The organism is Ruminococcus sp. AF31-8BH (assembly GCF_003460605.1).
In the GTDB taxonomy this organism is placed as follows: domain Bacteria; phylum Bacillota; class Clostridia; order Lachnospirales; family Lachnospiraceae; genus Blautia_A; species Blautia_A acetigignens.
In genome coordinates this window covers 57,672-115,342 of record NZ_QTVN01000005.1, presented here as the reverse complement: position 1 = coordinate 115,342, position 57,671 = coordinate 57,672, and the positions used below count along the sequence as shown (strand labels likewise).

Below are 57,671 nucleotides of genomic sequence, written 5' to 3'. Positions count from 1 at the left end.
ATCTATAACAGCCGCATCATTGGTAAACAATCCCAGAAACTGTCTTCCGAAAATAACAAGACAGATTCCTCCTACCAGTCCGATACCAAAAGAATAGGCAAGACTGATCAGATAACTGTTTTTCACCCGCTTTCTTTTACCTGCACCGTAATTTTGTCCCATAAAGCTTCCGCAGGCTGTATAAAAAGCAGCCATAGAATCATAAAGCAAGGCATCTGCATTTGCAGCTGCAGAATTACCAGCTACCATAGTAGCGTCAAAGGTATTTACACCAGCCTGGATAAACAGATTGGCAACCTGGAATATTCCATTTTGTAATCCTGCCGGAAGTCCGATCTGAATAATGTATTTTGCCATTTTTTTGTCAAATTTCAGTTCAGACATACGAAGTGCATAATCTCCTCCCATTTTTGCCAGTGCGCGTAAAATCAATATTGCAGACAGATACTGGGCAATAATACTGGCCAGTGCAACTCCTGCCACATCCATTTTACAGCCAATAACAAAAAACAGATTCAGCACAACATTCACAACGCCTGCTGCAGACAGATAATATAAAGGCTTCTTAGTATCTCCAAAGGCACTGCACACCGCATTACCAAAATTGTACAATGCCAGCGCAGGCATTCCAAGAAAATAAATCCGAATATAAAGTACTGCTCCTTCTAACAGCTCCTCCTTTGTATTCAGCAGTTCCAGAACGCCTCTTGAAAAAAGCAGTCCGAATATCAGTACGATCACTCCGGCAGCAAAGCTTACAAGAAGAGCAGTATGTACAGTCTGTATGGTGCTTCTTTTATCCCGGGCACCGAAATATCTTGCAACCAGAACATTGATACCTCCTGCCATGCCAATGAGAACCCCTGTAAAAAGAGTTACCAGCGTGGTGGTGGAACCTACTGCCCCAAGGGATAAGGAGCCCGCAAACTGCCCGATTACCGCAATGTCCGCCATATTAAACAACACCTGAAGCAGGTTCGTCAGCATAAGGGGAATACTGAAAAACAGCATTTTCCCCCAGATGGAGCCTGTAGTCAGATCCTGTCTGTCCTCTTTCATTTCCTTTTTTCTCCTTCATCATCCATATTTTTCTGCGCAAAAAAAAGGCCCCGTGGACCTTTTTTCGCCATCGTTATATGGATTATAACACTGACCTTAAGTTTTGTCATTGTGTTTTATAAATTCTTTTCAGCCTCTTTTTCCAGCAGCTCTTCCATGGTATGCCAGCCAAGAACCGCGCATTTTACACGGGCAGGCATTTTGGAAATATCGGCAAGGGACATAGCTTCCTCAAGGGGTTCCAGTTCATCCCCCTTTGCCTCTCCCTTTATCATTCTGGAAAAAAGATCAGCAAGCTGTAAGGCTTCTTCCTTTGTTTTTCCGATGATCAGCTCCAGCATCATATCCACAGAAGCCTGGGAAATAGCGCAGCCGCTGCCCACAAAGGCACCGTCTGTGATCACGCCGTTCTCTTCCTTCAGTTCCAGGATAATGTCATCACCGCAGCTTGGATTCACTCCCTCAAGAACCAGATTGGCATCCTCCAGCTTCTTTTTGTGCGCCGGATGCAGATTGTGGTCCGTCAGAATCTCATTGTAAAAAGTATTATTCATCATAGCCCATCAGCCTCCTGATATTTTTTACCTGCTCGATTAAGCGAAGCACATCCTCCTCACTGTTGTAAAAAGAAATGCTCGCTCTTGTGGTCACCATCACTCCAAGATGTGCCAGAAGAGGCTGTGCGCAGTGATGACCTGCACGCACATCCACATGTGCTCCGTCCAGAATGGAAGCAATGTCGTGAGGATGTACCCCGTCTACTGTAAAATTCAGGATTCCGTTGTGTTCCTTTGGATCCTGGCTTCCGATCACATGCACATGGGGAATTTTTTTCAATTCTTCCATTGCCAGGGCAGTAAGCGCATTTTCTTTCTCTTCAATAGCTTCAAAGCCAATGGAATTCAGATAATCAATGGCAGCTTTTAAGCCCCACGCACCGCCGCCGTTCACCGTTCCGGCCTCAAACTTATGGGGCAGTTCTGCAAAAACAGCACCCTCGCGGGTAACGCTTTCAATCATTTCCCCGCCAGTCAGAAATGGGGACATGGCATTTAACAGATTCTCTTTTCCATAGAGAACGCCGATTCCCATTGGCGCCATCAGCTTATGTCCGGAAAATGCTAAGAAATCCGCATCCATTTTCTGCACATCAATGGGAATATGGGGTGCGCTCTGAGCGGCATCCACAAGCACTACTCCGCCCACGCCATGAACCTTCTCAATAATCTTTTCCACCGGGTTCACGCGTCCGATCACATTGGAAATATGGGTGACGGCTGCAAATTTCGTCTTAGGCGTGACGGCATTTTCGATTGCCTCATCTGTAAAGCTTCCGTCCATCTCACATTCTAAGAACTTAATGGCAGCTCCTGTCTGTCTTGCCACCATCTGCCAGGGAAGAAGATTGCTGTGGTGGGAATCGATTCCTACCAGGATCTCATCCCCTGCCTTCAGGTTATTTAATCCGTAGCTGTATGCCACCAGATTGATGCTCTCCGTTGTGTTTCGTGTAAAAATAATCTCACAGGATTTTGCGGCATGAAGGAAATCCCGCACGGTATCCCTTGCTTCCTCGTAGCGGTCTGTAGCCTCCATTCCAAGCTCATACAGCCCTCTTAAGGGGTTTGCGTTATATTTTTCGTAGAAGGCCTTTTCCGCCTCCAGAACAGCCAGAGGACGCTGTGCAGTGGCTGCATTGTCAAGATATGCCACCTGGCTGTCTTTTAAAAGGGGAAAGTCCTTTTTGTAATCTGTCATTGGCGTTCCTCCAGGTATTTCAATGTTTTTTCACGGATGGAAGGCTCTTTGATCTGGCCTGCCACTGCATCCAGGCGGGCTCTTGCAATCATTTTCTCTGCTGCTTCCTTGGTAAAGCCGCGAGACATCAGATAGAACAACGTCTTTTCATCCAGCTCTCCGATGGATGCACCGTGATTTCCTTCCACATCCTCCTCTGCGCAGAGGATCAGCGGAATGGTCTGGTTCACCACATCATCGCCAAGGAGAAGCACATCCTCTTTTTCATTTCCCACAGAACCCGGGCAGCCTTTCACAAAATCAATGGTTCCGCGGAAAAGCTTAAATGCCTCGCCGCTTAAAACACCGCTGCTTTCCATCAGGCTCTCGGTCTTTCTGCCATGATGGCGTGCCACATAATTCATATCCAGGCGCTGCTTTTCCTCTCCCAGATAGCCGATGTGGGTTTTAAAGGAACTGGAATCTTCCTTCAGATCCATGTAGGCACCAGAGTAGACTTCTTTTCCGCCCAGCTCCATCTTCACCAGATCTACGGAAGCGTTTTTGCCCAGAATACCGCCGATATCGGAAAATACTTTTGTTTTTTTGTCCATGGTCTGCACAACGGTCAGATCCAGTTTTGCATTTTCTTCTGCGTAAATTTTCAGCTGCAGGAAAAAGGGCTCTGCTTCCTTTTCTTTGGAGGTGCAGTAAACAGCCACATTCATTCTGGTATTTGCTTTTACATAAAGAAAATACCTTCCGTAGCGTCCGTCTGCGGTAAGATTTAAGATTGCCTGGTTTCCTGCCTCTGGATTTTTCTCATCTGTGCACTGGATCACTTCCACCGGGAAATTTTCGCCCAGCTTATCCATGTCTTTTCCAAGGGCTGTTTCTATACTGTCAAAGAGCTGCTTCTCATTCTCATCTGCCTGATGAAGCTCAAGGCCGCTGCCTAAATTTATACCTGCGTGTTTGCCAAGCTGTTCTTCATAGGTTCCTGCAACAGGAATTTTTACATCCGGTACAAATGCTTCATTCATTTTAAGCCGGTTCCAAGTGATTGCCGGAAGCCTGTTAATTGTCATATTCATACTTTTTTCCATATCATTCAACCTCCCTTCCGCGATCAGCCAATACTGCCTTTCATCTCAAGGCGGATCAGATTGTTCATTTCCACTGCATATTCAAGAGGCAGTTCCTTGGATACATTGTCTGCAAATCCGCTTACGATCATGGCTCTTGCATCTTCCTCTGAAATTCCTCTGGACATCAGATAGAACACTGCATCGTCGCTGATCTTGCCGATCTTTGCCTCATGTCCCACATCTGCATCCTTTGTACGGATATCCATAGCCGGAATAGTATCTGAACGGGAAATATCATCCAGCATCAGGGACTGACAGGAGACAGCTGCTTTGCTGTGCTTTGCATTTTTTCCGATGGTTACAGAGCTTCTGAAGGTGCTGATTCCGCCGTCCTTGGAAATGGAACGGGTGTTGATGTAGGAGGAAGTGTTTTCTCCTGTGTGCACCACCTTGGCTCCGGTATCCAGATTCTGTCCTTTTCCTGCAAAGGTGATTCCGGTGAATTCCATGCGGGAATCTTTTCCCTTCAGAATGGTCATGGGATAAAGGTAGGAGGTATGGGAACCGAAGGATCCGGAAACCCACTCCATTACGCCGCCTTCTTCCACAATGGCTCGCTTGGTATTCAGGTTATACATATTCTTGGACCAGTTCTCAATGGTGGAATAGCGAAGTCTTGCATTTTTGCCTACAAAAAGCTCTACGCAGCCTGCATGAAGGTTTGCCACATTGTATTTCGGTGCGGAACAGCCCTCGATGAAATGAAGATCTGCTCCCTCATCTACAATGATCAGGGTATGCTCAAACTGTCCGGCTCCCGGTGCATTCAGACGGAAATAGGACTGCAGGGGAATTTCCACAGAAACGCCCGGCGGTACATAAACAAAGGATCCGCCTGACCAGACTGCGCCGTGAAGGGCGGCAAATTTGTGGTCATTTGGCTTTACCAGCTTCATAAAATGAGTACGGATCATATCTGCGTATTCCCCGTGCATAGCACTTTCCAGGTCTGTGTAAACAACTCCCTGGGCTGCTACCTCTGCTTTTACATTGTGGTATACCAGCTCGGAATCGTACTGGGCGCCAACGCCAGCTAAGGATTTACGCTCTGCCTGCGGAATTCCAAGACGCTCAAAGGTATCCTTGATGTCATCCGGAACCTCGGACCATTTGGCGCTCATCTTGGTGTTTGGACGCACATAGGTGACGATCTGATCCATGTTCAGCTCATCAATTGGCGGTCCCCAGTTGGGAATTTCCATGGAATTATAAATCTGCAATGACTGAAGCCGGAACAGCTGCATCCAGGCCGGGTCATTTTTTTCTTTTGAAATCTGTTCTACAATTGCCGGAGTCAGACCTTCTTTTACCTTATAGGCATCTTTTTCCTCGTTTCGGAAGTCGTACATGCTCCGGTCAATATCCTCTACATAGGTCTTTTCTTTCACGGTTCTTTCACCTCTTCTGCTTCTGATACGAAGCTTTCATAGCCTTCTTCATTGATTCGGTCTACCAAAGAGCCGTCGCCTGTGGCAACGATGTGACCGTTTACCATAACATGGGTGTAATCTACATGAAGAGATTCCAGAATTCTGGTACTGTGGGTGATGATCAGAAGGGCTCCGTCACGGTCCTTCTGGTATTCTTCCACACCTTTGGATACAAGACGGACAGCATCTACATCCAGACCGGAGTCTGTCTCATCCAAAATGGCGAGGTTTGGCTTTAACATCATCAGCTGAAGAATTTCTGCTTTCTTCTTTTCTCCGCCAGAGAAGCCTACATTCAGGCTGCGCTCTGCATAGGAAGGATCCATATCCAGAAATTTCAGATTTTTGTCCAGCTCTTTCTTGAAGTCCCACAGCTTGATATAGCCTCCTTTTTTCTGCTGGATCGCATTTCTGATAAAAGCAGATACGGTAAGTCCCGGCACCTCAAGAGGCTCCTGGAAGGACAAAAACATGCCGTCTTTGGCACGCTTATCTGCGCTTTCCTCTGTAACATCCTTTCCTTTAAAGAGAATGCTTCCTCCTGTAACCTGGTACTTGGGATTTCCCATAAGTACATAGCCCAGGGTAGACTTTCCAGCACCATTTGGTCCCATCAGTACATGGGTCTCTCCTTTATGGATCTGAAGATTTATATCATGAAGAATTTCTTTTTCTTCTACTCTTGCATTTAACTGTTTTATGTTAAGGATTGGTTCTGACATTGTTCTCCTCCTTTAATTCATAGTAAACCAATGGGTTTTATTTGTTTGCTATTATAAATCGGGTTTTTCAATTATGCAAGAGGGTTTGTGAAAAAATTGTTGAGAGATGCAGTTGTTGAGATTTTTTATCATTTATGGAAGGTGGAATAAGAAAATAACTGGAAATGACATGAAAAAAGCTCTTGATTCTTCATCAAGAGCTTTTAGAGGTGCCACCCAGATTTGAACTGGGGATAGAGGTGTTGCAGACCCCGAAAAAAATCCTTGGAACCCGCTAAAACTCTAAGGTTTTCCAAACTGTCCACCCTATATCCACCCTAATTTTCATGTTGCTTTCATGCCATATCAGGTATTTTACTGTGCCAAATCTATGCCACTTAGCACCCCTATGGGCATATTATATACATTTTAGTATCTTTCGTCTACAATTATTTTACTACAACTACAATATTATATGGAGGTTTATCGTGAATTATCAATTAGAATTAAAACAAATTGTGGATTTTCCACGCTGCCGGATTTACCGGGAATTTATACAAACCCTTATGAAAGACAGAAGCATCCGTACCAACGGAGGTTCCTGTCTTTTTTATTTTCTCATTTTATGTTCTTATGCAAATTACAGTTCCTCTTATCGGAACATCGAACACCTTACTTACAAAGTTGTTCCTGGAGAATGGATCTGTTCTCTTAAAGAACTACAGATTCACTTCCGCCAAAAATTCCAGCACCAGGTCATATCCATACTGGATACCCTGGTAGAGCAAAACCTTCTAACCTACTCACTACACGAAAAAAATAAGATTATCCAATACAAGATCAAAGACTGGCCAAAAGATAATACTGCCCTTTCCTATAATTACCCATGCAAAAAAGACATCGGGTTTTTCTTTTTTCCAATCGCAGATGTTCATAAACTAATCGGACTGGGAAAATGTTCGGAAATGGATGCTCTTTTGGATCTTTGGATTCATGCAGTCTATAATGATCCATCTGTGCAAGGCTCTGATGCCGGTCCGGTAGTATATTTTCGCAATCAGACTGGAAATCCCTTGTTCAGTTATCAGGAACTTGCCAGACGTTGGAAACAGTCGAAATCTTCTGTGTCCCGTCTGCTTAAAAAACTTGAAGATACCGACATGATCACACTGATTTCCTATTCCGGGAAACATGGCAGCATGGTATATCTACGTAATTATCTGTCCGTTATGTTTAATATCAGTGATGTCATGATTGATAAGGAGGAAATTGCCATGAAAATGCAACTGCCAATACATATACCCGAAGACACCTTGCCTGTTAAAAACAATTCTGAATGCGTTTCAGAATCTATTACTGACGAACAAATCATCGTTTCACAGGAAGGCTCCTGCGTTCCAGAATCACACATCAAAGCCATTGTTCGCAAAGTCGCTGAAATACTGGAAATACAAGGCATTTCTTGTTGTAGATGCCCCAAAACAAAGTATATATTATCTCCTTTATCAGCCTGCAAGGATAGTATATATCTATATTCACTACGTATTATCTGCCCCTGGGGGAAAGCCGCCTATCAGTTTGAGTTAAAACTAAAACCGGAAAATCCCGCCGTCACCAACGTCCCAGGGCATACTCCGCCTCTGCAGCATACCTTACCTGCCTTCGCTGAAATCCCAGAAGTTCTGTTGAAAGGAGGGGTTGTATAATGGCAAAGAAAAATCACCACCCTGTTTCTGCTGAAGTAGAAAATAATCCGCTGTACCATGATACCTATAAACTGCTCCGTTGTTACCGGGATTCTACTTATAGCCTGATGGTTGCTGTCCGGCAGGTGGAAATTCAATTCCAACTGGAATACAACACCAGTGTAGACGAATTTCTAGATTCCATCTATGCTGCAGGAGCAGATCTGGGAGACAGCCAGATTGAAGAATGGGCAAAAAGCATTGCCCGCAGTAACAAAATGATAAAGCTGCTTCTCTCTTCTGTGGATCTGCTCCGGAAAAATCATAAACATGGGGAAGAATATTACTGGATATTATATTACGCCTTTCTGTCTCCCCATGAACTGAAAAACACAGAGGAAATCCTGGAAGAGTTGGAAAAGCACGTTCCCAGTATCTCCTACCGGACGTACTACCGAAGGAGGCAGGCTGCTATTAACGCTCTTAGCAGCATACTATGGGGATTTTCTGCAAAGGGGACACTGGAAACTTTAAATAAGTTTTTCCCAAAATAAAATCGACATTTTCCATATAGGCACTCATTCTCTATATTAAAATGAGTGCCTATAAAAATTGATTTTCCCAATTGTACCTTTTACAGTAGTTATAAGTTTCCAAATACCACATCTTGTTCTATTTATATTTATTTGCTATAATATGATAGTTGAAAACCAATAATTTCTTTACGAAATAGGGGAGATTTCTCTAATTTTACCTATTATTTCAAATGACTAACGGAGTGAAAGAATTAGATATGCCTAAGGAATTTAAAAGTGTGGCAGAACAATTAAAAGCAATGTACAATGCATTGAAAAAATGGCCATTCATGATGGGGATAACCATTCTTATGTTTGTACTTCTGATTTCGTCAGAATACTTGACAGATAATGAGTTTATACTTTTTTTACAAATAATAGGGTTTGCTATAAGTTTTGCATTCATAGTAATGATTTTAATACTTGATAAACACGGAAAACAATATTTGAAGAAAATGAGTTTTTTTGCCAGCTTATGGTTTGCATCCTGTCTGGCTCTTGCAGATTTCAATCAACCCACTCTTAAATTAATCATCCAATTATATACTGCCTTTCTTTTCATTTTTGATGCTTGTATTATTCCCGATTTTCTCTCAAGCATTGATCCTCAGAAAAACAAGAATGAGTGTGTTTCTAATGAGCTAAAAGAAAAAATTGAGAAATTAGAAAAAGAAATTGAAGAACTCAAAAAGTTCGAGAAAAAGACAGACTAATAACTTCTTGAGTGAGTTCTACTAAATAATTACAAAACTATAACATCGAGAATACTTGGAAACTTATTTCTCTCTAAATGTGCTTTAAGATGATTAACTCTTCATCTTATCATTTTTAGTAATTAAACATGTTAAAACGTTTCCCCCTCCATTGCAAGAACATAGAGTTCCTTGAATATTTCTATTCTTAAGAATTCTATGTTCTTGAATAAATAAAAGCTTAATATAAAAAATTTCACCTTATTCGCTGCATGCTGATGGTTCTATATAATCTTCCTCATTTCCTATCCTTCTTCTATATGCTACAGTTCCTCCTTGTCTTTGCATTGCCCCTATTCGCTTCTCAACCTGTATAATATCCTCCATGCTAATTAGCGGATGTGTTGTAAAGAAATAATCACTGTTGGCATACCATAATAAATTATCAAACATATCTTCTTCAATATGTATATTAAAATCTTCCTTTTCCCACCATAAATCTGAAGGCAACAATAATAACCAATTCAAATTACACACTATTTTATATTTTGTACATATTAATTCAATCGTATCTAGTGTTTTATTGATCATTTCCATTGTTTCCCATGGAAATCCTATAATAAAGGAAAGAAAACAATGCTTATCAAATTGATACTGTTTTAAAATTTCTAAAGCACTAAAAAGTTGCTCTACCGTTAACCCCTTTCTTATTTTTTTCAATCCTTCATTATACCCACATTCTACACCTATTTGCATAGATGAAACCATTTGCAGTGGTATATTCTGTAATATTTGATTCTTTAATATATCAGTAACTCTTGCTTCGATAAATACCTTTTCGGTATAACCATACAAACGATGCAACTTTTTAAAAACATTAATAGCTCTTTCTCCATTTGCCGTAAAACAATCATCTACGAATAGTAATCTAGTCCCTCTATTTATGTTATCTTTAAACTGCAGTGCATGCTTAACACGTTTAATTACATGCTCAACAGATAAACCTCTCCAGTTTCTCCTATGGGGTATGGAACAAAAAGCGCAACTAAAACGACACCCTCTAGAAGTTTCTACCGGCAACTGTGTATATGGATTGGATGAAGGTAATAATTCATATGCTGGATACGGTGTATTTTCCATTTCTTCGACTGTTAGTTCTATTTCATCTTCATTTCGTAACACATTACCATTCAGTTTATAAGTAATACCTTTAACACCCTCTAATGTCATATTATACTCAAGAGCATTGCATAAATTCACAATAATCTTTTCACCCTCACCACGCATAACTATATGGGCATCTGATGATTCTAAAACATGTTTATCAAATATTGATGGGTGCAACCCACCCAATGCTATTTTAACGTCTGGAAAATTATCCGCTATTCGTTGGATAATAACCTTTGTATTAGACCAATTAAAAGAATTGACTGAAAACGCAATCAACTGTATATCTTTACTAGAAATTTTTTTCATTATATACTGAGCGCATAATTCCTCTATATCCCCCTTGTGTTCATACTGGATAAATTCGCAAGGATCAATTATGCTTACTTCATGTTTATTTTTCATTAATATAGAAGCCAAAAGATAAATTGCCATCGGTGCTAATTCCAAAGGTTCAAATTGATTTTTACTTATCTTTTGTGGTAACGCAACTATTAAAACTTTCATAAATTATCTCCTTTTTAATATCTTTATTCCTACAGCAGCCCCAATAACTATTTCTGCAAGTATTATCGAACTAATAGTTAAACGGACTCCATAAACATACGCAATAACATACAATTCACATGTCAAAAAAACTATATTAAAATACATGTTCAAATACGAAATAAATTTCTCATTTTCTCTTTGGAAATATTTATATACAACAAACCTAAATATTTTTTTTCCTATGCTGAGGGTAAGCACAGAGATGATTGGCATAATAAAAATATATGTCTTACTAACTATATTACTGGGTTCTGCTGCACTCCACTGAATTGATATTTTATTAGGAACCAAAAAGAAAAATATTATACTAACAAGTATACAAACTATCGTTACAATAATAGATACTACTGTAAACTTATCCTTCCTTTTCATATAATTACCCCTTTCACTTCAAATCACGTCTTTTAAATATTATATACGATAAACTCAATGTAGAAATACTCCACACTACTACAATTATCAATATTTTAGCAATAAAGTTAATATCAATATCTTGTTTTACCCAAACATCTAAATAACCTATAGGTGTAACTTCTAAAATTCTCTTAATAAGATTTATTTTTTCTCCTAATGATTGTAATATAGGAAAACCAATCCCTATTACCAATACATTAAATAACAGTCCAGCTTTGGATCCCTCCATTATAAATTCCACTCCAAAACACATAAGAAATATAGTAATTTCCAATAGAATAGTAACCAATAGTTTTAAAAATATCATTCCAAATGAAAAAGTATCATTCGTCCATCCATAAAGCATGGTTGTTACACATGTTAATACCATTGGATATAAAAAAGATAAAATAACACTATAAAAAATATTAACTATCCCTTTACTGACAAAAATTATTTTTCTATTATTGCCAAAAGATGCACTTAATTGTAATGTTCTGTTTTGAAACTCGCTACCTAAATTAACATCCAAAAATATAGAACACAAGATTATTGCAACACTAATATTACTCATACCACTTTTTAGTGCATTTTCCCCTGACAACTCCTTTATCTTTCCCGCCATATACATAGAATGATTCATATAAACTGTAATTACTCCTAATACTAATGCTCCCACACAGAGTATAGTAAAAATTTTTGTGTGGCGTGTTTTATATTGCTCGCTTCTGATAGCATCTAACATATACTCATTCCTCCAATATATCTAAATATATTTCTTCTGGCATCTTATCCGGATATTTATGAACAATTTCCTCATACGTAAAATTCTTCTTAATAGTCCCTTGGGATATAAAAATATAATCTGTGGCTACCCTAAATAATTCATCTAATATGTGGCTTGAAATTAAAATTGTAATACCTTTTTCTCTTAAATCACTTAAAAGTTTTCGTATCTGAATAGTACTTTTAGGATCTAACCCATTTAATGGCTCATCTAATACCAATAATTGTGGTTTCCCAATTAAAGCAAGGATAATACCTAATTTTTGCTTCATGCCTAGTGAATAATTTTTTACTTTTTTATGATTTTCCCAAATTCCAAATTTCATTGCAAGCTCCACAATTTCTTTTTCTATCAAAGTGCTTCTCATCAAACTTATAATTTTTATATTTTCTTTTGCCGTAAGCCCCGGATAAAACGCTGGTTTTTCTATCAAAGCACCTATATTTTTGCTTTTTAACTCCATTTTTCCATTATCAGATCCAATAAGTCCCGATATAATTCTCATGAGAGTTGTTTTTCCAGCACCATTCTCTCCAATCAGTGCATAAATATGGCCTGTATATATTGATAAATTTATATTATCTAAAGCTTTTGTTTTACTATACTTTTTTTCGATTCTTTCACATTTTAAAATAATATCTTCCACTATTAGAATGCTCCTTTAAATAATTTAAGAGAGGATTTTAGTATTTAAAAATACTAAAATCCTCAATGCTACCATAGTTTAGGCTTAAATATTAATTGTAATGATAACCGTATCTCCAGCTACAGCTCCGTTAACATAGGTAACATAATATGTTTCCCATACCCATTCTGTACCATAAGTTGAAACTCCACTACTGTCATCACCATCCAAACCTTCCACTACCGGTGGCTGATATCCATTCATATCCTCGCCCATACGGTTTCCTCCTTTCATAAATATTTGTTTTATCAAAATACTCACGTATGATAAAACACTCTATCATATATCTCAATTATTGGGTAAAAGACTCAAATCATCCAAATCCTTTTCTAACATATCAATGTAAATATCATCCATGAACGTAGCAGGAAATTTTTCTGTGATTCTCCCCATGTCTCCAACTGATTTAATAAATGCTGCCATATAACAAGGAATCTTTTTCTTCCATAATTCATATAAACCACCATTCCAGTACTCTTCAATACTATGATTTCTGATGTTTCCAACAACTAATGGCAGGTAAGGGCTTGTAACAATATCTCCATTTGCACGAATACTTATATAATACATCGGTAGTTCTGTATGTTCCGGAAAACGTATTAAATGATCAACAGGATCTCCCCATACAATTTTAATACTTGGGTTACGTGCATTAATCGTATTAATTGTGTTTACCAATTTTCTATATTGAATATCTGTAGGACAAATATTCTCTAAATTTTTATTCCCACGTCCTAATGGCATAAGTGGCTGTACACGTAACTCAATTTTATTATTAAAAGACATTGACTCTAATTTTGTATGTAATTCTTCCAACTCCTCTATGTTAAATGATGTTGGTGTAAATGCAATCGACATTTCCATATCATACTTTCTAACAATATCTATGGCTCTAAACACGCTGTCATAAACGCCTGTCTTATTTCTTAATTTATCATGGCTCTCCGCTTTAGCACCATCTACGCTAAACTGTATGCTATTCAATCCCGAATGATATAAATCTCGTATAACACTTTCTGATGCCAAAATGCCATTGGTTACTATTGCTGTCCTGACTCCGCAATTACTTAACATTTTTATACATTTGCAGATAAGTTCTTTTCTCAATAATGTTTCTCCGCCACAAAAACAAAAATTCAACAATTTCATAGGCAAAATATCTTTAACAAATTTAATCACCTCATCATCAGATAATTCATGTTCCATTACTCTGTTTTCACCACTTGCATTGTAACAATGCAAACATCTTAAATTACATTTGTTTGTTATATCTAAAGCTAACTGATATGGTCCTACTGTAAAGTCTATATTTCTATTCATATATATACCTCTCTAATGCTCATACTGTCCAATCATAAATAATTAAGTCATTTCCTTTTCCATACTCATCCATTAACTGTGAAACCTTTTTAAACCCACAATTAAACAACTGCTTTTCCAACATTTCTAAATCTGAACCTATCGTTTTAATTCTCAACTTAGAAATATTAAATGGATACAAACTCTTCAATAGTTGTTCACACCCTATAAGTACTTGTTCCAATATTTCTTCTGGAACTAATAATGTTGTAATTTCTAATATATCCGTTTCTGGGTGATTATTGGATATAGATGTTATTCCCATTACATTTCCTTCTCTATCTTTTAACACAAAAAAATCCTCTTTATAATAAAACATCTTGCTCCTTAGTACAGTTTCTTTTTGGTAATCACTCAATCCTTTATTCCTATTTGCTGGGCAATTATGATATGTATATTCTGTATTATCTGCATACATTTTATATGCAGCAAATATTTCCCTAATGTCATCTTCAGTTGCCCAAATCAAATCATATTTTTCATTTAATTTTATAGTTCCGTTTACCATAAATGGTGATCCTCCCTTTCCCCATGACAAAGCCCATAATTTATCAAATGCAAACAATGTAACCACAACATCTTTAAGAAAATCAGCCGTAGGATTCATATATGAATATCTTGTTGCAAAATCTTCTTTGATTTGTTCTACTATCCTTTCTCCATTGCATAGCTTAAGTATTTCCCATGCTTCTCCATTCATAACCATTTCTTGAGTCTTTCCGTTTACAATAGCAAAACTTTTTTTATTACCTTTTTCATGTCGGAAATAAAATATTCTTTCTTCCTCAAATTTAGGAATACTCTTTAATAGTTTTTCCTTATTAGTTAAACTTATATTATCGTAAAACATATACTTACCTCCTTTGATATTAACTACTGAGTTCTCCTTTCTTTTATTTTAGATAAATAGTTTTTATATCAGAAAATCTTTCAAAAAGATTTCTTTCATGAGTTACTATAAAAATTATCCTTTCCCTTCCTAACTCCCAAAGAATCTCTGATAATATTTCCTTTGTTTTCATATCTAAATCAGATGTTGGTTCATCCAAAATCATAATATCTGTATTTTTTAATAATACTGGTAACAGTTGAATTCTTTGCATTTCCCCACCCGATAATTCATGAAATGCTCTATCTAAATAATGCAAAATATTAAATTGATTCGTCAAATATATATTTTCTAAATGATACTGTTTTATCAATATTTCAAGAGCACCTATATCAAAACGTTCTGCTAACATCTCTTTTACCGTTATATCCATTTCATTTTGATTTTGTATATATATAGATATTTTATTTTTTCTCAAGGATTCAATTTCTACTTCTGAAATAGGAATATTATTAAACTCAATGTTTCCCTTCTTTTTAGTGTGTAATAAACCACACAAAAGATATAAAAGGGTTGATTTTCCGCTACCATTCGCTCCCATGATCAGATTAATTCCTTCCATAAATTCTTCATTATAATTTGTTAAAATTTTTTTATTATCATAACTGAATTCTAATCTACTAATTTTAACTCTATTAATCTTTTGATTAACTATTTTTGTTCCGTACTGCTCCTTCTCCAAATTTTTTATTTTTGTAATCCAATCAAAAGAATTTTTTGCATCTTGGTATACTTGCCCAAAGGAAAAGAAAAATTTAATACTCTGTATCAGCATTCCAAAATATGATGAAATTATCAAAAACTCTCCTAATGTTAAGTTTCCAGAAATCATCTCAATACCACCAACTATTAATGCTGTTGATTTAAAAACAAGCGTAATGATACTCTCTAAAGAATTGTAAAAATATGAAAGCTTAGTATACTTCATGAATTCTTCTAAATATTTCCCAAACTCTCTTCTTCTTTTGTTTTCCTTATTTTTATAATCAGCCCATAACTTTATTTTTTTTATAAATTCAAATTGTTCATTAATATGCTTGTAATATGCAGACTGTTCTTCTTTATATCTAGTACTTTGCTCATACAACGGTTTTTTTAAATAATAATAACTAAGTATGTAAGCTGGAACTATGAACATTATAAGTAAAAATATTTTTTTATTTATTTTTCCAATTGCTATTATTACCCCAATTATAGTTAAACTCTGAAATACACTACTTATAATATTATCAAAAACAAAAGACCATATTTTATTTGCATCAATATTGATCTTTTGATGTAAATAAGATGGATTAAATTTACTACTTTCGCTATAGTCGGAATATTGTACACACCTTATAATTTCATTCATTGTTTTAAATACAAGTTGGGACTGAACTTTAGTTTTATAAATATTAAAACAATATGTCAACATTGTAGTTATCACCCCTAGCCCCACTATTAAACAACCAAATTTAATTATTTTTTCTTTACTTGGTGTATATATCACTATATTAAAGTAAAAACCGTTCAAATACGGAACAACTAATGCTAATACAAAAGTCAGGAAATTCCCCATAATTATAAAAATTAAAAGCCTTTTATTTTCACAAAAATTTTTATACACAAACCGTAATAGTTCCATAAATACCTCTTTATCAAAATTTCATATATCATTTCATTATAAATTTTTGTTTTTCCCACATTACCATAGTTCCTATATACTTCCCATATTTTTTGTTTAAAATGCACTTTTTTTTTTCTATTTGGCACATTTACTTCTTATATTTTACTTCAACTTGGCACACTTCTGCGATTGAAGGGTTATCTTACCCATGTTACAATTGATATTGCTTATAGTATTCCTATTTTTTACCGGCACCTTAATTGGTGCTTTTTTTGTACCCGTAAACCTTTCGCTGACAGTAGCCAATACTTACACAGTACGTACAGCGTACTTCCCCTAAAATAAAACGTATTCTGTGCGTACAGTGTAAGTAAAACTTCCTATTTATATAATGAAGGGAGATTACCATGAAAACAAGAAATGAAATCTATCAAGGGGAAGGTGCCCAACTGCTCCGGTTCATTACAACTTACCATTCGCTGCAATATGAACAGGTCTTACGGCTCTTTTCCAAAAACAGAGAGTCTATCAAATCTCTGATCACAAGTCTGGTAAAACAAAAACGCATTATCTATGATAAGGAGAACGGGCTTCTCTGCGACAGCCAGGAATCTGCAAACAATCCTGATTATGGCATGATTGCATCCTTTTGGGTGCTTTTGGACTTCAAAACAGCCATTATGTACCATACTGACGGTGAATTTCCTGTAAAACTGAACTTTTTCTCTAAAGATGAGTGGTATGAAGTCCTCTATGTCCCCCAGGAACAAGAATATCTTATCAATCATGTCATGGAAAGCCAGACAAAAAGCGATGCTAAACGGCTGGTAGTATTAGAAACGGAAGAACAGGCTGCAAAAATTCATATCACAGGCGTGATTGCCTTTTGCCTTGTAGACTCCTCTACCGGATCTGTCAGCTATTATGCAAAGAAATGAGGTATGTATGAACACCAAAACTGTTTTTGACCGTTTACAGAGCATTGATGATGAAGTCCAAAAACTTCACAACACTATTTTTGCATTGAAAACAACAGATATTCAAGCGTATGCCGACAAATACGAAGAGCTGAGTATCAGTGCTGCCCTACGTTCTGAAAGGATTGCCTGCCAGCTCAGAAATCTGGTATATACCACAACTGATACTGGAAAGAAAGACTATCTGAAACAGGCTGCGGATGTGCAGGGAATCAAAATCTCTTTTTCAAATCGTGTTCTTTCCATTACCATGCCAGGGCTACTGCCCAAACGTAAATTGCGAACCAACACCGCTTTTCTACATGAGCCATTAAACCTTGCCTTGCAGACTTATGTGACAGAACATTCTATTCCGTTATATAAAAGATGTGTGGTCTGTTTCAGTCAAATTTATGACCAGAGCCTTTCTTTACAACGAATACGTGATTACGATAATTTGGAGTTCAAACAGATTTTAGATACTATCGCTTCCTATGTTCTGGTTGATGATACGGGACTCTTTTGCGACTCCTATCACACTACAGAACTGGGGAATTACGATCACACCGTTATCTTTGTAATGGAACCGGAAATCTTTCCTGGCTGGCTGAAAAATAGAAAATCGTCTATCAAAACCATATCGGAAATTTCCTGATATTTTTCTTTCTTTTTCCGATATAGGTAATTTTTCTGCAAAGAAGCCATATTCTTTGCATTTTTTATGCTTAATACCGCCCTTACTTTACCCAAGTATAGGCTGTCATAGGTAAAAATCGAACTGAGGTGATGCTTATTTGATAAAAACCGATTCTATAAAATATCAGCTTTTGGAAATGGTTGGACTATGTGGGGAATTCCCTTCCGGACAGCTTAACAGATTGATTGAGAGTGATTCCTATGCAGAGAAGGTGGTTACAGATTTAAAGCAGAGTAAGCTTATAAGAACACACTATAAAGATGGCCTACGAGGTTATCGCCTTACCAAACGGGCAAAAGAACTGCTGCTTTCGCAAAATTCCTGTCGTTTTCAAAACTATTTAACCGGAAATGCAGAAACCAACCTCATACGTAGCGAATTACCAAGACGGCTGCGACTTCATCAAAAAGCAGAAACCTATTTGACGCTTTCCCATGCTGGAATCCCATTCTTTCCAGATGAAAAGCCCCTGCTTTTTTCTGAATCCGGCGAAGCGGCTACGTTTCCTATGCGAAGCCTTCCTCTGTTTTACTCTTCCAGGGAAATAAAAAATCTTAGAGCATCCACTACTAAAATCAAAAATTCCCGTAGTATGGGAATCCTGATGGCTCCTCACTGTGTCTATGCTGTTTATAATACCGGAAATACACTTCTAAAATGGGAATACAAAACGGAAGTCCGACTCAATGCTTTTTTGCAGCACTATCTTCAAGGACTTCCTTACCATGGCCCGCCTACCGTTTATGCCATCATGACCGGCAGTGATATGGATATGGCTTTCCGTCTCCTTACCAGTACCGGGGGATACAAAAAAACACTGTTCATGCTGGATACTGCGTATGAACACTTCTATTTCCTGCCCAATAACAGCTACGGAGAATACCTGCTCCGTTTATTGGTACAACCCCAGCGTATGATGCAGCTTAATCAGTTACTACTGTCCGACTGTTTTCCCCAGCGTGAGGATCTGCCAATTGAACATGATGGAATAGACAGCCAGGAAAACCCTATTTTGCTTGCGTATGATTTTGACATGCAGCGTATCAACCGCTTCAATACTGGATTAAATGTATATGGGCTATCCGGGAACCTGATTTGCTTTGACTTTCAGCTTCCCTGCCTGAAAAAATACCTGACTGCAGATATACACTTCTCCAGCATTGATTTTCAAAAGTTTAAAAGGAGGTTTTTCAATGAACCGTAAATGGTGGAAGTTCCTGTTTTTGCTTCCCATAAGCGTCTGCACTCTGTATGCCGGAGGATACGCAGCACAATTTATTAAAAACTATCAGGAATGGACTTCTGCCGGAAACTTTGCCGGCAACGGAACCTATCCGCAAGCAGCTTCTTTACACCCATTGGTATGCTTTCATACTGCCCTTACCGATTTCCCATACAATTTGTATGGGATTTTTCTTTGCCTGGTTCTCTTTGGGCTTCTTACTTTTTTACTTATGCGTATGGGATATGACAGAAACGGGGAGATTAGTGACCATGACCGGAACTTAAATTACTCTACAAAAGGAACCTACGGTACATCCGGATTCATGACTCCAGATGAAATGATGAAAGTTTTGGAACTGACCGGAGATGTAAAGAAAAATAAAGGAACCATTTTAGGAAAATTGAATGGCAAAGCCGTATGTCTTCCATATCAAACACGAATGAATAAAAATATCGCCGTGTATGGTGCCAGTGGTTCCATGAAATCCAGGGCATTTGCCAGGAATATGATTTTCCAGTGTGTCGCCAGAGGGCAGGAAGGCAATTCCGGGGAAAGTTTAATCATTACCGATCCCAAAAGCGAACTCTATGAAAGCATGTCTGCTTATTTGGAAAACGAAGGCTATGTAGTAAAAGCATTTAATCTGGTCAATCCGGAAAACTCGGATAGTTGGAATTGTCTGGGTGAAATCAATGGACAGGAAACGATGGCTCAGGTATTTGCAGATGTCATTATCCAGAATACAGGTTCCGGAAAAGGAGATCATTTCTGGGATAATGCGGAGATGAACCTGCTAAAAGCCCTGGTTCTCTATGTGGATCAGGGATTTCCGCCGGAAGCCAGAAATATCGGACAGGTTTATAAGCTCCTGACCATGAGTTCCGAAAAGGAGCTGAACAGTCTTTTTGATCTGCTCCCAGTGTCCCATCCAGCAAAAGTTCCTTACTGCATCTACAAACAAGCCAGTGATACCGTGCGAAGCGGAGTTATTATCGGATTGGGTGCCAGACTTCAGGTATTTCAGAATAAACTCATTCGGCAGATTACCTCTTATGATGAGATTGATCTGACACTTCCAGGGAAACAGAAATGTGCTTACTTTTGCATTACCTCAGACCAGGACAGCACCTTCGATTTTTTATCTTCCCTGTTTATGACCTTCATCTTCATCAAACTGGTCCGATATGCAGATAAATATGGAGAAGAAGGAAAACTTCCTGTTGCTGTACATATACTGGCTGATGAGCTTGCTAACACCGGAGCTATCCTGGAATTGAATAAGAAAATCAGTGTAATCCGAAGCCGGAATCTCAGCATTTCCTGCATCTTTCAGAATTTGCCCCAGATGCAGAACCGCTATCCTTATAACCAATGGCAGGAAATTATCGGCAACTGTGACACCCAGCTCTTTTTGGGCTGCACAGATGAAGTTACTGCTACCTTTATCAGTAACCGCAGCGGCGATGTAACCGTAGGGGTAAGCAGCGAAGCCAAGCAGCTCAATAGCTGGCGGGTATCCGACTATACACCAGAATACCGGCAGACAAAATCTATCGGCAAGCGGAAACTCTTAACACCAGATGAAATCTTGCGGCTCCCGCTTGATACTGCTTTGGTTATCCTACGTGGGCAAAAAGTCCTAAAAGTAGAAAAGTACGATTATACCCTGCATCCAGACGCCAAAAAGCTGATACCAAGAAAAGCATCGGAACACATACCTGAATGGCGCAAAAATGGTTCCTCGGAAGAAACAGATTATCGACCACAGCCCTCATCCGGATCATCCAAAAGGAAACGCCGTTCATCTTCTGCGTCAATAGCAAAACAGAAACCACATTTTACATCCGACCCCGTTTATCAGGAACCTACTCCCGATGATTTTATGGAGGATTTCCTTCAGGAAAATTTTATAGAAGATTCCCCCGACTCTGGCATGGTTCCTTTAGATAAAGATTCCATCATGTCATAACACATTTTGAAAGGAGATCATATTTATGGCAAACGAAACAATGAACCTGAACACCCCTATTTTAACCCTTGACTCCGATACTGTATTAGAAACTGCTCAATCAAAAGCGGATTTAATCTGGCATGACATCCAAAATGCCTATCGTACCAGGAAAATTCTCACCGGCATTCTGGGAGGTATTGAAAAGACCGAAGCCGGCAGCTTAATAGCAATTATTTACTATAAAGATTATCGGGCAGTCATCCCCATCTCGGAAATGATGATCAATCTGATCCAGGATGAAAATCATGATTACGGAGATCTCTCTCTTAGACAGAACAAAGTCCTTAACAATATGCTTGGTTGTGAAATCGACTTTGTAATCAAAGGACTGGATACCAAATCCAGAAGCATCGTTGCCAGCCGGAAAGATGCTATGCTGAAGAAACGTCAGATTTTCTATTTTGATCAGGACTCTTCCGGACAGACTAAAATCCACGAAGACCGTATTGTGCAGGCCAGAGTCATTGCCGTTGCTGAAAAAGTAGTCCGGGCAGAAATCTTTGGTGTAGAAACTTCCATCCTTGCAAGAGATCTGTCTTTTGACTGGCTGGGTGATGCCAGGGAACGATTCCAAGTAGGGGAACATATTCTGGTCCGGATCTTAACTATCCAGGGAGATTCCCCGGAAATGCTCTCCATCCATGCAGATGTGAAAAGCGTGGAAGGCAACACCAGCAAAGAAAATCTGAAAAATTGTCGGGTACAGGGAAAATATGCCGGAACGGTGGAAGACATCCACAAAGGAACTGTTTTTGTCCGGTTAGAATTGGGCGTCAACGCCATTGCTCACAGTTGCTACGACAGCCGCGCCGTTGGAAAGAAAGATAAGGTGTCCTTTGTTGTGACACATATTGACGAGGATCGGAATGTTGCAGTGGGGATCATCACTCGGATTATTAAGCAATACATATAGCATTCATAATGCACTGGGGGATAAGAGAAATCCCCCAGTCTTTAATGCCTTCATCAGAGTTACATTTGAACCAACATACAATTATGCATTCAAAGTTATTATTTCATCACACATAGATAAAAGATATTTTCTATGTGTGATGATTATTATAATTTTATCCCACTTTATTTTTGCAAGCAAATCACCAACTATTTCTTCACTTTTCATATCCATAGATGCTGTAGGTTCATCTAAAATTAAAACATCTTTATTCTCTAAAAATACTTTTAAGAAACATATTTTCTGCAGTTCGCCACCAGATTTTAAAGTATAATTATATACTTGCTTTTTCGGCACTTCATCTAGGTTTAAAAAATTTAAAAGTTCATTATTATTCACATAACAAGCTATTTCTTCTATATCATCAACAGACACTGTTGCCTTTTGAGGCATTACCGATATTCCCTTTAACAATGATTCCTGTGATAATTCATTAATATCTACATCATTTATTGTAATCGTACCATTGTATACCACATCAAATCTTCTCAATAATTTTATTAGGGTAGTTTTTCCAGATCCGTTTTCGCCTGTTATACCTAGAATTTTGCCCTTATGTATAGACATATTGAATTTGTCAAATATTACTTTGGTATCAATTTTTTTAGTTAAGTCCGTTATTTCTATTTTTTGAATACTTGTTACTTCCTTACTACCATAATTACGTAAAGGTATCTTAACTAACAAATTCAATCTGTTTGACACTACACAAAATGATTTGTATTGTAAAAAAACTTCTCCTATCTTGAATAATGGAACATACAGTTTTTGGGTGTACAAAATCACATTAATTAATTGACCAGGGCTTAAATTGATACTGGAATCTAATATCCATACTGATAGGATTACAATAATAGAAATCAAGTTAAAACTCTGTGATATGATCAATGAAATTTGATAATGGTTTTTTATTTTAAAAAACTGTTCAAACAATAATTTATTTGATTTTGCATACAAACTAAATGCACTTTTTACATTATCAATTAAATAGTAACTTTCAATATTGTTCAAAATATCATTAGAATATGTATTGGTTTGTGTCTCCACTTCCTTCATTCGTTGTAGCTTATAATTTAAAGGTAAAGTATATATTTTTTGAACAACGACAAAAAATATGACTAACCCAATAATAACTACTCCTAGTTTTATGTTGACTCTCAAAATATACCAAGCTATTCCTAAAAAGGAAAGCAAATTTCCTACAGCATTAGAAACATCCGATACCAAAAAGCTATTAAATTGTGGAATATCTTTATCTAATAGTGTCTCTAAATTTCCTATTGAATATTTTTCCCAAAAATCAGCATTGGTATTTGTAATTCTTTGCATTATTGCCTGTCTTGAAGCAATATTCATTTTTGCTTCAAAATAATTATATCTATTTGCTTTCCAATATTCTATTATTAATGCGATAATAGTCAGTAAAATCAATGCTTTACTATAAAAAATCACATTATTATATTGCATATTTTGAACGCTATCTATTAGTTTTCCAATATAACTTGGTGAATAAACAGATGTTGCTGTGCTTATCAGCAAAAACAAGAAACAAATTCCATGTTGCATCAAAAAAAAAGTAATCGTAATATGACAGTTGCTTAAAATATTTTTAATACTTTTCACCAAACAACTCCTTTTTTTCTTCTTCACTAAGTTCCATATACAAGTATATTAATTTTTCATAAAATACCTGTTGGTGGAAACACTCCCTTGGTGGCTGCGACAATAAACCACCATTTTCTTCATAATTTCCAGCCACACAACCACCTGCACAATATTTTCTAACCCAGCATTTAGAGCAGCCTTCACGAGTATTTAGATTATTAATTTGTGCTTTTTCTAAATACTTTTCTCTCTTCTCTTCATTTTCCTGATATGTATCATACACATTACCTAAACAAGTTTCCTTATAACTTACAAATCTATGACAAGGATATATATCACCATGTATATCTATTGCAACGTCTCTTATCCCTGCCCCACAACCGAATTGTCTATATACACCCCTGTGTAAACTTAACAATGCAGAGTATATAAAAGTCATCTTTCGCACTTTAGAACAATTATTGCTATGAATAAATTCTTTGGCATATTCTATCAATTCTATTTCGCTATTAATGTATTCCACAAATTCCGCATCTGATGTCAAATTATTGGCAGGTGTCATCGGTATATTTTTAAAGCCTAACCCATTCAAATGATTAAATGTATTAACCATATCAAGATTACCTGGTGTAAGAGTTGCTCTAGACGTTAAACCGTACTCTTTTCGTAATTCTTTTGTATTTTTTACAGTTTGGTCATAACTGCCTGTTCCATCTTTATGATATCTGTTTTTATCATTTTTTTCTTTATCACCATCAATGCTGATAATAGTCGAAATTTTATTTTCTACTATTAGTTTATTTACCTCATCATTTAATAAAGTTCCGTTTGTTGTCATCGAATAACCAACATTTTTATCTTTGGTTTTACAATACGAAATAATTTCTTTCATTAAATCTACTGCCAACAAAGGTTCCCCTCCAAAAAATGTTATTAAAACTTTATCGGCATCTGAGTGCTCAAATAAATAGTCTATTGCCTTAAAAGCAGTTTCTTTACTCATTTTACCTGAATCACAATAACTACCTTCGTCACCAAAACAATAGGAACATGCCAAATTACATCCTTGAACCAACATTAAGGTTATTCCAACAATATTTTCTTTGGTATAAGTTTCTATCGACGATTCATTTTTAGAATCCACATATTTAAGAAAGCCTGCATTTTCCATTGCATTTACAAGCGAATTAAATTCTTCTTCGTTAAAATATTTTTTACTTTTCTGAAATAATTCTTCTTTCGATAAGTTATTGTTTTGAATTACTTTTAGGGTTCTTTCATCCACTTTTACAAGTTTTCCGTTTTCTATGTCTAAAATAACCACCTCTTTTTCATTACGAAATATCTTGAAATCATTAAACTGAATAATTCTATTGTACATATGTATCCTTCTCTCCTTTTTTTATTATTCTCATTGTAATAAAGGCATATAATACAGTCATTCCTATAACCAATAACAGATAACGACTGGCATTTAAAATAACACCTTTTATTGATACATAAGCATGTATTTCTGCATAATTCAATGAAATATATACTCCTAAAATAATACTCAGAAAAACTCCCGCACAGACCAATGGAGTAGTATAGATATACCTACTCTCCTTTTTTCTAATATCACTACTTTCCTTTTCATTAACCCCCAGCCTACGGTATACCTTAATATTATCAACATGACTTCTCATAATAAATAAATAATTCAAACTCAAAATGCTTAAATTAAGTACCATACCTATTATGAATAAATAGATGGATAATAAATTCACCAATATCGTAAACGTCACAAACTGGTTATTTGAAATTGTTTGCATCGTAACCTCAAATATTCTGAAAAAGTCATCTTCTTTATTATAAATTCTATTTAACTCATATATTTCACTATTATTTAACTCTGTCAAAATATCTTTTTCTATTTTTTCTGCTTGGCTATATGTTATCCTATTTTGTGTATCAATTAATACTGTTTCTGATACTTTTAATAACCCTTCTACAGCGTATGCATTCACTACTATAACATACGGATTATCTGTATTAAATAAACTTTCTCCCGCAACAGAATCTGTAAATTCTTTCTGGGAATTTTTCAGAGTAACACCATTGGACAACACAATTTTTTTATCAGAAAAAACATTCTGTTCGGTCTTATACTTATGAACTAAAAACTCATCTTTATTTAAACTAACCTTTTCCAATCCTGATGCAGATCTAACACAATTATAATCATCTAGGGATATAATATAAGGTGGAAACATTCCCCTTCGACGATTTTTAAATAAATCTGGATTTGCAAGATAATTTTTAACCTTAATGAATTTATTAACATGTACATCTTGACTCTCTAAATACTCATTCAAAAAATCAATTTCAATTTCTCCAATCTTATCGGGTTCTTTGATATAATTATAAATACTATTTACTTCTATATCATACGAGCCTTTATATTGATTGAATGAATGAGACCACGTGAATAGTATGTTAGCCATTACTGGTACTACTATACAAAAAAGCAATATAATACTAGATGAAAACATCATAAACTTTAATCTTTTGGAATATGTAGTTAACTCTGTGAGCAATATAATGTCTTCAATATTATGATACTGCTTTTTCAACCTCTTTCTTGTCTGCAAATTTATTCCAGCATAAATAAAACTTCTTATCGCCAGTATCGCTAAAATAATAACCAAAAAAATCAAAAGATTTTTTACATTATCAGGAATCTCTTGTAAGTGTTGAACATAATCATAATATCTTAAAACTCCTATTCCCATTATGCCAATAACTATTATGGAAATTATATTTGCTTTAACTGAAGGAATCTTTCCAATTTTTATTTTCTTTTCTACTGTTAATAATTCTTTTAACTCAATACTTTTGAATCTTTTCACATTTTTTATAAATGTAACTAATAATAATATGGCATTTCCCAAAATAGTAAGTGCTAATGCATCTTTATATAACTTGAAAGATATTGTTATAGTAGTCTCCATAACTTCCAAAATATGTTTTGTCAAAAAATAGTTAAATACAGTGCCTATAATAATACCAATCAAAAGTCCTATAATACTTCCTATAAGTCGTTCAACCAAAATTTTATAAGATATTATTCTTCTTGATAACCCCATTGTTCGTAACAAATAATATTTGTTCTTCTGGTAATTGAATAAGTAATTATCAAGATACAAAATTATTCCTAATGCTAATAAAAAAAAGCATCCTGCCATAATACGTGTCATCAAAAGAATATTATCCACATTAAAATACTCTATATGTTGAATTACATAATCCTTAGAATATATGATATTTATTCCATACATTATTGCAGAATACATAACAATCATAACAACATAATATAGATTTAACTGAATGTTCTTTTTAAAGTCTTTTGAGGATAATTTGGTTAGTAATTTACACATTTTAATAGTATTATCCATCATATTTCTCCAAACAACTGATTATTTCTTTATAATATTTCTTTTGTGAATCATTCTTTATCAACTGTTTCTCTATCCTTCCATCTTTTAAATAGACGAATTTATTTGAATATGAAGCCACATATGGATCATGGGTTACCATAACTATTGTCTTTTCTAAATCCGTATTCAGTTTTCTAAAAATCTCTAATAAAATATCGGCATTTTTTTTATTGAGAGCCCCTGTTGGTTCATCCGCAAAAATACATTTTGAATTATTCAATATACTTCTAGCAATTGCAACTCTCTGTCGTTCACCTCCAGATAATTCATCTGGATATTTATTTAACAGAGTTTTTATATTTAATTGTTGTACTACTTCTTCAAAAGATAGTTCCTTCGCATTTGATTCTGCTAGTAATACGCCTAAATAAGCATTTTCCTCAACTGTCATTTCTTGAATCAAATTATAATCTTGAAAAATTATACTTATATCTTTTTTTCTGTATTGATCTCTTTCCTTATCCTTATACTTCCTAAATGATTTGGCGAAAAAGGATATTTCTCCCTCATCATAATCTTCAATCATTGTCAATATATTTATTAAAGTAGTTTTACCAGCTCCACTACTACCCATAATCGCTAAAAAATCACCTTCAGCAATATCTAAATCTATGCCTTTAAGTACCTCTGTTATCTGTTTTCCATTCACATAATTTTTAGTTATTTGCTTAAGACTATACATATTATCGCCTCCCTTGTATTATCTAACAAGAACCGGGGAAATCCCCGGTTCTCTAGTCTTGAATGACCACTCTGCTTCTTAATTGGCAATTAACTAATGAAATCTAATGATCCACCATTGCAAATAGTACAGTTGTTGTCACCTTTATTGCACAGAAGACAAATATTGCTATCAATATTTTTTGCCTCTTCTTCAGTAACTGTTCTGTTCACTACTTCAAACATATTTACATCCTCCTTTCATTCAAAATTGTTAGGCAACTGTCAACTTATACTCTTCCATTTTTGTTATACGAACTAATTCCCCGTACAAAGCAAAAATATTTCGTACTAAGTTTTATGTAACCAAAATCACTTATCGCCAACAATTTCACCTAACATTTTAGGTTACCATTAATAAATACACTTTCCTAATCTACAAATCTATATTTTATGCTTAAATTGCGTTTTTTTTGTCCTCGTTGGCACATACTATTCATTTTTATGCCCCAGCTTGGCACACTTCTGCGATTTACAGGGAAATCTACCCATGTTAGAATGATACTGTCAAAATTATATGTAGCGAAAACGCAGCTTTCCAGGGAATGCCTCTTCTCTGGTGCAAGCTGCGTTTTTTAGTGCATGGAAAGGAGTATCACAACTAAATATGGAATAAGCGTTCCTCCGTATTGACCGGACTGAAGCTTTTATGAGGCAGGAAAACTATAAGCCAGGGCAAAGTGAAAAATCTCACTTTGCCCTCTTTTTATGAAGGAGGTTCATTTACTTGAAAAACCATGTACACAAAGAAGCTCCACCGGGCATGAAACATCATTGGAACTATGGCAAATATCTCTATACTGCCTTCCTTGTCTTTATTCTGATTGCCTGTAATGTACAACCCGTTATGGCTGCTACCATCTGGGACAAAGCTTCAGAAATCATGAAAGACGTATATAACCAGATTATCCTGATTTCCACCATTGCGGCTGTTGTAACTGCATCGGTTGCTTTGCTTTTGATGAATTTTTCCAAATCCGGAAAAACCGTGGATGAATCCAGGGCATGGCTCAAACGAATCATCATTACATGGGCTATTCTTAATGGTCTGGGATTTATCATGGCTTACATCACTCCGTTCTTTGCCGGCGGGCAGTGGAATGGATAATGCAGATAAGGAGGTGGCTCTGTCATGGGAATACTTGACGGAATTGTAGAATGGATTGCCGAACAGGTCATGAACATTCTGGATTTGATTACTACTTCTGTTCTGGGTGCACTGGGATGTTCCATGGATACTTTTCTCCGGTATTTTCCAGCAGCGGAAACAATGTACCAGATTTTTCTGGCACTGGCTATCGGACTCATCCTTTTAAACTGGGTTTGGCAGCTTTTTAAGAATTATTTTATGGGGACAGGGATTGACGCTGAAGATCCAATCAAATTATCACTGCGGACATTTATGTTCCTTTTCCTGACATTCTATGCCAAAGACATTGTGGATCTTCTATTGAATATTGCAGGAACCCCGTATAGCTGGATTCTGACTGAAGATCTTCCACCACTGGAATTTGCCAAGTTTAATTCTGTAATCACAGTCATCCTGGGAGTATGTGCCAACGGTGCTGTTGCCATTGTTGCCCTCATACTGGTACTGATCCTTGCCTGGAATTACATCAAGCTGCTTTTTGAAGCTGCGGAACGTTATATACTGCTTGGAGTTCTGGTCTACACCGCACCTGTTGCATTTTCCACAGGTGCTTCCCAGGCTACTGGAAATATTTTTAAGAGCTGGTGCCGTATGCTCGGCGGACAGTTCTTTTTGCTTTTAATGAACGCCTGGTGTTTGCGGCTGTTTACTTCCATGGTGGGAACATTCCTTGCAAACCCTTTATCACTCTAGGAAGGAGGAGATTATGAAACATAAGAAAACACTGCTCTGCAGCCTGCTATTGATTTCTTGTCTGATTCTTGTAACATCCATGCCGGTCTTTGCCGCTGAACTTACAGAAGCAGAGGTACAGCAAGCTGTGGATGCACAGGGAAAAGAAACGGTCACCGGTAATGTTTTTATCTGGTTTCTGTGTGCCATTGCTTTTTTGAAGGTTTCTCAAAAGATTGACAGCTTTATGGCAAGTCTGGGAGTCAATGTTGGAAATACTGGTGGAAATATGATGGCTGAACTTTTAATCGCCGGAAGAGGTCTTGCAAGTTCCTTTCGAGGGCATGGAGGTGGAAGCCATAGTAGTTCCCATTCTTCCTCTCCCGGAAGTGCTGCAGTACAAAGTTCTTTCCTTTCCGGAGGATTAGCCGGAGCCGTTGGAAGGCAGACAGAGCGTTCTGCGGTAAATGCAGCCACCGGATATACCGAAGGACCAAGCATCGGAAATGCACTCTATCAGTCTTCCCTTGAAAAAGGCGGAGATTTTGCCAATAACGTTATCAGCAATATTGCTCAAGGAAACTATGGTCAAGTTGGCTCGATCAAAGGTGATGGAGCTGTTTCTGCATTTCAATCCTACATGGGAATTCAAAATGAAGATAAAACAGATCATTCCTATACCAATGTTGAAATTGGAGGTGGCAGGATAACAGGAGTTGAGTCCGGTTCCAATGGGGACAGCCGGGAATTTGCTATGTACCATGCCGATCAATATACGGCTCCTACCCAGGGAACCTATGAAACTGTGCAATCTGTAGACGGAGCTACCTGGTACAAGCAATATGCCGAAAATACGGTATCCAAAATCCCTTATGATGCTGGCGATGGAAAAATAGCCTACAACGAATCCATTGTCCAAAAGCTTCCTCCTACTCCTCCAAGAAAGGATCGGATTTAGTAATAGATACAGAACGTTCTGGACTTGACGAAGCAATGGATGTAGGCTCCAGTACCGTTTCTCACCTAAAGTCCTTAAAAACAGCAGCCACTTTCTCCAAAGCAGGATATGGTGCCGCCCTTGGCGGACCTTTCACAGCAGCAATTGGAGCCGTCATAGCCAACCGGAATCAGCTCGCTAAAATTCTTCTTGTTATTCTCGCCATACTGCTGCTCCCGGTTTTATTTATTGTGATGCTCCCTGGTCTGATCTTTGGAAGCCTGACCGAGCAAAGTGATGTACTAAACAGCAACTCTATGATCAGTGAAAACATCCGTGCTTCCCGTGAAGCCATCGTTGAAGTGTTAGAAGAAAGCCATGAAGACATTCTGGCAGAGATCCATGCAGCAATTTCCCGTCTTCCACAAGGTGATACTGCATCCATCAATGATCCCTATACATACAGCATCTCCGTCAATGCCAATCTGCTGATTTCACAATTTTGTGCCAGCCAGGATGATTATAAAAATATCAACCGAAACCAATTAAAGAAACTCATTCGTGAAAATAAAGAAGGACTTTTTTCTTATGATGTAGCAACCGAAACAGTTACCATGGAAGTTACCGTTGATGGCGGTGCAGAAGGAGAATCCGGCACAGAACAGGGACAGGAACAAACACAGACGGTTACTTTTACGAAACACACCTATACTGTTGTTTATGCCGGAGATTCCTATTTTGCAGACCATGTATTCCATCTTACAGACAAGCAGAAAGAACTTGCCAAAAACTATGCTGAAAACCTGACTGCTTTCTTTGGAACTGCTTCTTCCGGTATTGTCGCTGCTATCAATCTTAGCGATGAGGTATTGTCCTACCGCCCTGCTGTAGAAAGAGCCGCTGCGAAATATGGTATGAGTGATTATGTGGATTTAATCCTAGCAGTCATGATGCAGGAATCTGGCGGACGGGGGCTGGATGTGATGCAAGCAGCGGAAGGTGGATTTAATACCCGCTATCCCCATGTGCCAAATGGGATTACAGATCCGGAATACTCCATTGAATGTGGCGTACAGGAATTAAAATATGCCCTTGATAAAGCCGGCTGTACCGGACCTACGGACTTAGACCGGATTAAACTGGCTCTTCAGGGTTACAACTACGGTTCTGCATACATTGACTGGGCAATGGAGCGTGACGGTGGCTATACCAAAGAAAATGCGATTGCCTACTCTGATATGATGTGTGCAAGACCAAGCTGGCCTTATGACCGGTATGGGGATAAAGAATATGTGGATCATGTCCTTCGCTATTACCAAATTACTGCCAGTGGCGGCAGCTATCCCGCAAACGGCATGCAGATTCCACACTATCTCCAGACAGACTATGGAAACATTCCATACGGCGGGGGTTCTATCGCCAGCAGCGGATGCGGTCCGACAAGCTTTGCTATGATTGCCAGTTATCTTACAGGCACTACCATTACACCTATTGATGCAATATCCTGGTGCGGAAATTCCTATTACAAACCAGGAGTCGGCACTTACTGGTCTTATTTTCAGGCAGCGTCCGATCATTTTGGGTGTGGGGCTGTCACACAGACCAGTGATCCCAACCAGGTACTTCAGGCTTTATCTGAAGGTCATCCGGTCATCAGTTCCCAAAGAGCCGGGCTTTTTACCAGTGGCGGACATTTTATTGTCCTTCGTGGTGTAACGGCTGGAGGTAAAGTATTAGTCAATGATCCCAATGATAGTTCCTCCAAAAACTACATCAACCGTGAATTCGATATGATGACGGAAGTGCATGCAACCGCAAATGCCTATTGGATCTTCGCTAAAAAATAAAGGAGACACTTATGAACAGAAAAAAAGCAATTCTGGCTATCTTTATGATGGCCTTTTTAATTATCATCGGATTTGTTTTTCCCTCCATCTGGAAATCCCAAAAAGGAAACAAAAAATCCGAGACAGAAAATACTCAACACGATAATAATGAAAATGCCGAGACAGAACAAGCAGAAAATAACGAATCCATAAGCTTTCAGGATTTTGAAGCTTTGGAAGACTTTTTCTCCAAGGAACAGGTGAAACTTTTTCAGGAAGAACTGACCTCCTATCTTAAAAACGTAAAACAGATATCTCTAACTTCCATCCGTTTCCTTGCTGATGATACTACCTATCCCAATGCTTCTGATATTAATTTTTTGTTCCAGCTTCCGGATAAGTCCGTTCTTCCTGTGTACTACACTTCCTCTACTGGAAGATTCTTTTTCGGTGAGGAACGTACCCCTGATTCTGGAAAAGAAATCATCTATGAACGTCCGACAGATGACAAACTTCCTTCTATCACAACAGAGGAAATTGAACAGTTGCAAGAAGGCGGTTATGACGATACCTCCGTGAATTCGGAAAAAGCTGCCCCTGTCACAGAAGTTCCGGAAACTCCTTCCATGGAAGAACCAAAGGAGGTGCAGCCATGAACAATACTGAAGAACAACATCCTGTCTTCATCCCACGCAATTTTATAGAAAAAGGGACCTTTATGGGCGGAATGTTTAAAATCCGTAATGCCATCGAAGGCGGTGTCCTGGCAATCCTGATCACCATTCCTGTTATCAATCTGCCTCTGACACTCACTGTCAGGATTATTATTCTCTGTATGACTGCTCTGCCTGCAGCTATGATTTCTCTAATTGGAATCGGTGGGGAAAGCATTACTGCGTTTTTAATGAACGCTCTGCGTTTTCTGAAAAACCGCCGGGTTATTTACCGTATGGATGTACATCCGGAGCCGAAAAAAAAGTACCGGATTAAAAAACCCCGTAACAAAGAACCCAAAACCAGAAAACGAAAACGTCATCCAAAGCAACCTGCAGAATCTTCTTCTGAAGAGAACTGCTCACAGATGTCTTCCGAAGAGGAAACAAAAGAAACCTCTGCTATTAAAAAAAAAGAACGCCGGCAGTTTGACACTTCTACAAAACGTGGAATACGCAAACAGGCTCGTGAAGACATCCGGATTCTTAAATATGAGTCCCGACAATTAAAAAAAGAACAAACCGCTGCACGTAAAAGTGCGAAAAGGCAGGCAAAACTTGAAAAACAACAGATAAAGCAGCAACTTTCGGAGGAACGAAAAAAAGAAAGAACTGCGAATAAAGCTTCCAACCAGCCTCCTGCTTCCGGGAAAAGCAAAAAGAAAAAGCGAAAAGAAATCACCTTGGAAGATTATCTTCCTATTGATAAGATTGCCAATGGTGTTATCTACACGACAGACCATCGTTATGTAAAAATCCTGGAGATTGAACCGATCAATTTCCTCTTACGCAGTGCCAGGGAACAACAGGGGATCATCTTCAGTTTCATCTCCTACCTAAAAATCAGTCCTGTGAAACTGCAGATTAAGATGATCTCCAAAAAAGCGGATATCAACAAACATCTGGAACAGTCCCGTTTGGAAATGGAACGGGAATCAGATCCTAACTGCCGGCAGTTACAAAAAGACTATATCCAATTTGTCCGGCAGTTAAGTTCCAGAGAAGCGGTTTCCAGACGTTTTTTCCTAATCTTTGAATACGAACCTTTCAATGTGAATCGGAAGGTGGAGGAAAAGGAAATCCTGGCAGCTTTGGAAACTGCTGCACAGACCGCAAAAACCTTTCTATATCAATGCGGCAACGATGTGCTGGTTCATGACAATGAAGATGAGTTTACAACCGATGTACTCTACACTTTACTGAACCGTACCAAATGTACCGAAACACCTTTGCCAAAACGGATTAACCAGGTACTTACCCGCTATATGGAATCTGGCCGTGAGCAGGAAGTGGATAACATCCATATCAATGAATTCATTGCACCAGAGTCTTTGGACTTTAAGCACAGCAACTATGTGCTGGTAAATGGCATCTACCATTCTTACCTGCTGGTGCCGTGCGATGGTTACAAAGCAAAAGTAATGCCAGGTTGGCTGTCCCTGCTTATCAATGCTGGCGAAGGAATTGACATTGACTTTTTTCTGCATAAACAGCCCAAAGATAAGATCCAGCAACGTCTTGGACAGCAAATCCGGATCAACCGTTCAAAGATCAAAGATGCCTCTGATACCAATGCGGATTTTGATGATCTGGATTCTGCCATCCGTTCCGGCTATTTCCTCAAACAGGGACTTGCTAATAATGAAGATTTCTATTACATGAATCTTTTGATTACAATTACGGCAGGTGATCTGGAAGAACTGCAATGGCGGATTCAGGAGATGAAAAAACTTCTCATCTCACAGGATATGGATCTGCGGTCTTGTTACTTCCTGCAAGAACAGGGATTTTTATCTTCCCTTCCTCTTGTAAACCTGGATAAGAAGCTCTATGAACTCTCAAAACGAAATGTCTTAACCACCGGAGCTGCCAGTTGCTATCCTTTCGTCAGCTACAGCATTTGCGATGACAACGGCATCCTATTTGGAGTAAATAAGCATAACAACTCTTTAGTGATTGCTGATATTTTTGACTCCAAACAATATAAAAACTCCAATATTGCGATTCTTGGCACTTCTGGATCCGGAAAAACCTTTACCATGCAGACTATGGCACTTCGTATGCGGCGTAAAGGAATCCAGGTATTTATCATCGCACCGTTAAAAGGTCATGAGTTTTATCGGGCTGCCAGAAATGTAGGAGGAACCTTTATCCAGATTTCTCCTGCCAGCCAAAACTGCATCAATGTCATGGAGATCCGAAAAGTAGATAACTCTGTCAATGAGCTGCTGGACGGTCCAACTTTAGACGCATCTGCCTTAGCCAGTAAGATTCAGCGTCTGCACGTTTTCTTTTCTCTGCTCATTCCAGATATGAGCCATGAGGAAAAACAGCTTTTGGACGAAGCACTGATTAAAACCTATGCAAGAAAGGGAATCACCCATAAGAATGAATCCCTCATTGATCCCAAACACCCGGAGCATTATAAAGCGATGCCAATTCTTGGAGATGTATATGATGTTTTGATGGAAACCGAAGATACCAAACGGCTGGCTCACATCCTGAACCGTCTTGTCCATGGCTCTGCTTCCTCTTTTAACCAGCAGACCAATGTAGACCTGACCAATAAATATACTGTTTTGGACATCTCAGAGCTGACCGGCTCCAGCGATCTCTTAACGGTGGGGATGTTTGTTGCTCTGGACTATGTATGGGATAAAGCCAAAGAAAACCGTACCGAAGAAAAAGCTATTTTCGTAGATGAAGTATGGCAGCTCATCGGTGCTTCCAGTAACCGCCTGGCCGCTGAATTTGTTTTGGAGATTGCCAAGATTATCCGGGCATACTCTGGTGCCGGTATTTTTGCAACCCAGGATCTTAATGACTTTTTTGCTCTGGATGACGGAAAATATGGAAAAGGCATTATCAATAACTGTAAAACCAAAATTATTCTTAACATGGAAGATGAAGAGGCACAACGTGTAAAAACCATTCTTCGTCTTTCCGAAACCGAAGTTATGAATATCACCCATTTCCAACGTGGAAACGGACTGATTTCAACAAACAACAATAATATCACTGTGGAATTTAAAGCTTCCAACCTGGAAAAAGAATTAATTACCACAGACCGACAGGAACTCCTGGAAATCTTGAAACGCCAGGATAAAAAAGTCGGTTAATGTTACCTGCAGCCCGAATGTGGCTGCTTTTCTTTTTAACAAAGGAGGAGATTTATGTTAAAACCAGCAAAACAACCTCATATCCGGCTAACCGCCCTTTTTCTTTGTGTCACGATGTTTCTTAGCACACTCTTTTTCAATGCCCATACCGCTTATGCTGCAGATGGAACCATTGATTATAAGGCAGGAGCCAAAATTCCATACGGGGACTATTATACTTCCCGCATGAGCTTTGATGGCAATAACACGGCTTATTGCGTTGAACCATTAAAGAAAACACCGGCTTCCGGAAAGTATCCTTATAACCTTTTGGGAAAAAATTCCCCACTCAGAAAAGCTCTTTACTACTTAAACGGTGGATATGGTTATGAAAAGGTAATAAAAGATCAATATTTCCAAGGATGGTCCGATGACAATTCTTATGTCATTGGTCATCTGGTCGTTTCCTATATCCATGCAGGAAATAATGGGGACACCGGTGCTTTTCATGGTGCACCTCAAAATTATATTGACAAAGCATTGGAAGTTGCCAACGCCATTGAAGGGCTTCCTGCCCCACCAGAATCCTTCCGTGCTTTTATCGTTCCTGGCAATGCTTCCCAAACTTTTGCAGGAAGCTGGTATCAGGTTCCAAACGGCTTTATCGAACTGCAGAAATCCTCTGCCAATACCGATATTTCCGATAAAAATGGCAATTACTCTTTAGAAGGAGCCAAATACGGAATCTACAAAGGGGAAGAACTGGTAGAAACTCTTGTTACCGATAAAAAAGGATATGCAAAATCCAAAGAACTGGCAGAAGGAAGTTACACCGTTAAAGAAATCAGTGCCCCAGAAGGATTTGCTATAGATCCTTCCGCCCATAATGTTACGGTAAAAGCAGAAGGAACATCTACCGTAAAAGTAAAGGATATTCCTCAAAATAATCCCGTAAAACTGCTCCTTAAAAAGTTGGATGCTGACACACAGCAAAATTCTGCACAGGGAACCGGCTCTCTCGCCAATGCCGAATTTACAATAAAATTCTATACAGAGCAGTCAGCTACCGATCCCGGAGCAAATGGTAAGAAACCGGTTCGCACCTGGATATTGAAAACAGATGCCTCTGGAGAAATCCATTTTACAAAAGATTATTTGGTATCCGGGGATGAATTTTTCTATGCCAGTGATGGAAAGACCGTCTGCTTCCCACTGGGTACAGTAACCGTACAGGAAACCAAAGCACCTGCCGGCTATCTTCCAAACGAATCTGTTTTCGTGCAGCAAATCACCAGTACCGGTACGGAAGAAACTATCTCTATTTATAACGCTTCTTCTGTCGAAGAACAGGTCTTCCGAGGCGGCGTCAAAATTCAGAAGCGGGATCTGGAAACTCAGGGAACACAAGCACAAGGAACCGCATCGCTTGCAGATGCCGAATTTACCATTACCACTTTGAACAAACAGCCGGTATGGGTAGGTGGAAAGCTCTATGAAAATGGTCAGGCAGTACTTACAATTAAATCGGATGCACATGGTATTGCTGCAAGTGCCGCTGATGCCCTGCCCCTTGGACATTACCGGATTGAAGAAACCAAAGCGCCTTCCGGATACCTAACCGATGGTGCAAAGGCTCTTGAATTTGACATCACCCAAAATGGAGAAATCGTAGATTTAACAACAGAAGAGACTTCTGTTTCTAACCAGATTATCCGTGGCGGTGTCAAAATCCAAAAACGGGATCTGGAAACGGGAGAAGCCAAACCACAGGGAAATGCTTCTTTAAAGGATGCAGAATTTACAATCACCAATCTTGGTCCAAATCCTGTTCTTGTGGATGGAACCCTTTACGAAAAAGATCAAGTAGTTCTCACTTTGAAGACAGATGAAAAAGGGCTTGCTTCCACAAAAAAAGATACTCTCCCTTATGGACATTACCGGGGTGATGAGACAAAAGCACCGGAAGGTTATTTGAACGAGGGAAAACTCTCTCAGGAGTTTCATATCACAGAAAATGGGAAAATTTTGGATTTAACTGCAAAAGAAACAGCGATTTCCAATCAGGTAATCCGTGGCGATTTAGAATTCGTAAAGGTATCTGACGGAGATTTAAACCGGCTGGCAAATGTCCCATTTTCCATTACCTCCAAAACTACAGGAGAAAGTCATACCATTGTAACAGACAAAAATGGCTATGCCAGTACCTCCTCAGAATGGAATAAGCACACTACAAATACCAATCGTGGGGAAACTTCTGAAGACGGAATCTGGTTTGGCTCTTCTAAACCTGATGATACCAAAGGAGCCCTGATTTATGATACCTATATTTTGGAAGAACAACGCTGCGATTCCAATGAAGGTATGAACCTCTTAAAAATTGAGGTCTCTGTATATAAAAATCACGTAGTCGTGGATATGGGAACTTTAACGGATGATCAGATTACCATTGGAACTACTGCCCTTGACAAAGACAGCAACTCCCACTTTGCCAAACCAGAAGAAAAAATCACTCTGGTTGATACCGTAGAATACGAAGGCTTAAAGAAGGGACAGTCTTATAAGCTCATCGGCACACTGATGGATCAGGAATCCGGAAAGCCAATTGAAATAGATGGAAAACCTGTCACAGCAGAAACCACCTTCAAACCAAAAAAATCTTCTGGTTCTGCAAAAGTGACCTTTACGTTCAATGCCTCTTCTCTGAAGGGCAAAACAATCGTAGTATTTGAAGAACTGTACCAGGAGGATTTAAAACTGGCTGTTCATGCGGACATTACAGATCAGGATCAGACTATCTATTTCCCAGAAATCGGGACCACTGCAAAAGATAAGGAAACAGATATGAATCTTTCCCAGGCAGATAAAGAAGTTACCCTTGTAGATACGGTAGCTTACAAAAATCTTCTGCCCGGCGAAGAATATGTTATGACTGGAACCCTTATGGATAAAGAAACCGGAAAACCTGTCGAAATAGATAAGAAAGCGGTTACTGCCGAAACCACATTTACTCCTAAAGAATCCTCTGGAACGGTAGATGTGATTTTTTCTTTTGATGGGACTTCCCTTGCCGGAAAAACCGTAGTTGTTTTTGAATCTGCTACTTATGACGGCAAAGAATTTGCAACACACGCTGATCTTGAAGATAATGGGCAGACCATCTACTTCCCGGAAATTGCTACCACTGCAAAAGACAAAGCAGACGGAGATCATTTTGCCAAAACCGATAAAGAGATTACTATTGTTGATACGGTTAAATATAGTAACCTAATTCCAGGAAAAGAGTATGCACTTACCGGTACCTTGATGGACAAAGAGACAAAAGAACCTCTTCAGGCAGATGGTAAACCGATTACTGCCACTACGACCTTTACTCCTGAAGATGCCTCTGGCAGTATTGAACTTACCTTTACATTTGATGGCAGCATCCTGTCCGGCAAAACAATTGTTGTCTTTGAGTCTTTAACGTATCAGGAAAAAGAGATTGCTGTTCACGCCGATATAGAAGACCATGAACAGTCTATCTACTTCCCGGGAATTGGAACTACTGCGAAGGACAAAGCGGATGGGGATCAGGAAGCCGTTGCTACGAAAGAAGTAACCATCATTGACACCGTATCCTACCAAAATCTGATTCCGGATACTCCATACAAACTGGTCGGCACACTGATGGACAAAACAACCCAAAAGGAAGTTATGATTGATGGAAAACCTGTCACGGCAGAAACAGAATTTACACCAAAGGATTCCAATGGTTCTGTCGAAGTCATCTTCACTTTTGATGGAAGCACATTGGCTGGACATGATGTAGTCGTTTTTGAAAAACTTTTTTCCCTTGAAGGAGAAACAGCACTTGAAATTGCTTCCCATGAGGATCTGGACGATAAAGGACAAACGATAAAACTTACGGAAGCTCCAAAAGACACACCTGAACCTTCCAAACCAGTCAAGACCGGAGATGAAACAACCGTTCTTCCTTATCTTTTACTGGCAGGTGCCGCACTCCTCTTTGCTGCAGGATTTGGTATCTTATATATCCGTAAGCGGAAAAAAGATAAGTAACTATCAATAGATATGCTCACAGGCAGCTTATTACGGCTGCCTGCTATAAAGGTGATGAATATGGAACAATCTCGTTGTAATGCCGATGCCAAACACATCCGGCATTTTTTAGATATTTGTGATGGAAATTGGCATTCCTGTATTTATGTTCGCTGTGTTTCCTGTAAAACCCCAGGTTATTGTAATGGCCCACACTTCTTATATCATCCAGATGAAAACGGCAGTCCATGTGTCCTGCCCATGGCAGATGCCCGTATGCTCTTCTCCCGCATACCGGAACCAACGGAATGTCTATCCGCCATAACACTGGAACAATTTCAGTCTTTATATGGACTCTACTTTGCAAAAGAAGCATTGACCGATAAGCCATGTCCTTGTTTTGCTTTACTGCGGCACCAGGAAGCATCTCATTATCACTGGTAAAAGGTTGCACTTTTGGCACTTTCTGCGTACAGGATAAGAAAGGAGGCGATTTTATGTTGAATTTCACTGCTATGATTCAAGGAATCGATACAATATTTACGAACTTTATTTTTATTCCTGCACTTTTAATCCTGTACCTGAAGTTTCGTCCGAGAAAGCCCTGGAACAAACGCACCAGAAATCTGTATCGGCTATGTATAGCTCTGATTTCTGTTTATGTCATCCGGATTTTCTGTGCAGGGTTCATCTTTACACCAGTAAATTACTCACGTTTTGCAGACAGCGGTTTCTTTCCGCTTATCAAGGCACTGTTCTATTCTTAGATTTTCTGCCATTTTGTGCCATTTAGTCCGAATCTGGGAGTAGTTTCTATGCCCATCCTATGGGAATTCATCACCTGCTTTCTTACAATATACGTATAAAACACGTAAGCGAGGTGAATCTTTATGAAACAGAAACAAATCCGCTGCCCATACTGCGGCAGCATCGCAATTTTAAGGGATGCGTCCTATGTATATGGAAATAAAGCGAAAGATGGAAAACTCTATGTGTGCAGTCACTTCCCACAGTGTAATTCTTATGTAGGAGTTCATCCTGGCACTACCAATGCCAAAGGAAAACTGGCAAACAAAGAGCTTCGGCAAAAAAGGATCCAAGCACACCGGGTATTTGACCAGATATGGCTAAACCACATCTTTACGAAATCGGAGGCTTACCGCTGGATTGCTGATAAATTCTGTCTGACTGCCAAGGAAGCACACATCGGAGAATTTAGCACTTATATGTGTGATCAACTAATTCTGGAATCCATGAAGATTCTGGAGAATAACCATATCCCTCTCAGGGCCATTGGTTGAAAGGGGGGATATGTATGATCATCCCGATGACAGATGATGAACGCCGATTGACAGAGGAGTACTTATATTTGGTACCTGAAATGGTAAAAAAATTGACTTCCCGTTGTGCTTATGTCTCATACGATGAGCAGCAAGACCTTCTGCAAGCCGGAAACTTAGCTTTATGCAAAGCCGCCATGAACTATGACAACACCCGTCCCTTTGCAGTTTACGCCAAAGTTGCCATACGAAATGCCATTTACAGTTATTGGAGAAAACTGCAAAAAGAACGAAAATACACCTGTTCCATGTATGCATCTTCCGAATTTGACATGGAACCCCTGCTTGTAGACCAAAAAACCGAACTATGGCAGGAACAATGTATGAACCAGGAACCCATTTATAAGCACCTGCAGTCCTTAGAAGCGAGAAGCTGCAATACACTAAGAAAAGGAATACATGCCCTGCTCCTGCAGCAAAAAGGATATACCAACCAAGAAATTTCCAAACATTATGGTGTCCCAATGAATCATGTCCGGGCATGGCAAAGCAAAGCCCGGAAATACTTACAGCAGGATACCAAATTATATACTCTTTTATCTTGAAGGGAGAACGATTATGCTGACACTTTATACTGCAGTCGGAATCCTACGATTCCAGGATTCCATAAAGGAACATAAAACACCGACTGTTATCAATAACCGGCAGGAATACGGACTGACAGAAGAAGAATTCTTTCTGTGGAGCAGCCTCGCATTTCAAATCCGACAGATCCATGAATTGCAGTCTGCTTTTTCCGAACGCTTGAAAAAACATCACCGTTCGGAAAATATCCCCATTGAACCTTACCTGAATCGGCTGCTGCTTCGAGGACTGGTTGTAAAAGGGGATGGTTTAACTGGTGTGGATGCCCTGTACCGCCTCTTAGGAGAACTTTATATCAGCCCATTGCAGGACAGTTTTTCAGTACGGCTTTTTACCTGCATCTATCTCTGCATGAAGAAAAAACTGCACACAAAGGAACTGATCCATTATCTAAAAAAGCCGGCACGGACTGCTATAGAGGACACGGTACTCCAAATAGCAAAAAAAGTACAGATTTCTACGGCAGAGCTTGTAACCTGTGTAGAACAGGGCATCCATCCACAAAATACAGAGCAACTTTTGACGCAGCTCTATGAAACCTCGGATGCAACATTCCGTACCCTGGCACAGGATATCCAATTCATCCATGCCGGTTATCCTGTACTGGAAGCCATCAGTAATTTGTACCTCAATAAACAGATTGCATTTGAAAAATTATAGGAAGGAGCAAATTATGCCAAAACCATTTCTTAATAAGCTGATTGTCCATGGGGCAATCGGCTTTTTCTGTGTCCTATTTGGATGTATTTACGGATTTATAACAGACGACCAGATATTTCTCCTTATGAGTCTTTGCATCGGTGTTGGAACTGCCATACGAATTGTGAGTCTGCTACATACCATCAAGATGCATGACTATACCGAATTAACTGGAACCTGTACAAAACGTGAAGTCAGCCCACTTACCAAGAAACAGAAAATTATTTTCCGTTCCACTGACCAGAAAGAATATCACTTTACATTCGATAAAAATATCCGCCTTTTATCTGGACATTATTATCGCCTATATTTCCGGAATGTAGCAAACCTTTCGGGTGAAGAAAAGGTTACTCCGGATTTACTTGCGTATGAGGAATTATCCCTAAATGAAGATGTTTCCCCGAAGAACTCTTAGATTTCTTCTCTAAATACAATAGAAGTGGATATGCCACTTTCACATACCCACTTCTATTATGCTTTATAAGTTTTCCTTCTGCCGTCCCAGTGAAATGACAAAAACCACTCCGAACTACCACGTATTCTGTCTCAAGGATGACAGCATAACAGCAATCGCAGGGAATAATAATCTATTGTATTCCAGAAGACTCTTCAAAAAATGGACAGTGCTTTCACTTTCAGGGTTTCAAAATGCAGTAACAATATCTTTTATTTTTCTACTGTGACCAATTTTTTCATATTAAGGGCAACTTTATACTGACAGTGAAAATTCCCGCTTCATAATTCACTTGAATATCACCACTTATTTGTATTACTAGCTTTCTAGTAGCATACAATCCGATACCACTGCTTTTTATCCTTGCTTCATCTTTTGTGTAAAACAAATCAAATATAGATTTTAATTCTTCATCACTAATATAATCAGAAGGATTGCTTATTTGTATATGACAATACTCGGATTCTCCCCACATGTAAAACATTATATCACCAGTACTATACTTTAAAGCATTATCTATTAAATTACATAAAATTCTAATTAATATTTTCTCTTGAGCAAGTATCCAAATGTTTCCATGTGGCAGTCTAATATCTAATTGTTCTGAGGCACGTTTTGAATTTTGAATATATTCCTTTAACAAAGAAGTGACTACCTCTGTAATATTGACTGATTTCATATCAACTTCGCTCTCTATTGCTTCACTCCAAAACAATAAATATAAATCGTCTACTAATTTTTTTAAATAATCCGCCTTTTTTTCAATATGTTCTATATAGCTATTAACAGGTTCATTCACATTTTTTTCTAATCTAATTAACTGCAAGTAACCAATAATAACAGTTAATGGAGTACGTAAATCGTGTGATAAATTTGCTACCATCTTTTTAAAATTTTTATCCTGTTTTTTTAGCTGATGTTCTTTTCGTTCATCTTCTTTAATTCGCTTGTTGATACTAAGTGCAAGGTTCTCAATATCTTTATCCAATACATTGACCGAGTAGATATGCTCATTATGTTCTATCCATTCTATAATTCTTCTAATTTCCCTCTTCAGATGAAAAATGTATAATATGCCTAATAATATAAACACTCCTGTTATTAAAAAGACAACTAGCAAACTTCATATCTCCTTATAATATTAGAATCTCATCACATGTATTCAAGATTGCATTATCATGTGAAACAATAATAATTATTTTATGATTTTTAATTTGATCGATCAACTGTAAAAATTGTTTTTTTCCACTCTCATCCATAGCTGAGGTAGGCTCATCAAAAATCATTACCTGACCGTCTTGCACTACTTGGCGAATAATTGCAATTTTTTGCTTTTCTCCACCGGAAATATTACTTGACTTTTCATTAATTTGCAAATCCCAATTATCTCTTTTCAAAATACTATCACCAAAGCAATCAACGGCTCTCTGTATACATTTTACATCAAGCTTTCGATATAAAGCAATATTATTATATATTGTATCTGCTATTAAAGTCGGCTCCTGTTCTGTTACACTGATTACATGTTCTCTTATATAATCCATATCTAAATTTCTCATTTCTGTATCGTTCCATATTATATTCCCTTGATATTCATCTACATACATACCCATTAAAATTTTAATAAGTGTACTTTTCCCACATCCGTTTTCTCCTTTCAATCCATAAACTTTCCCCTTTTTTAAGTTTGTAGAAAAACTTTTTATGGTTTCTTTCTGGTCATATGCAAAATTCAAATCCTGAATTCTAATTTGTTTGATTTCATTAAGTCTTATACACCCCTTAGACTGCTCCTTAATTTCTAAAATAGATTTTATACGTTCAAAGGATACATAAGCCTCTTGGTATTCTTGACCGTATGCCACTATTTCTTTTCCATATTCCAAAATCATATTAAAATATACTGAAATCATATAGAAATATCCTATTTGCATATCTCCAGTAAGTATCTTTTTTCCTCCAATCCAAAGTAAAATGCATACAGATATTGCCCCTACAATCCCTTCAAGATTTGCAAATGCCTGGATAGTCGCTTGTTGTTTAAATATAGATCGATATAATTTTTGATATGATGCTACTAACCTATTTGAAAAAAATGAATCCATACTATGTATTTTTATAAACTCTATTTTTTCTAATTGTTCCTGCAGTCTGGAGAAGAAATTGGATTTCTCCTCTTTCATTCCATAACTGCAATTATAAATACGCTTTTTGAAGCCAATATATATAAAAAAATAAAGTGCTAATAAAAACATTGTAACTATAAAAGCAATCGAATCCATTTTCCAAATCATAAATAAGATTATACCCGCTGAAAAAACTGAAAATATCAATTCAGTCAAGGAGCTGATGAAAAAAATAAGTACATCATTCGCATCATTGTTTATCCTTTGAGATAAGTACGATAAATCAGTTCTGCCAATTACGAGTGGCGAAACTTTTTTTAAATGATTTACAATTTCGAAATTTAATGAAAATGCTGCATTAGTCTGTATCCTTATATAAAGTATTTTATTGACATAGCAGACAATTTCCTTACCAACATACAATAACAGTAATAAAAATATGAATTTTAACATTGCTGAATATGTTGTTTCCACATTAAACATATTAATAAATTGTCCCATAGCAGCCGGTATAAATGTATTTAACCCGCACAGTATAATACCCAACAAAAAATATATCCCATATTCTATTTTATATTGAAAAACATATTTACTGCAAAATTTTATCATTCCAATTCTCCCTGCTATTTCATTGAGCCATTTCTTTCATCAGCTCCAACATCTCTTCTGCATTCCATTTTACTGAAGAACAAATCTTATTTTTATAAGCAGCACACCCACCATAACATACTGGAAAAAATGAACAATCTTTACATTCTTGATCCTTTACGACATCATAGGAAAGCCATTCTACAAATTTATTTGTAAGTTTGATTCCTTTTTCCAAATTACCGATACTTCGTTCACTATATCCAATATCATTCCAACATTTATACAACGCTCCATCTGGACCTATCACAAATGAATTTAAGCTAATTGCTCCACATACACCATAATTGCTCGGCTTAACACCTTGGTACATAAAGCCTCTCTTAATCCCTTCTTTATAAAACGCAATCTCTTCTTTTGCGTACTGTGGTCGTTCCATACATATATGATTATTACATACTCCATTAATATCATCTACTGGTGCTAAATAATAACCAACTCTACCTTTTAAACCATATCTTTCTAGCCAATCAAATATTTCTGTTGCTTCGTTTATATTTGTCTTGTCAACATTAATTCTTATCGAAATATTCAAAATATCCGCACATTCTCTTATATTGTCCAATATATGTTCGAAGGTAGGCTGATGATTATGGAGAATCCTTCTACTATCATGGGCTTGTTTTGAACCATCTAAAGTAACTTGAATATAGTGGATGTCCATGTCTTTTAATTTTTCAGCTACTCTTCTAGTCAATTTATAACCATTTGTGACCATATCCGCATTATATTTGCAACCAAGTGGCAAAACAGACTTTATCTTTTTGGTTAATTTTTCAATAGTTTCAATTGCCAATAATGGCTCCCCTCCATACCAAGATACCGTTAATTCATGTATATGCTGATATTTTTCTTTGAGCTGCGATGTTAATTGATCCTGAACAGTCTCATACATAGTAATATATTCTCTCCCTTTTTCATAGCAATAGGGACAACAAAAATTACATGCCATAGTTGGGGCAATAGTTAATGTAAGATTTGAATCCGCAAACCTTTCTATTTTATTTCTTATAAGCAATTCTGCAAATTCATCTTTATCATCTTCAACTAGCATACCACCCTCTAATAATGCTGACTCTAAATCAGGCTTTGAACATTTTTTCCCTTCTTTCATTTCATAATATGATTTTTCATAATCAGTATCTAATTCCAGTATTGCAGATGTGACCGTATTGTAAATCAAACAACTTTTATCTTCTTTTTTCTCTATATTGTATCTTGATAATTTCATTATTATATCCTCTTTTCTTAATCTCTTGTTTTCACAGTGTTCTTTGCAATAATGAAAATGTGCCCAGCATATTGCTGAGCACATTTTCCTTTACTGACTACAAATATCTTTAGTAACGAATTACACATGTAGCCTTTTTAGATCCACAACCTTTATCATTGTAAACCCAGCAGATTCTTGTACTTTTGTCCTCTGATGCTTTGTTAATCCACTTCATTGCAATATCCTCCTGTAAAATATTTATTTATTTCAAAGTAGTAAGAGCTACTTGAAACACAAATTAAAGTTCTTGACGTTTCAATGCAAAATGCATTAAAACTATCCCCACCAGGCACGCACCCATACCATACATAATAGTTCCAACAACAATCCCATTTGTCATCCGATATCCACAAATATTATACATATAAGTGGTCGGGTTCATAACACAAAATGCTTTAAGAAGCACTGATTGATTTTGAAAATTCTCATATACCATAGGATAAGTAATCGCACCTGCAAAGAAATATACACATGATAAAGCTGCCACAATTCCTGTATTCTTTACTAAAACCGTAATCAAAACCGCCACAGCTTCCATTCCAATCATAGCTATCATATTTAAGGTAACCATTCCGATAAAAATCAAAAATTCCTCACCTTTATAATGAAAACCATACTTCCATGCTAATCCTAAGCCTAATGCAGTTTCCACAATATAATAGAGAATAAAAAAGTGAACATTTATCACCAGTAATTTACTTAAAAATAATTTGGTTCGATTTATCCCATATACGACAGAAGCTCTTATTGTTCCTTGATGAAATTCTGCAGATACCATTGTCGTAATATAGACAATTAATCCAATCCAAGAAAAAAAATTAATTGATAATGCAAATCTTGCGATTTCTGCAGCTTTTATATTATTCATGTCGTCTATGTAGCAAATCCAACCAATGCTATCTATATTTCTATAATCACCAAAAGTCATAAACAATGTATCATTTCCCACAACGAACGGTATAAAAAAAATAAATGCCATAAATACTAAAACCCACTTCGAGGCTCGCGAATATTTCATTTTATAGTACTCTGCTTTAAGCTGTCTCATTCGATTTCACCTCCGATAATAGATTTGTGTAATACTCTTCTAAGTCTTCTCCTTCATATCCTATTTTTTCTACACCAACTCCTCCATATACTAATTCTTTTGTTATATCAGAAATATTTTTATTATAACCAAATACCTTAATCACATTTCTTAAATAAACTTTTATTTGACTTTCTGGATACCTCTCATCTAAAATACAACTAGCCTTTTCCACATTGTCTACTTCGATATGAACATGACGACGACATTTCTCATCTAATTCTTTATCTGTAATCTGTTGTAACATTTTTCCATGATGTATAAATCCATATACAGTTGCAAGTTGATGTAACTCTGGCAAAATATGACTGGATATAAGTATCGTTGTACCATCTTCTTCATTCATATTCTTTAAGACTTCTCGCACATATTTAATTTTGGTTGGATCTAAGCCATTTATTGGTTCATCTAAAATTAGCAACTGTGGGCGACCAAGCAATGCAATTGCAATTCCTAATCGCTGTTTCATCCCTAAAGAAAAAGCCTTCACTCTTTTATTTCCAGCGTCCTTTAAATCCATTATTTCCAGAACTTCATCAATACTACTTTTTCCTGGAATTCCTCGTTGAGTACGCTGGATTTCCAAATTTTGGCGTGCTGTCATGTCCATATACAAAGCTGGATTTTCAATTAAACATCCTATCTTATTTCTTTCATCTTCAAGATTTTTTTTACCAAATAAACTTATCTCACCTGAAGTCGGCTTTGTTAGTCCTGTAATAACTTTCATCAGGCTACTTTTTCCTGCACCATTTTCTCCAACCAGTCCATATATCTCGCCCGCTTTTATCGTAAGATTTACCTGATTAAGTACCATATTTTTTCCGTATGCTTTACAAATATCTTTTGCTTCCAATATTTTTTCGGGTTCTTTCATTCTAATCACTTCCCTCGTTTCTTAAATCCTATAATGATAATGATAATGTCTAATTCTAACATTTCTCTTAAATCAGTTCTTAAATTTCCATAAAATTATAAATTTATCTTTATATTTTCCCACTCGCCTATGAAACCTTCAAATTATTTAAAACAGTAACTTGTATGAAATTACAAATCATGTTAGTATTTTTACCATACCTATTACCAAAGGAGTTTATTATGATTGATATATTATTAGTAGAAGATGATAAAGAAATTTGCTTTATTTTTACAGAATTATTAAAAAGAAACCATTACAATGTTTCAGCATATCACAATGGGATAGAAGCAATTGAAGCTCTTTCCTCTAAAAAATATGATTTAATGTTATTAGATTTGATGCTTCCCGATTTGCCTGGTGAAAAAATACTATTTCACCTAAAAAAACACAACAATTCTATTCCAGTTATTGTTATATCTGCCAAAAATCAGCCTGAGATTCGTATAAACCTTCTCCGATCCGGTGCAGATGATTATATAACTAAACCTTTTTATCATGAAGAAGTTCTCGCACGAATAGAAAGTGTTTTGCGCCGTTGCAGCGAAAGTCCCCAAACGGAATATTCCTTTAAAGATATTCGCATAAATGTGGATGATCACAAAGTACTTGTAAATAACACAGAGCTTACTCTGACTACTACCGAATATAACCTCTTACAGCTACTAATCAAACATCCAAAACAGACTTTTACAAAGGAATCTTTATATCAACTTATTTGGGGAAAAGATTATATTTCAGATGATAATACTCTCAATGTCCATATAAGCAAACTAAGAAAAAAACTAGAGCATATAGGAAACCAAGCCCCTTATATCGATACTGTATGGGGAATAGGTTATAAATTACACCGTTAGAATAAATTCACGCAAAAAATACCATTACAAAGATTAATCTGTAACGGTATTTTTTACCCTATTCACTTTTTTCATACTTTCAAACAACTAGGTATACCCTCAACAATTTTTTCAGGCACAAACACTTCATTAACTATCACATACGTCCAAGCACCATCTGAGTTATCCGTAGTTTTAGACACTACAATGGCTTAACTTCCACGCAGTATATATTAAATCTACGAATTACAAATGCAAAGACACAACTTCGAACCACTACATATTCCTTTCCAAGGTAACGGTGATTGTGGTCTATGAAAATCATTTGTATTTCAGCTGACCATAAAAAACACCGTTGCAGATTCACTCCCCCACAACGGCATCTTTCATTTTTTTTATTCGATTTTATCTTCTCCTGTTGCCTTTATAAATCTCATAACCTCATCAATGGTTTTCCCAGATGCTACCAAAGCCTTAAACAGCTCATCTTTCTGCTTCTCTTCTATCTCTTTTTGAATCTCTTTTGCTTTATGACGCAGTTCCTTTAAATCGGACTCTTTTGTACGAATCTCCTGTTCCACATACTCCAGTTGCTCTTCCAAAGATGTGTTTTCCAGTTTTTTTCGTCTTGCCATAATGCATCCTCCTAATAATTTTTCCTCATTCTACCACATTTTATCTACTCTGAAAAGGTAGTAGTGTTTTATGAAAATTTTATATCTATTTGGGATTATCCTCATAAAATACTACACTTCCAAGCATTTTGACACAAAAATTATTATTTCGAATCGCAAAATACTATATATGGCATTTTATCATTGACCTTCGCTATATCTTGTGTTACTATGATATTGTATTTAAGTTTTGTGTTATCCCTTTATAGGGTGTCTGGATACTATCTCCAGTACACATGCAGTTTAAGTTGGAAAATCGTGTCATTATAATGCCGTTTTATACGGTGCTATAATGGCACTTTTTTTATTTATCACTATTTTATCGCCCAAAGGGCAGAAAGGAGAATTTTTATGTCATCTATTATCATTGTAACAGGAAGGGTAACTGCCGATCCGGTTATGCAACAAGCAAAGAACTCCGGAACTGAATACATCAGTCTGGGGCTTGCTACCAACCAGAGAGGTCAAAACGGAAAGGAAGAACCCATCTTCTATCAGTGTTACTGCAACAAGTTTCTTGCAGATCGACTGATAAAAGCCGGTGTCAAAAAATCAACGTGTCTCATGGTCTACGGAGATTTAGAACTCCATCCGTATATTCACCAGAAAGGCAATAATGCAGGTCAAGCAGCTATCACGCCGCAAATTATGGTAAAGGACTGGCAGTTCTTACCTGCGAATCGTAATGATACCAATGCAGCAACACCTGTACCGGGGAATCCAATGGTCGGAAATCCGAATGTTCCACCAGTACCAGCAAACGGTGCTACTTATAATGGAAACCCGGGAATGAATCCTTCCGGTACCGTGCCTACTGGCGCAATGCCAGTCAATAACAATATGATGCCACAGGCCGCACAACAGATGTCTTATGCTCCGGCAGGGGGATCGGCTTATGCACCACAGGGATTTACGGCTGGCAATGTATCTGGTGATGGATTTACCAATATTCCGGAAAATACACCACCACAGCAGCTTCCATTCCCGTAAATTATCAAAGATCCCTAAAATGAAGGAATTGCGACTTTCCAGTATCTACTGGTCTGCTGCAATTCCTTTTTCTATTGAAACAAACATGGAGGAAATGAAGTGAATACACAAAAGAAATTTCTTAAAGTTCTAAGTATGCTCACAATAATTTTGTTAATTGCAACTATATTCATACCAGGAAATGGAAATCGTAATGCAGTCGCAAGTATCGGAATCCTTGGCATCCTGCTGCTATTTCTTTCCACACTTCTTCCCAAAATCCATAAACTGACTCTAAACCTACTCAAGAACCAGGGCAAAACAAGCCCTTGGTCTTCTTTGAAATCATCTGAGCCAGTTTCCGAAACAGAAGAATTGCTTTGGAGACAAATCAGCTATCAGATTACCGACAAACTACAGGCTGCATTTCCAAATGCAACATGGGAATTCCAGAAGCCGCCATCCATGAAGCAGCTCCTTTGCGGAAATCCCATACGTCTGAGAACCTTTCATACGGAGGACTACAACTTTGCGGAAGCACGTATGAACCAATACGGATATCTGGAACTTCAAATGCTGACCATTGCCAGCCTCAAAAAGACTGTCACAGTTACCGATGAGGACGATGTTCCTTTTGCTGATCCGGAATCCTGGTATTCCTTAATTGGCAAGAAAAAACTGGAGAACCTTATCGGACAGCTCCATGCGAAAGGACACCATAAACTCTATATTAATGAAAACGGGCAAATTTACATCCAAAATGGTGATACAGCGGAAATCAAGGATTGTTTTGATTATTTCCCGCCACGAAACTATTGGGATATTCTCATTTCCATCTTCCAAAAAGATGAATTGACCGCAAAAGAAAAGGACCAGGCACTAGAATTATCCTGGATAAAAGAATAAAGGAGGAAATACTATGCCAAATACAAACTTTGTCCCTAACTGGACTTTTGAAAGAACGCTACCATCTCCATTTGACAGCTATTCCGGGAAAAGTGCAGTGATGAAAGACATCGCTTCCAAATACTGTAATCAGCCTAAAAAACGGGCTACTCTCCATTCTGCTACTTTGCAGGCAGTTTTTTCTTATATGGATTTGGAAAATCCACCTGCTGGAAAAGCAGAGGAAGAACTCGGAGCCATTGGAAGCCAAGCAAACAATTTTACAATCGCAGAATATCCAAGCCGTACCGGGTTGCTGCATGTAGTGGTCTACAACCGTATGACTGGGAAATTTATAGCCGGAAAGTATGAAAAACCTTTGGATCTGGACAGTAAACCAGAGCCATATCAGTTTAAAAAAGATGAAGATTCCGGAAGTGCTCTTTATTTTGCTTTAATGCCTACTTTCCTTTCAGATGACGAATTCAATGAAAAATATCAGGAATTAAAGCAACACCGTGATGACGGTTTTCCTGACCTGCCCAAAGCTGCAGAAACGGCTGCGGTTCTTTGTGATAACGTGTACCGCAGGATCCGTTATGGTGATTCCCTTCCTATCGGGAACATCAAAGTTGACACTCCTGCAAATGGCGTGCTCCAAAGACTTACACCACTGAATATCCAAAAAGGTGTTTATGCACCAACGGAAATTATCCAGGGTACCTTTCAGGTATTAAAAGGTGGACATCACTATACTGCTTCCGCCGTTTCAATTCCCAAAGAAGATTTTGTCGATAAATACATCCTGTCCAATTCTCGGACATTAACTCCCCAAGAAGAATCAACCGTTCCTATTCTCGAAGATTGGTATGTAATCCCAAAAGAAATCCAAAGAATATGCGAACATGCCAAATTAACAACTGACAGCAAGCAGCCTATGAGGAATTTTATGCTCCGTGGGCCTGCTGGAACGGGAAAGACCGAAGGTGCCAAAGCCATTGCTGCAGGACTTCACCTGCCTTACCGATGCATCACCTGCTCGGCAAATACAGAAATTTTTGACCTTCTTGGACAGATTTTACCTGATGTAGATGAAAAACAGCTTTCTTTGGTAGGGGAACTGCCCTCTTTTCAAGACATTACCCTAGATCCGGCTACTGCCTATGAAAAATTAACGGGTACTTATGATGAAAAAGTATCAGAAAATACAGTTTATGAAGAATTGATCCATCATATATCTGAGGAAATGAAACAGAAACAAGCTGCTACCTCCAACAGCCAACAGTTCCGCTATGTGGATACACCACTGGTTGAAGCCATCCGAAACGGCTATCTGGTAGAAATACAGGAGCCTACGGTGATTGCCAATCCTGGTGTACTGGTAGGGCTTAATTCCCTGTTGGACCGTTGTAACAGTGTATTTCTGCCAAACGGGGAAGTCATCCATCGGCATCCGGATACTACCATTGTAGTCACAACTAATCATGACTATGCCGGCTGTCGTCCCATGAACCAGTCTGTCATTTCAAGGATGAATATGGTCATAGATATGGATGAACCGGATGAAGAGACCATGGTAGAGCGTGTTCTTGCTATTACCGGATGTTCCGATAAAAAATCAGTACGTACCATGACACAGATTGTACGTTCCATCGCACAGTATTGTCAGGATAACCTGATAACAGATGGCTGCTGTGGAGTCCGGGAATTAATTGCCTGGGTTCAGTCTTTTATGGTATGTGGCGATATACAGGAAGCTGCTCATTATACCATTTTATCTTCCGTCACTGCCGATTCTGAAAGCCGTATCGAAATTGAAGGTTCTTGCTTGGATACAGTTCTTGCATCATAACACACTATTGAGGAACACCTTTTATACCGAAGCCGAACTACGCAAAACTCTGGCAGAAAATCTCGTTTATTTAAGAAAATCCAAGCAGACGAAACTCTCTCAGAAAGCCGTAGCAAGACTTCTGCATCTACCGGAAAAAACAATTATGAACTATGAAAATGGGCATACGCTTCCATCTGCTTACGCCGTCTTTCGGTTAGCCCAGTATTACGGCTGTACAATGGAAGATCTCCTAACCCAAAATATGAAAAAGAAAGAAAGGTGAAAAAATTGAATAACACTCAAAAAGCTTTAAAAAGAATGATCCGGGATACGGAGTCAAAAATCACTGATGAAGAACTCTTTCTTTCATCGGCTTTCCAAAAATACCAAACATCTCTGGCGAAAGCGGCTACTGGCCGTTCTCGCTATGGACTTCAGGTGCTTATGGAATGGGACAGTTCTGAAAATGCAGACATCGCTTATACAGATAATTATAGAATTCACTGTAACGCCGCAAACTCGATAACCCAAAGCTTTCCTTCCCGATTTCTGCGGTCACAAAGCCTGACTGGTCTAACTGGACATGAAATCGGACATCTGCGTTACTCTGATTTTGCATCACTACAGCTTTATCTGACCAATATGGAAAATGGTTCCTTCTATCCAGAAGCACCCGACAATCTGCCTTCTGGATACAAGGCAAATCTGCAGGACATCTTAGATGCCATGGAAGAAAAAGATAATGCAACGTGTCTGACGCTATCCCGCTGTGCTGCACAGTTTAATAATATACTGGAGGACATCTACATTGAAGCCCGGATGTGTGAAGAATATCCCGGAACTTTTAAGCAGGGAATACAGATCAATAATCTGCGGATGTCTGAATTGATTCCTTCTATACAGGAACAAATTGACTGTGGCTATCAGCCGTTTTCCATTATGAGCAATTTAATTTTGTCTTATTGCCGGACTGGTAATATAAATAACCGCACGAATTATTCTGGAGAATACACAGACACCCTTTCAGACTGCATGGATTATATTGACGATGCTTTAATTGCCACACAGGGGAAAGAACGCTTACGTGCTTCCAACTATCTTTTAGTACTTTGCTGGAACTATATTCAGCCTATGGTAGAGTTAACCAGAGAGTCTTTAAAAAAGCAGGATAGTACCCAAGTTGGCGATGCTCTGGAGGATCTGCTGCGGAAAGAATCAGGTAGCGGATCTCCTCTTCCAACTGGTAAAAACGGAGGAATCCCTAAAAACATTCCAGGTCCTACAGTAAAATCAAAAACTCCTATAACCTGTGACTTATCTGGTCTTGATCCAAATTACAGGCAAGATGCAATCAACCAGGCAGAAAAGGTACTGCAGGAAGAAGGAGGAAGAATTGAACTTGCTAAAACTACAGCAGTATTAGATGGAAATAATCCAGGAATCACATACGCATCACAGTATGCCGGTTCCGGTTATGAAAATGCAGCGAATGATCTTGCACGCATCCTAAATGATGTTGCTACGGAAAAAGCCCAAAATGATTATGAACAGGAATTAACAGAAGACTTGCAAAAATCGGCGGATGAAATACATTACGGAAATGCCCATGCAGGCATCCATGTAACAATCCACCGCATCAATCCAGTTTCCGACTTTTTTATCAAATCTTATCAAACAGTTGCTTCCCCTCTTTTGCGGACCTCCAAAAGGCTGCAAAGTTCCATTCTTCCTTTATTAAAAGAAGAGGCAGAAGGCGGGAAACAAAAAAACCTGTTATTTGGTAAAAGGCTGGATATGCGGGCTTTACACCGAAAGGACGGCGGTATCTTTACCAGAACCAGGCTTCCGGATGAAGAACAAAAACTTTCCGTGGGACTTTTGGTTGATGAAAGTGGTTCTATGGGCTGGGGAGATCGTATTACCCATGCCCGGAAAACTGCAATCGTGCTGTATGATTTCTGTATGAGCCTGGGAATTCCTATTACCATTTATGGGCATTCTACAGATTCTAAGGGTGTTGCTTTGTATTCCTATGCTGAATTTGATTCTCTGGATGCCTCTGACCGTTACCGGCTGATGGATATGTCTGCCCGTAATGGCAACCGGGATGGAGCTGCACTTCGTTATGTTGCGGAACACCTGGCAAAGCGTCCGGAATCACAAAAACTCCTCATCATAATCTCTGACGGACAGCCCGCAGATTGTGGGTACAGTGGTACGGAAGCAGAAGCAGATCTTCGTGGTATCAAGAATGAATATCGTAAACGTGGCATTGTGATCTTTGCTGCAGCAATTGGTGATGACAAAGAAAACATCCGCAGAATCTATCAGGATGTTTTTTTAGATATTACCAAATTAGAAGATTTGCCCAAAAATATGACACAGCTTGTAAAACAATATTTGAAATAGAAAGAAGGAAAACATACATGAGTGAAAATTATCAAAACTCAATTACAGATCAGATATGCAAAGTACAGACCAGTAAAAAATTAATTGCACTGTATGACCGTCTCCGCTACACAAGTTATAACAGCTATGCACAGCTTCATGCAAAAGGAGAATTTGAAGAAAATGGTCATAAAGTTCACTCCCTTATTGGAATCTCCATACAGGATTACTCTAGTGGTACCGGTGATAAAAATATTATCACCCGTTTTCATCTGGCACCCGAACAAATTCAATTTCTGCTGTCCAGAGTTACCGCTGGCTTTCCTGAATTTGAATGGTCGCAAAGCAAAATATTTGGTGTGCCGGATGGCAATGGCTATTCTACTGCACAACAGTTTTTTATTTCCCGCCACGTATAT

General features: G+C 37.9%; 51 protein-coding genes (2 of these 51 cut by a window edge). 26 read left to right on the top strand and 25 right to left on the bottom strand.

What is annotated here, in order from left to right; genetic code table 11:
• From DWZ38_RS07935 to sufC, 6 genes are all read right to left on the bottom strand, one after another.
• On the bottom strand, window positions 1-1,059 hold the 5' portion of the coding sequence (locus DWZ38_RS07935) for an MATE family efflux transporter (RefSeq protein WP_117851459.1). The gene continues 288 nt to the left of window position 1, outside the view; only the first 1,059 of its 1,347 coding nucleotides appear in the window; its start codon is at window positions 1,057-1,059; the stop codon falls past the left edge of the window.
• 116 nt (window positions 1,060-1,175) lie between these two features.
• Window positions 1,176-1,616, bottom strand: a complete 441-nt coding sequence (gene sufU, locus DWZ38_RS07930; RefSeq protein WP_117851456.1) for a Fe-S cluster assembly sulfur transfer protein SufU — start codon at window positions 1,614-1,616, stop codon at window positions 1,176-1,178.
• Window positions 1,606-2,817: a SufS family cysteine desulfurase gene (locus DWZ38_RS07925; RefSeq protein WP_021926833.1), complete on the bottom strand. Its 1,212-nt coding sequence runs from the start codon at window positions 2,815-2,817 to the stop codon at window positions 1,606-1,608. The genes sufU and DWZ38_RS07925 overlap by 11 nt, the downstream gene beginning before the upstream one ends.
• Window positions 2,814-3,902 carry a SufD family Fe-S cluster assembly protein gene (locus DWZ38_RS07920; RefSeq protein WP_117851454.1) on the bottom strand — a complete coding sequence of 363 codons (1,089 nt, stop codon included), beginning with the start codon at window positions 3,900-3,902 and terminating at the stop codon, window positions 2,814-2,816. Before DWZ38_RS07920 ends, DWZ38_RS07925 begins: the two co-directional genes overlap by 4 nt.
• 23 nt (window positions 3,903-3,925) lie before the next feature.
• A complete protein-coding gene (gene sufB, locus DWZ38_RS07915; RefSeq protein ID WP_021926835.1) occupies window positions 3,926-5,332 on the bottom strand; it encodes a Fe-S cluster assembly protein SufB in 1,407 nt (468 codons plus the stop codon).
• Complete coding sequence (gene sufC, locus DWZ38_RS07910) at window positions 5,329-6,096, bottom strand: Fe-S cluster assembly ATPase SufC (protein WP_117851451.1); 768 nt, start codon at window positions 6,094-6,096, stop codon at window positions 5,329-5,331. The genes sufB and sufC overlap by 4 nt, the downstream gene beginning before the upstream one ends.
• A gap of 467 nt (window positions 6,097-6,563) precedes the next feature.
• Here sufC and DWZ38_RS07905 point away from each other — a divergent pair, with 467 nt between their 5' ends.
• The 3 genes from DWZ38_RS07905 to DWZ38_RS07895 all read left to right on the top strand — a co-directional run bounded on the left by DWZ38_RS07905 (window position 6,564) and on the right by DWZ38_RS07895 (window position 9,048).
• Window positions 6,564-7,781 (top strand): helix-turn-helix domain-containing protein, encoded by a 1,218-nt coding sequence (locus DWZ38_RS07905; protein ID WP_117851449.1) that lies wholly within the window; start codon window positions 6,564-6,566, stop codon window positions 7,779-7,781.
• The gene (locus DWZ38_RS07900; protein WP_015526878.1) at window positions 7,781-8,314 is read left to right on the top strand and encodes a hypothetical protein; all 534 of its coding nucleotides are present in this window, start codon (window positions 7,781-7,783) and stop codon (window positions 8,312-8,314) included. The genes DWZ38_RS07905 and DWZ38_RS07900 overlap by 1 nt, the downstream gene beginning before the upstream one ends.
• Window positions 8,315-8,538: 224 nt before the next feature.
• Window positions 8,539-9,048, top strand: coding sequence for a hypothetical protein (locus DWZ38_RS07895; protein ID WP_139009993.1), 510 nt, complete (start codon window positions 8,539-8,541; stop codon window positions 9,046-9,048).
• A 240-nt stretch (window positions 9,049-9,288) separates the two neighbouring features.
• On the opposite strand, the gene DWZ38_RS07890 is transcribed toward DWZ38_RS07895, so the two are convergent.
• The 8 genes from DWZ38_RS07890 to DWZ38_RS07860 form a co-directional block, all read right to left on the bottom strand.
• Window positions 9,289-10,701, bottom strand: a complete 1,413-nt coding sequence (locus DWZ38_RS07890) for a radical SAM protein (protein ID WP_110925732.1) — start codon at window positions 10,699-10,701, stop codon at window positions 9,289-9,291.
• A 3-nt stretch (window positions 10,702-10,704) separates the two neighbouring features.
• Entirely contained in the window at window positions 10,705-11,115 is a 411-nt protein-coding gene (locus DWZ38_RS07885) for a DUF1648 domain-containing protein (RefSeq protein WP_059085310.1), read from the bottom strand.
• 13 nt (window positions 11,116-11,128) lie between these two features.
• Complete coding sequence (locus tag DWZ38_RS07880; protein WP_059085309.1) at window positions 11,129-11,881, bottom strand: ABC transporter permease; 753 nt, start codon at window positions 11,879-11,881, stop codon at window positions 11,129-11,131.
• A 4-nt stretch (window positions 11,882-11,885) separates the two neighbouring features.
• Window positions 11,886-12,569, bottom strand: a complete 684-nt coding sequence (locus tag DWZ38_RS07875) for an ATP-binding cassette domain-containing protein (protein WP_059085308.1) — start codon at window positions 12,567-12,569, stop codon at window positions 11,886-11,888.
• Window positions 12,570-12,653: 84 nt separating this feature from the next.
• The gene (locus DWZ38_RS22185; protein WP_015526871.1) at window positions 12,654-12,824 is read right to left on the bottom strand and encodes a hypothetical protein; all 171 of its coding nucleotides are present in this window, start codon (window positions 12,822-12,824) and stop codon (window positions 12,654-12,656) included.
• 72 nt (window positions 12,825-12,896) lie between these two features.
• Window positions 12,897-13,928, bottom strand: coding sequence for a radical SAM protein (locus DWZ38_RS07870; protein WP_015526870.1), 1,032 nt, complete (start codon window positions 13,926-13,928; stop codon window positions 12,897-12,899).
• A 19-nt stretch (window positions 13,929-13,947) separates the two neighbouring features.
• Window positions 13,948-14,817: a hypothetical protein gene (locus DWZ38_RS07865; RefSeq protein WP_059085307.1), complete on the bottom strand. Its 870-nt coding sequence runs from the start codon at window positions 14,815-14,817 to the stop codon at window positions 13,948-13,950.
• Between the two features lie 43 nt (window positions 14,818-14,860).
• Entirely contained in the window at window positions 14,861-16,480 is a 1,620-nt protein-coding gene (locus DWZ38_RS07860) for an ABC transporter ATP-binding protein (protein WP_059085306.1), read from the bottom strand.
• Window positions 16,481-16,869: 389 nt separating this feature from the next.
• Between DWZ38_RS07860 and DWZ38_RS07855 the strand changes: the two genes are divergently transcribed.
• The 5 genes from DWZ38_RS07855 to DWZ38_RS07835 all read left to right on the top strand — a co-directional run bounded on the left by DWZ38_RS07855 (window position 16,870) and on the right by DWZ38_RS07835 (window position 22,264).
• Window positions 16,870-17,400 carry a DUF5697 family protein gene (locus tag DWZ38_RS07855; protein ID WP_015526863.1) on the top strand — a complete coding sequence of 177 codons (531 nt, stop codon included), beginning with the start codon at window positions 16,870-16,872 and terminating at the stop codon, window positions 17,398-17,400.
• A 7-nt stretch (window positions 17,401-17,407) separates the two neighbouring features.
• Window positions 17,408-18,073 (top strand): DUF6100 family protein, encoded by a 666-nt coding sequence (locus DWZ38_RS07850; protein WP_178105298.1) that lies wholly within the window; start codon window positions 17,408-17,410, stop codon window positions 18,071-18,073.
• A gap of 139 nt (window positions 18,074-18,212) precedes the next feature.
• Window positions 18,213-19,319 (top strand): hypothetical protein, encoded by a 1,107-nt coding sequence (locus DWZ38_RS07845; RefSeq protein ID WP_225084386.1) that lies wholly within the window; start codon window positions 18,213-18,215, stop codon window positions 19,317-19,319.
• Window positions 19,309-21,309 (top strand): VirD4-like conjugal transfer protein, CD1115 family, encoded by a 2,001-nt coding sequence (locus DWZ38_RS07840; protein WP_015526861.1) that lies wholly within the window; start codon window positions 19,309-19,311, stop codon window positions 21,307-21,309. The genes DWZ38_RS07845 and DWZ38_RS07840 overlap by 11 nt, the downstream gene beginning before the upstream one ends.
• Window positions 21,310-21,334: 25 nt before the next feature.
• Entirely contained in the window at window positions 21,335-22,264 is a 930-nt protein-coding gene (locus DWZ38_RS07835) for a hypothetical protein (RefSeq protein ID WP_015526860.1), read from the top strand.
• An 81-nt stretch (window positions 22,265-22,345) separates the two neighbouring features.
• On the opposite strand, the gene DWZ38_RS07830 is transcribed toward DWZ38_RS07835, so the two are convergent.
• From DWZ38_RS07830 to DWZ38_RS23080, 5 genes are all read right to left on the bottom strand, one after another.
• The gene (locus DWZ38_RS07830) at window positions 22,346-23,926 is read right to left on the bottom strand and encodes an ABC transporter ATP-binding protein (RefSeq protein ID WP_117851444.1); all 1,581 of its coding nucleotides are present in this window, start codon (window positions 23,924-23,926) and stop codon (window positions 22,346-22,348) included.
• Entirely contained in the window at window positions 23,913-25,289 is a 1,377-nt protein-coding gene (locus DWZ38_RS07825) for a radical SAM protein (RefSeq protein ID WP_117851442.1), read from the bottom strand. Before DWZ38_RS07825 ends, DWZ38_RS07830 begins: the two co-directional genes overlap by 14 nt.
• Complete coding sequence (locus DWZ38_RS07820; protein ID WP_178105297.1) at window positions 25,279-27,342, bottom strand: FtsX-like permease family protein; 2,064 nt, start codon at window positions 27,340-27,342, stop codon at window positions 25,279-25,281. The genes DWZ38_RS07825 and DWZ38_RS07820 overlap by 11 nt, the downstream gene beginning before the upstream one ends.
• Window positions 27,335-28,066 carry an ABC transporter ATP-binding protein gene (locus DWZ38_RS07815; protein ID WP_117851437.1) on the bottom strand — a complete coding sequence of 244 codons (732 nt, stop codon included), beginning with the start codon at window positions 28,064-28,066 and terminating at the stop codon, window positions 27,335-27,337. Before DWZ38_RS07815 ends, DWZ38_RS07820 begins: the two co-directional genes overlap by 8 nt.
• A gap of 89 nt (window positions 28,067-28,155) precedes the next feature.
• A complete protein-coding gene (locus tag DWZ38_RS23080) occupies window positions 28,156-28,290 on the bottom strand; it encodes a hypothetical protein (protein ID WP_005340371.1) in 135 nt (44 codons plus the stop codon).
• A 577-nt stretch (window positions 28,291-28,867) separates the two neighbouring features.
• On the opposite strand from DWZ38_RS23080, the gene DWZ38_RS07810 reads away from it, so the two are divergent.
• The 11 genes from DWZ38_RS07810 to DWZ38_RS07750 all read left to right on the top strand — a co-directional run bounded on the left by DWZ38_RS07810 (window position 28,868) and on the right by DWZ38_RS07750 (window position 43,577).
• Window positions 28,868-29,212, top strand: a complete 345-nt coding sequence (locus tag DWZ38_RS07810; protein WP_055151581.1) for a hypothetical protein — start codon at window positions 28,868-28,870, stop codon at window positions 29,210-29,212.
• A 24-nt stretch (window positions 29,213-29,236) separates the two neighbouring features.
• Complete coding sequence (locus DWZ38_RS07805) at window positions 29,237-29,947, top strand: conjugal transfer protein TrbL family protein (protein WP_055151488.1); 711 nt, start codon at window positions 29,237-29,239, stop codon at window positions 29,945-29,947.
• Between the two features lie 13 nt (window positions 29,948-29,960).
• On the top strand, window positions 29,961-30,884 hold the full coding sequence (locus tag DWZ38_RS07800) for a hypothetical protein (RefSeq protein WP_015526852.1): 924 nt from the start codon (window positions 29,961-29,963) through the stop codon (window positions 30,882-30,884).
• A 2-nt stretch (window positions 30,885-30,886) separates the two neighbouring features.
• Complete coding sequence (locus tag DWZ38_RS07795; RefSeq protein WP_015526851.1) at window positions 30,887-32,710, top strand: lysozyme family protein; 1,824 nt, start codon at window positions 30,887-30,889, stop codon at window positions 32,708-32,710.
• Window positions 32,711-32,721: 11 nt separating this feature from the next.
• Window positions 32,722-33,345 (top strand): DUF5038 domain-containing protein, encoded by a 624-nt coding sequence (locus DWZ38_RS07790; protein ID WP_117851435.1) that lies wholly within the window; start codon window positions 32,722-32,724, stop codon window positions 33,343-33,345.
• Window positions 33,342-36,521: an ATP-binding protein gene (locus DWZ38_RS07785; protein WP_117851433.1), complete on the top strand. Its 3,180-nt coding sequence runs from the start codon at window positions 33,342-33,344 to the stop codon at window positions 36,519-36,521. The genes DWZ38_RS07790 and DWZ38_RS07785 overlap by 4 nt, the downstream gene beginning before the upstream one ends.
• A 54-nt stretch (window positions 36,522-36,575) precedes the next feature.
• Entirely contained in the window at window positions 36,576-40,559 is a 3,984-nt protein-coding gene (locus DWZ38_RS07780) for a VaFE repeat-containing surface-anchored protein (RefSeq protein WP_117851431.1), read from the top strand.
• Window positions 40,560-41,428: 869 nt separating this feature from the next.
• Window positions 41,429-41,839, top strand: coding sequence for a zinc-finger-containing protein (locus DWZ38_RS07765; RefSeq protein ID WP_004223692.1), 411 nt, complete (start codon window positions 41,429-41,431; stop codon window positions 41,837-41,839).
• Between the two features lie 14 nt (window positions 41,840-41,853).
• Window positions 41,854-42,423, top strand: a complete 570-nt coding sequence (locus DWZ38_RS07760; protein ID WP_025580277.1) for a sigma-70 family RNA polymerase sigma factor — start codon at window positions 41,854-41,856, stop codon at window positions 42,421-42,423.
• Between the two features lie 13 nt (window positions 42,424-42,436).
• A complete protein-coding gene (locus tag DWZ38_RS07755; RefSeq protein ID WP_117851428.1) occupies window positions 42,437-43,123 on the top strand; it encodes a cell division protein in 687 nt (228 codons plus the stop codon).
• A gap of 13 nt (window positions 43,124-43,136) precedes the next feature.
• Entirely contained in the window at window positions 43,137-43,577 is a 441-nt protein-coding gene (locus tag DWZ38_RS07750; protein WP_025580278.1) for a hypothetical protein, read from the top strand.
• Window positions 43,578-43,854: 277 nt separating this feature from the next.
• Here the strand turns inward: DWZ38_RS07750 and DWZ38_RS07745 are convergent, their stop codons facing one another.
• The 5 genes from DWZ38_RS07745 to DWZ38_RS07725 form a co-directional block, all read right to left on the bottom strand.
• Complete coding sequence (locus tag DWZ38_RS07745) at window positions 43,855-44,736, bottom strand: HAMP domain-containing sensor histidine kinase (protein WP_179966168.1); 882 nt, start codon at window positions 44,734-44,736, stop codon at window positions 43,855-43,857.
• 13 nt (window positions 44,737-44,749) lie between these two features.
• Window positions 44,750-46,351: an ABC transporter ATP-binding protein gene (locus tag DWZ38_RS07740; RefSeq protein ID WP_117457428.1), complete on the bottom strand. Its 1,602-nt coding sequence runs from the start codon at window positions 46,349-46,351 to the stop codon at window positions 44,750-44,752.
• A 19-nt stretch (window positions 46,352-46,370) separates the two neighbouring features.
• The gene (locus tag DWZ38_RS07735; protein WP_117851426.1) at window positions 46,371-47,621 is read right to left on the bottom strand and encodes a radical SAM protein; all 1,251 of its coding nucleotides are present in this window, start codon (window positions 47,619-47,621) and stop codon (window positions 46,371-46,373) included.
• A gap of 280 nt (window positions 47,622-47,901) precedes the next feature.
• A complete protein-coding gene (locus DWZ38_RS07730) occupies window positions 47,902-48,711 on the bottom strand; it encodes an ABC transporter permease subunit (protein ID WP_025580530.1) in 810 nt (269 codons plus the stop codon).
• Entirely contained in the window at window positions 48,698-49,627 is a 930-nt protein-coding gene (locus DWZ38_RS07725; protein ID WP_015526838.1) for an ATP-binding cassette domain-containing protein, read from the bottom strand. The genes DWZ38_RS07730 and DWZ38_RS07725 overlap by 14 nt, the downstream gene beginning before the upstream one ends.
• Before the next feature lie 221 nt (window positions 49,628-49,848).
• Between DWZ38_RS07725 and DWZ38_RS07720 the strand changes: the two genes are divergently transcribed.
• Window positions 49,849-50,523 (top strand): response regulator transcription factor, encoded by a 675-nt coding sequence (locus DWZ38_RS07720; protein ID WP_225084395.1) that lies wholly within the window; start codon window positions 49,849-49,851, stop codon window positions 50,521-50,523.
• A gap of 374 nt (window positions 50,524-50,897) precedes the next feature.
• Here DWZ38_RS07720 and DWZ38_RS07710 read toward each other — a convergent pair whose 3' ends face one another.
• On the bottom strand, window positions 50,898-51,137 hold the full coding sequence (locus tag DWZ38_RS07710) for a hypothetical protein (protein WP_025580526.1): 240 nt from the start codon (window positions 51,135-51,137) through the stop codon (window positions 50,898-50,900).
• A gap of 390 nt (window positions 51,138-51,527) precedes the next feature.
• On the opposite strand from DWZ38_RS07710, the gene DWZ38_RS07700 reads away from it, so the two are divergent.
• From DWZ38_RS07700 to DWZ38_RS07675, 6 genes are all read left to right on the top strand, one after another.
• Window positions 51,528-52,166, top strand: coding sequence for a single-stranded DNA-binding protein (locus tag DWZ38_RS07700; protein WP_054337550.1), 639 nt, complete (start codon window positions 51,528-51,530; stop codon window positions 52,164-52,166).
• A 318-nt stretch (window positions 52,167-52,484) separates the two neighbouring features.
• Window positions 52,485-53,051 carry a hypothetical protein gene (locus DWZ38_RS07695; protein WP_243000197.1) on the top strand — a complete coding sequence of 189 codons (567 nt, stop codon included), beginning with the start codon at window positions 52,485-52,487 and terminating at the stop codon, window positions 53,049-53,051.
• Between the two features lie 13 nt (window positions 53,052-53,064).
• Window positions 53,065-54,882 carry an AAA family ATPase gene (locus tag DWZ38_RS07690; protein ID WP_117851421.1) on the top strand — a complete coding sequence of 606 codons (1,818 nt, stop codon included), beginning with the start codon at window positions 53,065-53,067 and terminating at the stop codon, window positions 54,880-54,882.
• Window positions 54,770-55,147: a helix-turn-helix transcriptional regulator gene (locus tag DWZ38_RS07685; protein ID WP_225084396.1), complete on the top strand. Its 378-nt coding sequence runs from the start codon at window positions 54,770-54,772 to the stop codon at window positions 55,145-55,147. Before DWZ38_RS07690 ends, DWZ38_RS07685 begins: the two co-directional genes overlap by 113 nt.
• 35 nt (window positions 55,148-55,182) lie before the next feature.
• Window positions 55,183-57,273: a nitric oxide reductase activation protein NorD gene (locus DWZ38_RS07680; RefSeq protein ID WP_243000196.1), complete on the top strand. Its 2,091-nt coding sequence runs from the start codon at window positions 55,183-55,185 to the stop codon at window positions 57,271-57,273.
• 17 nt (window positions 57,274-57,290) lie between these two features.
• A protein-coding gene (locus tag DWZ38_RS07675; RefSeq protein ID WP_054337547.1) for a hypothetical protein crosses the window boundary here: on the top strand, window positions 57,291-57,671 show its 5' portion. It continues 357 nt past the right edge of the window; the window shows 381 of its 738 coding nt (coding positions 1-381); its start codon is at window positions 57,291-57,293; its stop codon lies off the right edge, out of view.

Excerpts from the sequence above, each read along its gene's own strand:
- sufU (WP_117851456.1), bottom strand. The coding sequence starts at position 1,616 with ATGATGAATAATACTTTTTACAATGAGATTCTGACGGACCACAATCTG.
- DWZ38_RS07925 (WP_021926833.1), bottom strand. The coding sequence starts at position 2,817 with ATGACAGATTACAAAAAGGACTTTCCCCTTTTAAAAGACAGCCAGGTG.
- DWZ38_RS07920 (WP_117851454.1), bottom strand. The coding sequence starts at position 3,902 with ATGGAAAAAAGTATGAATATGACAATTAACAGGCTTCCGGCAATCACT.
- sufC (WP_117851451.1), bottom strand. The coding sequence starts at position 6,096 with ATGTCAGAACCAATCCTTAACATAAAACAGTTAAATGCAAGAGTAGAA.
- DWZ38_RS07900 (WP_015526878.1), top strand. The coding sequence starts at position 7,781 with ATGGCAAAGAAAAATCACCACCCTGTTTCTGCTGAAGTAGAAAATAAT.
- DWZ38_RS07890 (WP_110925732.1), bottom strand. The coding sequence starts at position 10,701 with ATGAAAGTTTTAATAGTTGCGTTACCACAAAAGATAAGTAAAAATCAA.
- DWZ38_RS07885 (WP_059085310.1), bottom strand. The coding sequence starts at position 11,115 with ATGAAAAGGAAGGATAAGTTTACAGTAGTATCTATTATTGTAACGATA.
- DWZ38_RS07880 (WP_059085309.1), bottom strand. The coding sequence starts at position 11,881 with ATGTTAGATGCTATCAGAAGCGAGCAATATAAAACACGCCACACAAAA.
- DWZ38_RS22185 (WP_015526871.1), bottom strand. The coding sequence starts at position 12,824 with ATGGGCGAGGATATGAATGGATATCAGCCACCGGTAGTGGAAGGTTTG.
- DWZ38_RS07870 (WP_015526870.1), bottom strand. The coding sequence starts at position 13,928 with ATGAATAGAAATATAGACTTTACAGTAGGACCATATCAGTTAGCTTTA.
- DWZ38_RS07865 (WP_059085307.1), bottom strand. The coding sequence starts at position 14,817 with ATGTTTTACGATAATATAAGTTTAACTAATAAGGAAAAACTATTAAAG.
- DWZ38_RS07860 (WP_059085306.1), bottom strand. The coding sequence starts at position 16,480 with ATGGAACTATTACGGTTTGTGTATAAAAATTTTTGTGAAAATAAAAGG.
- DWZ38_RS07855 (WP_015526863.1), top strand. The coding sequence starts at position 16,870 with ATGAAAACAAGAAATGAAATCTATCAAGGGGAAGGTGCCCAACTGCTC.
- DWZ38_RS07850 (WP_178105298.1), top strand. The coding sequence starts at position 17,408 with ATGAACACCAAAACTGTTTTTGACCGTTTACAGAGCATTGATGATGAA.
- DWZ38_RS07840 (WP_015526861.1), top strand. The coding sequence starts at position 19,309 with ATGAACCGTAAATGGTGGAAGTTCCTGTTTTTGCTTCCCATAAGCGTC.
- DWZ38_RS07835 (WP_015526860.1), top strand. The coding sequence starts at position 21,335 with ATGGCAAACGAAACAATGAACCTGAACACCCCTATTTTAACCCTTGAC.
- DWZ38_RS07825 (WP_117851442.1), bottom strand. The coding sequence starts at position 25,289 with ATGTACAATAGAATTATTCAGTTTAATGATTTCAAGATATTTCGTAAT.
- DWZ38_RS07820 (WP_178105297.1), bottom strand. The coding sequence starts at position 27,342 with ATGGATAATACTATTAAAATGTGTAAATTACTAACCAAATTATCCTCA.
- DWZ38_RS07815 (WP_117851437.1), bottom strand. The coding sequence starts at position 28,066 with ATGTATAGTCTTAAGCAAATAACTAAAAATTATGTGAATGGAAAACAG.
- DWZ38_RS23080 (WP_005340371.1), bottom strand. The coding sequence starts at position 28,290 with ATGTTTGAAGTAGTGAACAGAACAGTTACTGAAGAAGAGGCAAAAAAT.
- DWZ38_RS07810 (WP_055151581.1), top strand. The coding sequence starts at position 28,868 with ATGAAACATCATTGGAACTATGGCAAATATCTCTATACTGCCTTCCTT.
- DWZ38_RS07805 (WP_055151488.1), top strand. The coding sequence starts at position 29,237 with ATGGGAATACTTGACGGAATTGTAGAATGGATTGCCGAACAGGTCATG.
- DWZ38_RS07800 (WP_015526852.1), top strand. The coding sequence starts at position 29,961 with ATGAAACATAAGAAAACACTGCTCTGCAGCCTGCTATTGATTTCTTGT.
- DWZ38_RS07790 (WP_117851435.1), top strand. The coding sequence starts at position 32,722 with ATGAACAGAAAAAAAGCAATTCTGGCTATCTTTATGATGGCCTTTTTA.
- DWZ38_RS07785 (WP_117851433.1), top strand. The coding sequence starts at position 33,342 with ATGAACAATACTGAAGAACAACATCCTGTCTTCATCCCACGCAATTTT.
- DWZ38_RS07780 (WP_117851431.1), top strand. The coding sequence starts at position 36,576 with ATGTTAAAACCAGCAAAACAACCTCATATCCGGCTAACCGCCCTTTTT.
- DWZ38_RS07765 (WP_004223692.1), top strand. The coding sequence starts at position 41,429 with ATGAAACAGAAACAAATCCGCTGCCCATACTGCGGCAGCATCGCAATT.
- DWZ38_RS07760 (WP_025580277.1), top strand. The coding sequence starts at position 41,854 with ATGATCATCCCGATGACAGATGATGAACGCCGATTGACAGAGGAGTAC.
- DWZ38_RS07755 (WP_117851428.1), top strand. The coding sequence starts at position 42,437 with ATGCTGACACTTTATACTGCAGTCGGAATCCTACGATTCCAGGATTCC.
- DWZ38_RS07750 (WP_025580278.1), top strand. The coding sequence starts at position 43,137 with ATGCCAAAACCATTTCTTAATAAGCTGATTGTCCATGGGGCAATCGGC.
- DWZ38_RS07740 (WP_117457428.1), bottom strand. The coding sequence starts at position 46,351 with ATGATAAAATTTTGCAGTAAATATGTTTTTCAATATAAAATAGAATAT.
- DWZ38_RS07735 (WP_117851426.1), bottom strand. The coding sequence starts at position 47,621 with ATGAAATTATCAAGATACAATATAGAGAAAAAAGAAGATAAAAGTTGT.
- DWZ38_RS07730 (WP_025580530.1), bottom strand. The coding sequence starts at position 48,711 with ATGAGACAGCTTAAAGCAGAGTACTATAAAATGAAATATTCGCGAGCC.
- DWZ38_RS07725 (WP_015526838.1), bottom strand. The coding sequence starts at position 49,627 with ATGAAAGAACCCGAAAAAATATTGGAAGCAAAAGATATTTGTAAAGCA.
- DWZ38_RS07720 (WP_225084395.1), top strand. The coding sequence starts at position 49,849 with ATGATTGATATATTATTAGTAGAAGATGATAAAGAAATTTGCTTTATT.
- DWZ38_RS07710 (WP_025580526.1), bottom strand. The coding sequence starts at position 51,137 with ATGGCAAGACGAAAAAAACTGGAAAACACATCTTTGGAAGAGCAACTG.
- DWZ38_RS07700 (WP_054337550.1), top strand. The coding sequence starts at position 51,528 with ATGTCATCTATTATCATTGTAACAGGAAGGGTAACTGCCGATCCGGTT.
- DWZ38_RS07690 (WP_117851421.1), top strand. The coding sequence starts at position 53,065 with ATGCCAAATACAAACTTTGTCCCTAACTGGACTTTTGAAAGAACGCTA.
- DWZ38_RS07680 (WP_243000196.1), top strand. The coding sequence starts at position 55,183 with ATGATCCGGGATACGGAGTCAAAAATCACTGATGAAGAACTCTTTCTT.